The sequence below is a fragment of the Ruegeria sp. CDSA241 genome (assembly GCF_059611265.1).
Genome location: NZ_JBXWPF010000022.1, coordinates 1 through 57,671, shown reverse-complemented (window position 1 = coordinate 57,671; position 57,671 = coordinate 1). Strand labels below are relative to the sequence as shown.

The 57,671-nt window shown below is 56.5% G+C and carries 51 protein-coding genes, 1 tRNA gene and 1 riboswitch (1 of these 53 running past the window's edge); of the genes, 22 read left to right on the top strand and 30 right to left on the bottom strand.

Annotated elements, in window-relative coordinates; genetic code table 11:
• The 3 genes in view from AC2FJV_RS17765 to petA are tightly spaced (at most 17 nt apart) and all read right to left on the bottom strand, a layout consistent with a single transcriptional unit that may run on beyond the window.
• A protein-coding gene (locus AC2FJV_RS17765; RefSeq protein WP_496714198.1) for a cytochrome c1 crosses the window boundary here: on the bottom strand, window positions 1-217 show its start. 569 nt of this gene lie to the left of the window's left edge; 217 of the gene's 786 nt are visible here — the first part of the coding sequence; its start codon is at window positions 215-217; its stop codon lies off the left edge, out of view.
• A 17-nt stretch (window positions 218-234) separates the two neighbouring features.
• Window positions 235-1,566, bottom strand: a complete 1,332-nt coding sequence (gene petB, locus AC2FJV_RS17760; RefSeq protein ID WP_142640230.1) for a cytochrome b — start codon at window positions 1,564-1,566, stop codon at window positions 235-237.
• Between the two features lie 11 nt (window positions 1,567-1,577).
• Window positions 1,578-2,162, bottom strand: a complete 585-nt coding sequence (petA, locus tag AC2FJV_RS17755; protein WP_142640296.1) for a ubiquinol-cytochrome c reductase iron-sulfur subunit — start codon at window positions 2,160-2,162, stop codon at window positions 1,578-1,580.
• Window positions 2,163-2,647: 485 nt separating this feature from the next.
• On the opposite strand from petA, the gene AC2FJV_RS17750 reads away from it, so the two are divergent.
• Window positions 2,648-3,091 (top strand): c-type cytochrome, encoded by a 444-nt coding sequence (locus AC2FJV_RS17750; protein WP_496714197.1) that lies wholly within the window; start codon window positions 2,648-2,650, stop codon window positions 3,089-3,091.
• A gap of 13 nt (window positions 3,092-3,104) precedes the next feature.
• Here the strand turns inward: AC2FJV_RS17750 and AC2FJV_RS17745 are convergent, their stop codons facing one another.
• Window positions 3,105-3,719 carry an FMN-binding negative transcriptional regulator gene (locus tag AC2FJV_RS17745; protein WP_271951721.1) on the bottom strand — a complete coding sequence of 205 codons (615 nt, stop codon included), beginning with the start codon at window positions 3,717-3,719 and terminating at the stop codon, window positions 3,105-3,107.
• Between the two features lie 54 nt (window positions 3,720-3,773).
• A riboswitch (FMN riboswitch) is annotated at window positions 3,774-3,919 on the top strand.
• Window positions 3,920-4,047: 128 nt separating this feature from the next.
• On the opposite strand from AC2FJV_RS17745, the gene AC2FJV_RS17740 reads away from it, so the two are divergent.
• The 5 genes from AC2FJV_RS17740 (at window position 4,048) to cobO (ending at window position 7,975) form a co-directional block, all read left to right on the top strand.
• A complete protein-coding gene (locus tag AC2FJV_RS17740) occupies window positions 4,048-4,488 on the top strand; it encodes a 6,7-dimethyl-8-ribityllumazine synthase (RefSeq protein WP_496690454.1) in 441 nt (146 codons plus the stop codon).
• A 94-nt stretch (window positions 4,489-4,582) separates the two neighbouring features.
• Window positions 4,583-5,683: a chorismate synthase gene (gene aroC, locus AC2FJV_RS17735; RefSeq protein ID WP_496714196.1), complete on the top strand. Its 1,101-nt coding sequence runs from the start codon at window positions 4,583-4,585 to the stop codon at window positions 5,681-5,683.
• On the top strand, window positions 5,667-6,329 hold the full coding sequence (locus AC2FJV_RS17730) for an HD domain-containing protein (protein ID WP_496714195.1): 663 nt from the start codon (window positions 5,667-5,669) through the stop codon (window positions 6,327-6,329). Before aroC ends, AC2FJV_RS17730 begins: the two co-directional genes overlap by 17 nt.
• A gap of 54 nt (window positions 6,330-6,383) precedes the next feature.
• A complete protein-coding gene (locus tag AC2FJV_RS17725) occupies window positions 6,384-7,319 on the top strand; it encodes a DMT family transporter (RefSeq protein WP_496714194.1) in 936 nt (311 codons plus the stop codon).
• Between the two features lie 56 nt (window positions 7,320-7,375).
• Complete coding sequence (gene cobO, locus AC2FJV_RS17720; protein WP_271951707.1) at window positions 7,376-7,975, top strand: cob(I)yrinic acid a,c-diamide adenosyltransferase; 600 nt, start codon at window positions 7,376-7,378, stop codon at window positions 7,973-7,975.
• 475 nt (window positions 7,976-8,450) lie between these two features.
• Here cobO and AC2FJV_RS17715 read toward each other — a convergent pair whose 3' ends face one another.
• Window positions 8,451-9,317 (bottom strand): branched-chain amino acid aminotransferase, encoded by an 867-nt coding sequence (locus AC2FJV_RS17715; RefSeq protein ID WP_496690456.1) that lies wholly within the window; start codon window positions 9,315-9,317, stop codon window positions 8,451-8,453.
• Window positions 9,318-9,477: 160 nt separating this feature from the next.
• Between AC2FJV_RS17715 and AC2FJV_RS17710 the strand changes: the two genes are divergently transcribed.
• The 6 genes from AC2FJV_RS17710 (at window position 9,478) to dxs (ending at window position 14,734) form a co-directional block, all read left to right on the top strand.
• On the top strand, window positions 9,478-9,990 hold the full coding sequence (locus AC2FJV_RS17710) for a MarR family winged helix-turn-helix transcriptional regulator (RefSeq protein WP_142640252.1): 513 nt from the start codon (window positions 9,478-9,480) through the stop codon (window positions 9,988-9,990).
• Window positions 9,987-10,688, top strand: coding sequence for a response regulator (locus AC2FJV_RS17705; RefSeq protein WP_142640254.1), 702 nt, complete (start codon window positions 9,987-9,989; stop codon window positions 10,686-10,688). Before AC2FJV_RS17710 ends, AC2FJV_RS17705 begins: the two co-directional genes overlap by 4 nt.
• 68 nt (window positions 10,689-10,756) lie before the next feature.
• Window positions 10,757-11,683 (top strand): histone deacetylase family protein, encoded by a 927-nt coding sequence (locus AC2FJV_RS17700; RefSeq protein ID WP_271951702.1) that lies wholly within the window; start codon window positions 10,757-10,759, stop codon window positions 11,681-11,683.
• Window positions 11,680-11,922: an exodeoxyribonuclease VII small subunit gene (locus tag AC2FJV_RS17695; protein WP_142640258.1), complete on the top strand. Its 243-nt coding sequence runs from the start codon at window positions 11,680-11,682 to the stop codon at window positions 11,920-11,922. The genes AC2FJV_RS17700 and AC2FJV_RS17695 overlap by 4 nt, the downstream gene beginning before the upstream one ends.
• Complete coding sequence (locus AC2FJV_RS17690; protein WP_496678863.1) at window positions 11,923-12,789, top strand: polyprenyl synthetase family protein; 867 nt, start codon at window positions 11,923-11,925, stop codon at window positions 12,787-12,789.
• Window positions 12,790-12,805: 16 nt separating this feature from the next.
• Window positions 12,806-14,734 (top strand): 1-deoxy-D-xylulose-5-phosphate synthase, encoded by a 1,929-nt coding sequence (gene dxs / locus AC2FJV_RS17685; protein ID WP_496714193.1) that lies wholly within the window; start codon window positions 12,806-12,808, stop codon window positions 14,732-14,734.
• A 223-nt stretch (window positions 14,735-14,957) separates the two neighbouring features.
• On the opposite strand, the gene AC2FJV_RS17680 is transcribed toward dxs, so the two are convergent.
• Window positions 14,958-16,154 (bottom strand): BCCT family transporter, encoded by a 1,197-nt coding sequence (locus AC2FJV_RS17680; RefSeq protein WP_142640264.1) that lies wholly within the window; start codon window positions 16,152-16,154, stop codon window positions 14,958-14,960.
• Between the two features lie 139 nt (window positions 16,155-16,293).
• On the opposite strand from AC2FJV_RS17680, the gene AC2FJV_RS17675 reads away from it, so the two are divergent.
• From AC2FJV_RS17675 to msrA, 3 genes are all read left to right on the top strand, one after another.
• Window positions 16,294-17,172 carry a DMT family transporter gene (locus AC2FJV_RS17675; protein ID WP_496714192.1) on the top strand — a complete coding sequence of 293 codons (879 nt, stop codon included), beginning with the start codon at window positions 16,294-16,296 and terminating at the stop codon, window positions 17,170-17,172.
• A 93-nt stretch (window positions 17,173-17,265) separates the two neighbouring features.
• The gene (gene msrB, locus AC2FJV_RS17670) at window positions 17,266-17,715 is read left to right on the top strand and encodes a peptide-methionine (R)-S-oxide reductase MsrB (RefSeq protein WP_142640268.1); all 450 of its coding nucleotides are present in this window, start codon (window positions 17,266-17,268) and stop codon (window positions 17,713-17,715) included.
• The gene (gene msrA / locus AC2FJV_RS17665; protein ID WP_282022325.1) at window positions 17,712-18,221 is read left to right on the top strand and encodes a peptide-methionine (S)-S-oxide reductase MsrA; all 510 of its coding nucleotides are present in this window, start codon (window positions 17,712-17,714) and stop codon (window positions 18,219-18,221) included. Before msrB ends, msrA begins: the two co-directional genes overlap by 4 nt.
• Before the next feature lie 21 nt (window positions 18,222-18,242).
• On the opposite strand, the gene AC2FJV_RS17660 is transcribed toward msrA, so the two are convergent.
• From AC2FJV_RS17660 to AC2FJV_RS17625, 8 genes are all read right to left on the bottom strand, one after another.
• Window positions 18,243-20,246 carry a hydantoinase/oxoprolinase N-terminal domain-containing protein gene (locus AC2FJV_RS17660; protein WP_496714191.1) on the bottom strand — a complete coding sequence of 668 codons (2,004 nt, stop codon included), beginning with the start codon at window positions 20,244-20,246 and terminating at the stop codon, window positions 18,243-18,245.
• 72 nt (window positions 20,247-20,318) lie between these two features.
• Window positions 20,319-21,356, bottom strand: a complete 1,038-nt coding sequence (gene queG / locus AC2FJV_RS17655) for a tRNA epoxyqueuosine(34) reductase QueG (RefSeq protein WP_281995945.1) — start codon at window positions 21,354-21,356, stop codon at window positions 20,319-20,321.
• A 78-nt stretch (window positions 21,357-21,434) separates the two neighbouring features.
• Window positions 21,435-22,100 carry an FtsZ-binding protein FzlA gene (gene fzlA / locus AC2FJV_RS17650; RefSeq protein WP_142640277.1) on the bottom strand — a complete coding sequence of 222 codons (666 nt, stop codon included), beginning with the start codon at window positions 22,098-22,100 and terminating at the stop codon, window positions 21,435-21,437.
• Window positions 22,101-22,158: 58 nt separating this feature from the next.
• On the bottom strand, window positions 22,159-22,893 hold the full coding sequence (gene mtgA / locus AC2FJV_RS17645; protein ID WP_142640279.1) for a monofunctional biosynthetic peptidoglycan transglycosylase: 735 nt from the start codon (window positions 22,891-22,893) through the stop codon (window positions 22,159-22,161).
• A 39-nt stretch (window positions 22,894-22,932) separates the two neighbouring features.
• Window positions 22,933-23,847, bottom strand: coding sequence for a Hint domain-containing protein (locus AC2FJV_RS17640; protein ID WP_496714190.1), 915 nt, complete (start codon window positions 23,845-23,847; stop codon window positions 22,933-22,935).
• A 184-nt stretch (window positions 23,848-24,031) separates the two neighbouring features.
• Window positions 24,032-28,564: a glutamate synthase large subunit gene (gene gltB, locus AC2FJV_RS17635; RefSeq protein ID WP_142640283.1), complete on the bottom strand. Its 4,533-nt coding sequence runs from the start codon at window positions 28,562-28,564 to the stop codon at window positions 24,032-24,034.
• On the bottom strand, window positions 28,561-28,995 hold the full coding sequence (locus AC2FJV_RS17630; protein ID WP_281995942.1) for a GFA family protein: 435 nt from the start codon (window positions 28,993-28,995) through the stop codon (window positions 28,561-28,563). The genes gltB and AC2FJV_RS17630 overlap by 4 nt, the downstream gene beginning before the upstream one ends.
• A gap of 23 nt (window positions 28,996-29,018) precedes the next feature.
• Window positions 29,019-30,452, bottom strand: coding sequence for an NAD(P)-dependent oxidoreductase (locus AC2FJV_RS17625; RefSeq protein ID WP_271951679.1), 1,434 nt, complete (start codon window positions 30,450-30,452; stop codon window positions 29,019-29,021).
• 230 nt (window positions 30,453-30,682) lie between these two features.
• Here AC2FJV_RS17625 and AC2FJV_RS17620 point away from each other — a divergent pair, with 230 nt between their 5' ends.
• Window positions 30,683-31,486 carry an undecaprenyl-diphosphate phosphatase gene (locus AC2FJV_RS17620; protein ID WP_142640289.1) on the top strand — a complete coding sequence of 268 codons (804 nt, stop codon included), beginning with the start codon at window positions 30,683-30,685 and terminating at the stop codon, window positions 31,484-31,486.
• Here the strand turns inward: AC2FJV_RS17620 and AC2FJV_RS17615 are convergent, their stop codons facing one another.
• The gene (locus AC2FJV_RS17615; protein ID WP_496714189.1) at window positions 31,487-32,470 is read right to left on the bottom strand and encodes a complex I NDUFA9 subunit family protein; all 984 of its coding nucleotides are present in this window, start codon (window positions 32,468-32,470) and stop codon (window positions 31,487-31,489) included.
• 198 nt (window positions 32,471-32,668) lie between these two features.
• Here AC2FJV_RS17615 and AC2FJV_RS17610 point away from each other — a divergent pair.
• Window positions 32,669-32,755, top strand: a tRNA-Leu gene (locus AC2FJV_RS17610).
• Between the two features lie 240 nt (window positions 32,756-32,995).
• Here the strand turns inward: AC2FJV_RS17610 and AC2FJV_RS17605 are convergent.
• The 7 genes from AC2FJV_RS17605 to AC2FJV_RS17575 are packed head-to-tail and all read right to left on the bottom strand — an operon-like array spanning window position 32,996 to window position 41,334.
• Window positions 32,996-34,381 carry a M20 family metallopeptidase gene (locus tag AC2FJV_RS17605; protein ID WP_496714188.1) on the bottom strand — a complete coding sequence of 462 codons (1,386 nt, stop codon included), beginning with the start codon at window positions 34,379-34,381 and terminating at the stop codon, window positions 32,996-32,998.
• 12 nt (window positions 34,382-34,393) lie between these two features.
• Entirely contained in the window at window positions 34,394-35,800 is a 1,407-nt protein-coding gene (locus tag AC2FJV_RS17600) for an amidohydrolase (RefSeq protein WP_496714187.1), read from the bottom strand.
• Window positions 35,801-35,820: 20 nt separating this feature from the next.
• Complete coding sequence (locus tag AC2FJV_RS17595) at window positions 35,821-36,825, bottom strand: ABC transporter ATP-binding protein (RefSeq protein WP_142640317.1); 1,005 nt, start codon at window positions 36,823-36,825, stop codon at window positions 35,821-35,823.
• The gene (locus tag AC2FJV_RS17590) at window positions 36,822-37,799 is read right to left on the bottom strand and encodes an ABC transporter ATP-binding protein (protein WP_142640318.1); all 978 of its coding nucleotides are present in this window, start codon (window positions 37,797-37,799) and stop codon (window positions 36,822-36,824) included. The genes AC2FJV_RS17595 and AC2FJV_RS17590 overlap by 4 nt, the downstream gene beginning before the upstream one ends.
• The gene (locus tag AC2FJV_RS17585) at window positions 37,796-38,719 is read right to left on the bottom strand and encodes an ABC transporter permease (RefSeq protein WP_142640319.1); all 924 of its coding nucleotides are present in this window, start codon (window positions 38,717-38,719) and stop codon (window positions 37,796-37,798) included. Before AC2FJV_RS17585 ends, AC2FJV_RS17590 begins: the two co-directional genes overlap by 4 nt.
• Entirely contained in the window at window positions 38,716-39,693 is a 978-nt protein-coding gene (locus tag AC2FJV_RS17580; RefSeq protein ID WP_142640320.1) for an ABC transporter permease, read from the bottom strand. The genes AC2FJV_RS17585 and AC2FJV_RS17580 overlap by 4 nt, the downstream gene beginning before the upstream one ends.
• 60 nt (window positions 39,694-39,753) lie before the next feature.
• Window positions 39,754-41,334, bottom strand: coding sequence for an ABC transporter substrate-binding protein (locus tag AC2FJV_RS17575; RefSeq protein ID WP_496714186.1), 1,581 nt, complete (start codon window positions 41,332-41,334; stop codon window positions 39,754-39,756).
• A gap of 181 nt (window positions 41,335-41,515) precedes the next feature.
• On the opposite strand from AC2FJV_RS17575, the gene AC2FJV_RS17570 reads away from it, so the two are divergent.
• Window positions 41,516-42,427: a LysR family transcriptional regulator gene (locus AC2FJV_RS17570; RefSeq protein ID WP_271951756.1), complete on the top strand. Its 912-nt coding sequence runs from the start codon at window positions 41,516-41,518 to the stop codon at window positions 42,425-42,427.
• Here AC2FJV_RS17570 and AC2FJV_RS17565 read toward each other — a convergent pair.
• Window positions 42,424-43,965 carry a M81 family metallopeptidase gene (locus AC2FJV_RS17565; protein WP_496714185.1) on the bottom strand — a complete coding sequence of 514 codons (1,542 nt, stop codon included), beginning with the start codon at window positions 43,963-43,965 and terminating at the stop codon, window positions 42,424-42,426. The genes AC2FJV_RS17570 and AC2FJV_RS17565 overlap by 4 nt on opposite strands.
• A 151-nt stretch (window positions 43,966-44,116) precedes the next feature.
• Between AC2FJV_RS17565 and AC2FJV_RS17560 the strand changes: the two genes are divergently transcribed.
• On the top strand, window positions 44,117-44,617 hold the full coding sequence (locus AC2FJV_RS17560) for an RES family NAD+ phosphorylase (RefSeq protein ID WP_185956750.1): 501 nt from the start codon (window positions 44,117-44,119) through the stop codon (window positions 44,615-44,617).
• A 577-nt stretch (window positions 44,618-45,194) separates the two neighbouring features.
• Here AC2FJV_RS17560 and AC2FJV_RS17555 read toward each other — a convergent pair.
• The 4 genes from AC2FJV_RS17555 to AC2FJV_RS17540 form a co-directional block, all read right to left on the bottom strand.
• Window positions 45,195-46,610, bottom strand: a complete 1,416-nt coding sequence (locus tag AC2FJV_RS17555; protein WP_496714184.1) for an FAD-binding oxidoreductase — start codon at window positions 46,608-46,610, stop codon at window positions 45,195-45,197.
• A gap of 119 nt (window positions 46,611-46,729) precedes the next feature.
• Window positions 46,730-46,987: a DUF4242 domain-containing protein gene (locus AC2FJV_RS17550; RefSeq protein ID WP_142640326.1), complete on the bottom strand. Its 258-nt coding sequence runs from the start codon at window positions 46,985-46,987 to the stop codon at window positions 46,730-46,732.
• 27 nt (window positions 46,988-47,014) lie between these two features.
• Entirely contained in the window at window positions 47,015-50,614 is a 3,600-nt protein-coding gene (locus AC2FJV_RS17545) for an adenylate/guanylate cyclase domain-containing protein (RefSeq protein ID WP_496714183.1), read from the bottom strand.
• Between the two features lie 108 nt (window positions 50,615-50,722).
• Window positions 50,723-51,109 (bottom strand): hypothetical protein, encoded by a 387-nt coding sequence (locus tag AC2FJV_RS17540; protein WP_496714182.1) that lies wholly within the window; start codon window positions 51,107-51,109, stop codon window positions 50,723-50,725.
• A gap of 40 nt (window positions 51,110-51,149) precedes the next feature.
• Here AC2FJV_RS17540 and AC2FJV_RS17535 point away from each other — a divergent pair, with 40 nt between their 5' ends.
• A complete protein-coding gene (locus AC2FJV_RS17535; RefSeq protein WP_496714181.1) occupies window positions 51,150-51,905 on the top strand; it encodes an SDR family oxidoreductase in 756 nt (251 codons plus the stop codon).
• A gap of 369 nt (window positions 51,906-52,274) precedes the next feature.
• Complete coding sequence (locus AC2FJV_RS17530) at window positions 52,275-52,760, top strand: GNAT family N-acetyltransferase (RefSeq protein WP_496694055.1); 486 nt, start codon at window positions 52,275-52,277, stop codon at window positions 52,758-52,760.
• A 285-nt stretch (window positions 52,761-53,045) separates the two neighbouring features.
• On the opposite strand, the gene AC2FJV_RS17525 is transcribed toward AC2FJV_RS17530, so the two are convergent.
• The 3 genes from AC2FJV_RS17525 to AC2FJV_RS17515 all read right to left on the bottom strand — a co-directional run bounded on the left by AC2FJV_RS17525 (window position 53,046) and on the right by AC2FJV_RS17515 (window position 56,562).
• Complete coding sequence (locus AC2FJV_RS17525; protein WP_496694638.1) at window positions 53,046-54,224, bottom strand: carbohydrate porin; 1,179 nt, start codon at window positions 54,222-54,224, stop codon at window positions 53,046-53,048.
• Complete coding sequence (locus tag AC2FJV_RS17520) at window positions 54,221-54,925, bottom strand: DUF3299 domain-containing protein (RefSeq protein WP_246097354.1); 705 nt, start codon at window positions 54,923-54,925, stop codon at window positions 54,221-54,223. Before AC2FJV_RS17520 ends, AC2FJV_RS17525 begins: the two co-directional genes overlap by 4 nt.
• 86 nt (window positions 54,926-55,011) lie before the next feature.
• Window positions 55,012-56,562: an amidohydrolase family protein gene (locus AC2FJV_RS17515; protein WP_271951639.1), complete on the bottom strand. Its 1,551-nt coding sequence runs from the start codon at window positions 56,560-56,562 to the stop codon at window positions 55,012-55,014.
• On the opposite strand from AC2FJV_RS17515, the gene AC2FJV_RS17510 reads away from it, so the two are divergent.
• Complete coding sequence (locus tag AC2FJV_RS17510) at window positions 56,552-57,553, top strand: AraC family transcriptional regulator (RefSeq protein WP_271951637.1); 1,002 nt, start codon at window positions 56,552-56,554, stop codon at window positions 57,551-57,553. The two genes, AC2FJV_RS17515 and AC2FJV_RS17510, sit on opposite strands and share 11 nt — an antisense overlap.
• Window positions 57,554-57,671 lie beyond the last annotated feature (118 nt).

Sequence of the window (57,671 nt, the reverse complement as noted above, 5' to 3'; positions counted from 1 at the left end):
CACGCAGAGGCACATAGCGCAGGCCGTGGCAGGCCGCGCAAACCTCGGTGTAAATCTGCAGGCCGCGCTGTAACTGGTGTTGATCCCAAGTTCCGAACGGACCTTCGAATGAGAATTGGAAGTCCTCGATATGCTGTTCGCCTCCGCCTGCCGCGTTAGACGCGACAGGAGCAAATGCGATAGCAAACGCGGCACCGATTGCAAGTTTCTTGAACATGTTTCCGGTCCCTCTTCTTACTCGGCCGGCGTGGCATCGGCGTCAGCCTTGCCATAATGCGCGTTGAAGTCTTCTTCGATGGTTTCCGGCTGTGCATCGGGTTTTTCGATGACACCCAGAACCGGCAGGATCACGAAGAAATAGCCGAACCAGTAGGCCGATGCGATTAACGAGAAGGTCGCATAGGGCTCTTCTGCGGGCATCGCACCCAGCCACATCAGGGCAAAGAAGTCGACGATCAGCAGGTAGAACCACCATTTGAACATCGGCCGGTATTTACCCGAACGTACGGTTGACGTGTCCAGCCATGGCGCCAGAGCCATAGCCAGGATCGCACCAAACATCGCCAGAACACCAAAAAACTTGGCGTCAATGATGCCGCCGGTGATGAAGCTGGCGAATTGAACAACCCAGACCTCGCCGGTAAAGGCACGCAGGATCGCGTAGAACGGCAAGAAGTACCATTCGGGCACGATATGTGCCGGTGTTACCAGCGGGTTGGCTTCGATGTAGTTATCCGGGTGGCCTAGATAGTTCGGCATGAAACCAACGATTGCCCAGAACACAACAAGGATGACCGCCAGTGCGAACAGGTCCTTGATCACGAAGTAAGGCCAGAAGGGCAGCGTGTCTTTCTCAGCCTCGGCTTTCGAACCGCGGCGAACCTCAACACCTGTCGGGTTGTTGTTGCCGGTGGTGTGGAAAGCCCAGACATGCACGATGACAAGCGCCGCAATTACAAAGGGCAGCAGGTAGTGCAGCGAGAAGAAGCGGTTCAGCGTGGCGTTGTCCACAGCCGGTCCGCCCAGCAGCCAAGTCTGGATCGCGTCACCCACAAATGGGATCGCACCAAACAGGCCGGTGATCACGGTCGCACCCCAGAAGGACATCTGACCCCAGGGCAGAACATAGCCCATAAAGGCAGTGCCCATCATACAGAGATAGATCAGCATCCCAATGATCCACGTAACCTCGCGCGGGGCTTTGTACGAGCCATAGAACAGGCCGCGGAAGATGTGGATGTATACCGCGACAAAGAACAGCGATGCGCCGTTCATGTGCAGATACCGCAGCATATAGCCGCCATTCACGTTGCGCATGATGTGCTCGATGCTAGCAAAGGCCAGATCAACATGCGGAGTGTAGTGCATCACCAGAACGATACCGGTGACAATTTGCAGGACCAGGCAAAACGCCAGGACGATGCCCCAGATCCACCACCAGTTCAGGTTCTTGGGGGTTGGGATCATCAGGGTGTCATAGATCAGGCCGACGATGGGCAGGCGGCTGTTCAGCCACTTCTCGCCACTTGTCTTCGGCTCATAGTGATCGTGGGGAATTCCGGACATCTGGGTCTCCCTTAGCCGAGTTTGATGGTGCTGGCGTCCGTCCACTCAGCGGGCGGAACGGGCAGGTTTTCAGGTGCGGGACCTTTGCGGATACGTCCAGCCATATCGTAATGCGAGCCGTGGCAGGGGCAGAACCAGCCGCCAAAGTCACCAGCATCGCCCAGCGGGACACAACCGAGGTGAGTACAGACGCCCATCTGGACGATCCAGGCACCTGCGGCTTCGCCTTCCGGCGACGGCATCACGCGGTTTGCATCCGTGGCCGGTGCATCAGCATTCAGATTGAAGTTACGGGCCAGCGGGTCAGGCAGGGCATCCACGCCATCGGCGTCCTGCTTCTGCGCTTCGTCGATTTCGACACCGGTGCGGTGACGGATGAACACGGGTTTGCCCAGCCATTTGACGGTCAGCTGGGTTCCGGGCTCGACACCGCTCACATCCACGCGGATCGAGGACAGCGCCTGAACGTCTGCCGAGGGGTTCATTTGGTTGATCAGGGGCCATACGGCTGCACCCGTCGCAACGACACCTGCGCCGCCTGCGACGTAGTAGAGGAAATCTCTGCGGGTGCCTTCGTGGTCTTCTGCGTGGGACACGAGGTTTTCTCCGATTCCGGCGCCCGGCAATACCGGGCAAACATGCATCAGCACCGCATCAAAGCGGCGTCTCATCGCGGCTATCTATCCGGGAGAAATCGGTTCGTCCAGCGGTCATAGGCGCGCACTACGCCCCATCTTGGCATTCATGTCACAACGAAAGGCGTTTTTTTCAAGGGATGGGCCGGATTACCCGTGAAAGTTTGCCCTGCCGCGCGGGTGGTTCAGGGAGTGATTCGGATGGCAACCAGGAAACGAAAACACCCTCACAACACAGAACCGGAGACTGTTGACCGGCGAAAATCTGCAAAATTCTGACCTGATTTTGCCACGCAAAAATCCACTTCGATTGAATCTACCTCGGCTAAAATAATGAGTTAAAAATAGATATTTTTCAACACACTAGACGAGTCTCAATTCGATTGCACATTTGGCTGGAATGTCCCAAGGGCCTGTAACAGGACCAACCTTAACGGGATTTTTCCATGCCAAAGCTTTTTATAGCCACTCTAACCTTCGCCCTGACCCTTTCATCGCAATCCATCGCCGCCGGCGATCCGGCAAAGGGGGAAAGCCTCTACAATCGGTGCTCTTCGTGCCACGCAATTATCAAAGATGGAAAAGTTCTGGTCAAAGGCGGCATCACCGGGCCGAATCTCTATGGGGTCGTAGGCCGGGTGGCCGGAACAGAAACCGATTACCTGAACGGAAGCGAACGCCTACCAATCGGGATGTACACCGATGACATGATCCGTGCAGGCCAGGAAGGGCTGGTCTGGACACAGGAAAACATCGTCGAATATTCGCAGGACCCGATTGTTTTCCTGAGGGATTATCTGGATGACGAAACCGCCCGTCCGAACATGAGCGTCAAACTGAAAAAAGGGGCTGAGGATGTCGCCGCTTATCTGGCGACCTTCAGCAACTGACCAGCCCGTCCGCTCACCTAGACCGCATGAGCGCGGCCAGGTGAGTGGTCTCGCTTCCGAACCCGTCTACCGCCACATGATCTGCGGCGGCTAGACGGACATCGTCCGGCTTGTTCTGGTTCAGCTTCCAGGTGCCCTGAATGTCATCTACCTGCAACTTGCAGGGCACAATCATGCGCATCATCTTGTCCAGAGCCTCCGCGCTCATCTTGCTGGCGCTCCAGGGTGGCTTGGGGTTCAACCGGCGCTCATAAAAATCCGACTGACGATCGAGTAAATCGCGCAACGCGTCCTGCGGAAGAAGCGAAAGCGTTCCGGTCAGGTGCACCGCCACATAGTTCCAAGTGGGCACCTGATCCTCAATCCCGTACCAGTCGGGCGAGATATATCCGTCAGGACCCGATACAGCGATTCGAACCGTGCGCGGTTCGTTCAATGCCCGGACGATCGGATTGGACCGCACCAGATGCAGCGAGGCTTCTGCGCCATCTTCTGACAACAGAAACGGCACATGGCTAAGCAAAGGCCCCTGGTCCGCTGACAAAGCCAAAACACCAAATGCGCGCTCGCGCGCAAAAGCAATATGACGGTCACGATCCTCGGCGCGGAAGGCGGGATTGGGGTGCATGGCGGTCCTCCTGCAAAAGCTCTTGCAGAACAGCGCACCTATTGGCAAGGTGCGCCTCGTTCTCAGGGCGGGGCGGAATTCCCCACCGGCGGTATGCGGGCGATGACCCGTAAGCCCGCGAGCGGCCCCTTTTCGGGGTGTCAGCAGATCTGGTGAGAGGCCAGAGCCGACGGTTACAGTCCGGATGAAAGAGAACGTGCAGTGTGCCGGTAACCCCGCGCGCCTGCTCGTGATCGCCTTGGGTGACGTGTCATGTCGTGCTGGCAGCGAAAAGTGGGAACCGGTTTTCGCAACCGCCAGCAGACCACCAAACCGGAAGGAGATCTTGATGACACACACCCGCTATGCGTTTGTTAAGGCCAGCTGGCATGCCGATATTGTCGACCGTGCACTCGACGGGTTTCTGGAATTGATACCCGCCGATCAGGTGGACGTGTTCGACGTTCCAGGCGCGTTCGAAATGCCCCTGCTGGCCCGCGATCTTGCCCAGATTGGGCGCTATGCAGCTGTGACCTGCGCGGCCTTTGTGGTGGATGGCGGCATCTACCGGCATGATTTCGTGGCGCAAGCTGTGGTCGACGGGTTGATGCGCGCAGGTCTGGATACCGGTGTTCCGGTTCTGTCTGTTTCGCTGACGCCGCACCAGTATCAAGAGACGGACCACCACAATGCCATCTACCGCGCGCATTTCGTGGATAAGGGGCGCGAGGCGGCACAGGCGGCGTTGAAAATCACCGCCATGAGGACGCAGCTGTCCTCGGCGGCCTGACCGGAAAGGGTTGGGGTGCTGCGCCCCAACCGCAAATCCGCTTGAGGCTACGGGCCTTGCCCGCTAATCACGATGCTCAGAAGGAGCACGCCTTATGTCGATGAACAGCTTTGGCCATCTTTTCCGCGTCACCACTTGGGGTGAAAGCCACGGGCCCGCCTTGGGTGCCACTGTTGATGGCTGCCCGCCGGGGGTGACCATCGACGCAGAGGTGATCCAGCACTGGCTGGACAAGCGCAAACCAGGACAGAATAAATACACCACCCAGCGGCGCGAGCCCGATCAGGTGAAAATCCTGTCCGGCGTGTTCGAAGGGCAGACGACCGGAACTCCGGTCCAGCTGATGATCGAGAACACCGATCAGCGGTCAAAAGACTACGGCGATATCATGGAAAAGTTCCGCCCGGGCCATGCTGATATAACCTATTGGCAAAAATACGGTATCCGCGATTATCGCGGCGGTGGCCGCAGTTCGGCGCGCGAAACCGCCTCGCGCGTTGCCGCCGGGGGCCTGGCCCGCGAAGCCATCAAGCAGATCGCGCCGAATGTGCAGATCACCGGGTACATGACCCAGATCGGCCCGCATAAGATCGACCGCACGAATTTCGATTGGTCACAGATTGAACAGAACCCATTCTGGACGCCCGATGCGACAGCCGCCGAGGATTGGGCCGCCTATTTAGACGGGTTACGCAAGTCCGGCAATTCGGTCGGGGCAGTGGTTGAGGTCGTCGCGCGTGGTGTCCCTGCCGGGATTGGTGCGCCAGTTTATGCCAAGTTAGACACTGATCTGGCCGCAGCGATGATGTCGATCAACGCAGTCAAAGGTGTTGAGATCGGCGAAGGCATGGCCGCCGCTGAACTGACCGGCGAGGCCAATGCCGATGAGATCTTCATGGGGCAGAATGGCCCGCAATACAGCTCGAACCACGCAGGCGGCATACTGGGCGGGATTTCGACCGGGCAGGATATAGTCGTACGCTTTGCGGTCAAACCGACCTCGTCGATTCTGACCACGCGCAAAACGATCACCAAATCCGGAGAAGAGACCGAGATCATCACCAAAGGCCGCCATGACCCTTGTGTCGGCATCCGTGCGGTTCCGGTTGGCGAAGCGATGATAGCTTGCGTAATCCTTGACCACCTGCTCTTGCACCGGGGTCAGATCGGCGAGAACCGTGGCCATATCGGCTGAGCTGCGCGCCCGGCTGCGCGGCATCGTCGCGCAGCGCATGAAAACAGATCCTGCCCATGATCTGGCGCATCTGGATCGCGTTTGGATCAATGTACAGGCCATCGCGGACACGCAAGCAGATATTCGGGTTCTGCTTGCGGCAAGCTATCTTCATGACCTGGTCAACTTGCCCAAAGATGACCCTGATCGTCACCTCGCCTCACGCCAATCTGCGGCTGAATCAGAGCCTATTCTAGCGAAATTGGGGTTTTCTCAGCCTGAAATCGATGCCACTCAACACGCCATCGCCGCACATAGTTTCTCGGCCGGGATACTGCCTGAAACGCCCGAGGCCTGCATCCTTCGCGACGCAGATCGGCTGGATGCGCTGGGGGCCATCGGCATTGCGCGCAACTTCGCTGTTTCAGGTGATCTAGGTCGCGACCTGTATGATCCCGAGGATGCTTTTGCCACTGCCCGCGATCTGAATGATCAGCAATTCTCGATTGATCACTGGAAGGTCAAACTGTTGAGCCTGCCGGCAGACATGCTGACGCCCACCGGGCGCGAATTGGCACAGGCGCGTGTGGCACGGATGATCCGGTTTCTTGAGGCGTTCAGCGAAGAGATCGGCCAACCCCTGCCCGACACGTGGAAATCTGCCTGATTGGTACAATCCAATCGTTGATCTTTCGCAGTCAAAGGCTCAGGTTCTCGGCCAATGGCACAATCCCTGACTTCCCACCGACCCATGCTTGCAGTGGGCCTGAAACTGGCCGCGTTGGTTCTGTTCACCTCAATGTCTGCACTGGTCAAGGCCCTGTCCGAAGATTTCCCGCCCGGCGAACTGGTGTTTTTCCGGTCGCTCTTCGCCATTCCCGTCATCATTGCCTGGTTGCTTTGGCGCGGAGAGCTGGCGCAGGGCTTTGTGGTCAAAAAGCCGATGGGTCATTTCTGGCGCGGCGTTCTGGGCACTAGCGCCATGGGTTTGACCTTTACGGGTCTCAGCCTGTTGCCACTCCCCGAGGTAACAGCGATAGGCTATGCCACGCCGATCTTCACCCTGATCCTAGCCGCGCTGATTCTGGGCGAGCGCATTCGCATGATCCGCATCGGTGCCGTCGCGCTGGGATTGTTGGGCGTGCTGATTATGGTTTGGCCAAGGCTGGGCACCACCCAGATGGAGATGGCAGCCACAATCGGGGCGCTTTGCGTGCTGGCGGCCACACTCGCCCGTGCCTTTGTTCAGATCCATATCCGGCAGTTGGTCAAGGTGGATCACCCGGCCGCGATCGTGTTCTATTTCTCGATGACCGCTACCCTGCTTTCAGCTCTGACCGCGTTTTGGGGTTGGACCATGCCGACGCTTAATCAGGCTCTAATTATGGTCATAATGGGGTTGATCGGCGGTGTTGCACAGATTCTGGTCACCTCGTCCTATCGCTTTGGTCAGGCCTCAATGCTGGCGCCTTATGACTATACCACCATGCTGTTTGCCATATTCATCGGCTATATCTGGTTTGATGAGCTGCCGACGCTTGCGATCCTGTTGGGTGCGACGCTGGTGATTGCGGGCAATGTGGTCGTGATCTGGCGCGAACACCAGCTGGGACTGGAACGCGGCAAGGCCCGGTCCCTGACCGATCACAAAGCGTGACTTTACCTTTTTCAATCTTGCCCTAGTTTGGGCCCAACAATCACAGAGGTGCCCGAATGAGCGACGCGCAGGATCACAAAGAAAAGATGCAGCAGGTGCAGGCCAAGCACCGCAAAAAAGTGTCCGAGGCCGTCGACCCGGGCCGTGGTCTGGTGCTGATCAATACCGGCAAGGGCAAAGGCAAATCCTCGGCCGCGTTTGGTGTCGTGATCCGAGCGCTGGGATGGGGTCAGAAAGTTGCCGTCGTACAGTTCATCAAGGGCAAGTGGAAAACCGGTGAGCGACGGTTCTTTGAAGAGCGCGACTTGGTCACCTGGCACACGATGGGCGAAGGCTTTACCTGGGACACTCAGGACCGCGAACGCGATATCGCTGCTGCCAACGCCGCTTTTGACAAGGCGCGGGCACTGATGGAAAGCGGTGAGTATGATCTGGTCGTTCTGGACGAGATCAATATTGCCCTGCGCTATGAATATCTGACTGTCGATCAGGTGATCGACGGGCTCAAGGCGCGGTCCGACAAGACCAGCGTGTTCTTGACTGGTCGCGATGCGCCACAGGCGCTGCGCGACTATGCCGATCTGGTTACCGAAATGACCGAGGAAAAGCACCCGTTTCAAGCCGGGATCAAAGCCCAGCGCGGCGTCGATTTCTAGGATTAGAGTCAGTTTTACAGAGCGGGTAGGCCGGGTTGAGGGAATGCTAGCGCAAGGTCTGATGACCGGGCTATGCGGTCATTGGCAAAACTTTGAAAGCCAGCTTGAATTCCAGACGTAAACTCGACATGGAACCGAAACTAAATGACTTATGAAGAATGTTTGCGGTCCATATATTTCGACTGGGAAAGCTGGTTAATTGCCCTTGTGGCATTGGCTATCTCGCTCACTTTCTGGAAAAACACTAAGAAGGGCTTGGCCGTCGTGTCTGCTTGTTTCGGTTTGCTGCTAGCCTCTTCATGGGCTTATCTGTACTACGAAATGAATTGCGTGGAACTCATCCGACCATAGGAAGTTTGGGCTCAATTCGGTCATTGTAAGGTAGTTTACGCACTCACACATCTAACCGTACCTGTTGACGGTTGCCCAAAAGCAAAAAAACCCCGCCAAGGCGGGGTTTCAACTTGGTTGCAGGTTATGCCCGCACCAGTTTTTCGTAATCTGCGGCGATTTCGCGGGTGAGGTCACCGACCTCGAACGTATAGTCGCCGATCTGGCCCACAGGCGTGACCTCGGCCGCAGTACCGGTCAGCCAGCATTGTTCAAAATCGGCCATCTCTTCGGGTTTGATGCGGCGCTCATGCACTGTGATGCCTTTGTCTTTTAGCATCTGGATCACTGTCTGGCGGGTGATCCCGTTCAAAAAGCAATCGGCCAGCGGAGTATGAACTTCGCCGTCCTTCACAAAGAAGACGTTCGCCCCGGTCGCCTCGGCAACATAACCGCGCCAGTCCATGAACAGCGCATCCGAGCAGCCCTTGGCCTCGGCCTTATGCTTGGAAATGGTGCATATCATGTAAAGCCCGGCCGCCTTGGCATGGACCGGGATGGTTTCAGGGCTGGGCCGCTTCCATTCCGCGATATCCAGCTTGGCGCCCTGCATCTTGGCGTCGCCGTAATAGGCACCCCAGGGCCAGACCGCTACGGCCATGCGGACCGGGTTCTTGGCCGAGGCCACGCCCATATCCTCACCCGAACCACGCCAAACCAGCGCACGGACATAGGCGTCCTGCAAGCCACTTGCCTTCAGCGCGCCTTCCTTTGCCGCTTCGATCTGGTCGATCGTATAGGGCATCGGCATGTCCAGCGCCTTGGCCGAGGCGACCAGCCGTTCAGAATGCTCCCGACTTTTGAAAATTTTGCCGTTATAGGCCCGCTCGCCCTCAAAGACCGAAGACGCATAGTGCATCGCATGGCTCAGTATGTGGACATTCGCCTCGCGCCAGGGCACAAGTTCTCCATCCATCCAGATGACACCGTCACGATCATCATACCCCGCCATGCGAAACCTCCCTGCCTGGATTGAATATTCCGATTATTGCGCAATATAGGTCCGAAGTGGACATAAAGTTGCGCAAAAACTGCGATTCGATACCTGTCCGCTCTTGGAATGTCAACAACGCTGACATAAACTCTGGCCTGTGTAACGAATGAGGCAGAATATGTCAGATACCCGCCCCGCCCAGGCCTTTGGCGGAGAAAGCCTGTTGTTTCTTACGGATGAACAGCTGCGGCAGGGGATCGAGGCGATGTTTTTCGCCTATCGCGGGTTCACGGCGGACCCGGATCGCATTCTGACACAGCTGGCATATGGGCGGGCACACCACCGTGCTATCCACTTTATAAATCGCGCGCCGGGGACGACCGTCAATAACCTGCTTGCTATTCTAGGAGTGACGAAACAGTCTCTGAACCGGGTCCTTCGGACATTGATTGACGATGGGTTGGTCGAAAGCAGGGTCGGTACAGTGGACAAGCGCGAACGGCACCTGTTTCTGACCGAAGCCGGGAGGGCGCTTGAAACCAGGCTGTCCGAGGCCCAGCGCGTGCGGATGCGCGCGGCCTATAAGGACGCAGGCCCAGAAGCGGTGTCTGGGTTTCGCAAAGTGCTTGAAGCAATGATGGATGCTGATATGCGTCATGCCTATACCAAATTGCGGGATACGACCTCATGAGTGATATGGACGCCCATCTGTTGATCGTTGACGATGACGAGCGTATTCGCGATCTGCTCAAGAAATTCCTGATGCGAAACGGGTTTCTGGTGACCGCGGCGCGGGATGCGGCCCATGCACGTCGGGTGCTCTCGGGGCTGGATTTCGACATGATCGTTCTGGATGTGATGATGCCCGGCGAAGATGGTGTCAGCCTGACCAGAGCCCTGCGCGAGACCCACACCACCCCGATCCTGTTGCTGACGGCGCGGGGCGAAACCGAACACCGTATCGCCGGGCTTGAGGCGGGGGCCGATGATTATCTGGCCAAACCGTTCGAGCCCAAAGAGCTTTTGTTGCGGATCAATGCGATCCTGCGCCGGATGCCGGAAACCCCGGCACAGGATGCCGCAACCAAGATTCTGCATCTCGGCCCGATCCGCTATGATGTTGAGCGCGGTGAGATGTGGCGGGGCGAAGAAACGGTCCGCCTAACCGCAACGGAAAGCCAGCTGATGAAGATCTTCTCGGCCCAACCCGGCGCCCCTATCAGTCGCGCCAAGCTGGTCGAGGATCTGGGCCGTGACAAGGGTCAGGCGCAGGAGCGTGCCGTGGATGTGCAGATCACACGGCTGAGACGCAAGATCGAGCAAGACCCGAAACAACCCCGGTACCTGCAGACCGTGCGCGGGGCCGGGTACATGCTGGCACCGGATTGATTGAGCCGCTGCGTGGCGGTTCTTTGCCTTCGGCGAAGGTATTTTGACCAGATGAACAGGGGATTGTGATGAAAACTGCCCTTTTGACCCATGCGGATTGTCTTGGGCACGTGACACCCGAGGGGCATCCGGAACAAATCGCGCGACTGGAACATATCCTTCATGCGCTGGATAGGCTGGACCTGGATCGTGTGACCGCGCCGCTTGCAGCCGATGATGACCTGCTGCGTATTCACCCCGAAAGCCATATTCGCGACATCCGCAAAAGTCGCCCGACAGAGGGATTCCGGCAGGTGGACGGCGATACATTCATGTCGCCGGGATCTGTAGATGCGGCCTATAGGGCTGCAGGGGCTGTGGTAAAAGCCGTGGATTTAGTGCTGGGCGGAGAAGCCCCAAATGCGTTCTGTGCCATTCGCCCTCCCGGCCATCACGCCGAGAATGAAACCGCTATGGGGTTCTGCCTGTTCGGCAACGCCGCATTGGGGGTGAAACACGCGTTGGATCATCACGGTCTGCGCCGCGTCGCTGTGGTGGATTTCGATGTGCATCACGGCAATGGCACGCAGGATTTGCTGTGGGATGAGGCGCGCGCGTTGGTGATCACCAGCCAACAGATGCCCTTGTGGCCGGGATCAGGCCGCGCCGACGAGACCGGCGCCTTTGAGAACGTCCTGAATATTCCACTGTCTCCCGGAACCGGCGGCGCCGAGATGCGCGCCGCCTATGAAACAATGGCTTTCCCGAGACTGCGCGCCTTCAAACCCGAGCTGATCATAATCTCTGCCGGGTTTGACGCCCATCAGGATGATCCGCTGGCCAATCTGAACTGGGCCACCGAAGATTTCGCCTGGATCACTGCCGAATTGTGCAAGATTGCCGATCAGCATTGCGCGGGACGTATCGTCTCGACTTTGGAGGGCGGGTATGATCTGAAAGCGCTGGCCGAGGCCACACGTGCCCATGTGGAAGAGTTGATGAAGGCAGCCCGATGACAGATACACCCGTTGACCAGATGACATTCGAACAGGCGATGAAGGAGCTTGAGGCCGTTGTCGGCCAGCTGGAGCGTGGAGATGTGGCGCTGGACCAGTCCATCGCCTTGTATGAACGGGGTGCAGCGCTGAAGAAACGCTGCGAGGATGAACTGAAGCGGGCCGAGGAAAAAGTGGCCGCGATCACCTTGGACGCCGATGGTCAACCGACCGGGACGACGGTTGTCGAAGGTCAGTAAATGTTTCGCGAAAGACTGGCGCAGGATGCAACGCTGATTCAGGGCCATTTTGATCTGGTTCTGGGCGCGCTGGACGATCTGGATGTGACACAGGCGATGGCCTATGCCACGCAAGGCGGCAAAGGTCTGCGCGGGTTTTTGGTGCTGGAAAGCGCGCGGCTGCATGATGTGGATACAGCGCGTGCGATCTGGCCTGCCACGGGGATCGAGGCGTTGCACGCCTATTCTCTGGTGCATGATGACCTGCCCTGCATGGATAACGACGATTTGCGTCGCGGGCGCCCGACAGTTCATGTGAAATGGGATGAGGGCATCGCGGTTCTGGCAGGCGACGCATTGCAGGCGCTGGCATTCGAACTTTGCACCCGTCCCGAAATTGGCCCCGCCGAAATTCGCGCGGAATTGGCCTTGTCTCTGGCGCAGGCAAGCGGAGCGCAGGGCATGGTGCTGGGCCAGGCGCTGGATATCGCGGCGGAATCGGCAGACTCTCCGCTGACGCTGGAAGAAATCACCCATTTGCAGGCAGGAAAAACCGGAGCGCTGATCGAGTGGTCTGCATGCGCCGGCGCGCGTCTGGCCCAAGCTGATCTTGCGCCCTTGCGCCAATATGCCCAATCCCTTGGTCTTGCTTTTCAAATCGCAGATGACATCTTGGATATAGAGGGTAACGCCGAAATTGCGGGCAAGCGCCTTCAGAAGGATGCCGAGGCGGGAAAGGCCACGTTTGTGTCTCTGCTGGGCCTCGACGCCGCCAGAACCCGTGCCGCGGAGCTGGTGGAACAGGCCTGCGCCGCGTTGGAAGGCTATGGCGCGTCGGCTGAAACCTTGAAGGACGCCGCCCGCTTCGTTATTGCCCGGGACAGCTAAGCCAGGAACGCGCCATATGTCTGACCGCCCGAACACTCCTCTGCTGGATCTTGTGAACCGCCCGGCCGACCTGCGGCAGTTTTCGGACGCGCAGCTGCATCAGGTGGCGCAGGAATTACGGGCCGAGACGATCTCGGCCGTGTCGGTCACCGGCGGGCATCTGGGTGCGGGTCTGGGCGTGGTGGAACTGACCACCGCGCTGCATGCGGTATTCGATACGCCGCGTGACAAAATCATCTGGGATGTCGGGCACCAGTGCTATCCGCATAAAATCCTGACCGGGCGGCGCGACCGGATCCGTACCCTGCGCCAACCCGGTGGGTTGAGCGGGTTCACCAAGCGCAGCGAAAGCCCCTATGACCCGTTTGGCGCGGCGCATTCCAGCACCTCGATCAGTGCGGCCCTTGGCTTTGCCGTGGCGCGAGATCTGGGTGGCGTGACGCCCGAAGGTCTGGGCGATGCGATTGCGGTAATCGGCGATGGCTCGATGTCGGCGGGTATGGCGTTTGAGGCGATGAACAATGCGGGCCACCTGAAAAAGCGCCTGATCGTTATCCTCAACGACAATGAAATGAGCATCGCACCGCCGGTTGGCGCCCTGTCCAGTTATCTGTCGCGCATTTATGCCGAAGAACCGTTCCACGATCTGAAGGCCGCCGCCAAGGGCGCGGTGTCCTTGTTGCCGGAACCGTTCCGCGAAGGCGCCAAACGCGCCAAGGAAATGCTCAAGGGCATGGCCGTAGGGGGTACTTTATTCGAAGAACTGGGCTTTTCCTATCTCGGCCCGATTGACGGACACGACATGGATCAGCTGTTGCCGGTGCTGCGCACGGTCAAGACGCGGGCCACCGGCCCGATCCTGATCCATGTGCTGACAAAAAAGGGCAAGGGCTATGCCCCCGCCGAGCAGGCCCGCGACAAGGGTCACGCGACCGCGAAATTCGATGTTGTGACGGGTGAGCAAAAGAAGGCGCCGTCTAACGCACCGTCCTATACTTCGGTTTTTGGCAAGACGCTGGTGGAAGAAGCCGCGCGGGACGACAAGATCGTCGCCGTCACCGCCGCCATGCCCGATGGAACCGGGTTGAACCTGTTTGCCGAACGCTACCCGTCACGTTGTTTCGATGTAGCGATTGCGGAACAGCATGGTGTGACGTTCTCGGCGGCTTTGGCTGCGGGCGGGATGAAGCCGTTCTGCACCATGTATTCGACCTTCCTGCAGCGCGGCTATGATCAGGTCGTGCATGATGTGGCCATTCAGCGCCTGCCCGTGCGATTTGCCATCGACCGCGCTGGTCTGGTGGGCGCTGATGGGGCGACCCATGCCGGATCGTTTGACATTGCCTATCTGGCCAACCTGCCGGGCATGGTCGTGATGGCCGCCGCAGATGAGGCCGAGCTGATGCATATGGTGGCCACCGCCGTCGCCCACGACGAAGGCCCGATCGCCTTCCGCTATCCCCGCGGTGAAGGCGTGGGCGTGGACCTGCCCGAGCGTGGTGAAGTGCTTAAAATCGGCAAAGGCCGGATAATTCAGAAGGGCGCGCGTGTGGCATTGCTGTCTTTCGGTACGCGCTTGGCCGAAGTACAAAAAGCCGCCGAGGCCCTATCCGCACGCGGCATAACCCCCACCATCGCCGATGCACGTTTCGCCAAACCGCTGGACCGCGACCTGATCCTGAATCTGGCCTCCGATCATGAGGCGCTGATCACCATCGAAGAGGGTGCGATTGGCGGTTTCGGCAGCCATGTGGCGCAGCTACTGGCCGATGAGGGTGTGTTTGATCAGGGCCTTAAATACCGCTCGATGGTGTTTCCGGATATCTTCATTGATCAGGCAAACCCGGCGGATATGTATGCGGTTGCCGGTATGAATGCCGAACAGATCGAGGCCAAGGTCCTGTCTGTTCTGGGTGTGGCCACGATTGGTGAAAAACGCGCCTGAGGGAACATTGAGGTTATCAACTCCAAGGAAGATGGAACCTCAAGAGAGCTCTCCAGTGAATGACGATTGAACTAAGCCAACATAAGTAAAAGATATTGCAAGTTTGTGATTTCACACGTGTCGCTTTGTTTGGCCTTTTTGACCCTTTCCGCATTGCTTACACAGTCGCGGCCAAAAAAATACGGGCACCAAGGCGCCCGTATTAGCTTTTTCTCGATGTTGATCAGTGAACCGTCTCGACCTTGTGGAAATCCAGATCACGGTCTTCGGGCATCCCAGTTATGCTCAGCACCTCTTTGCGTTTGGTGATCAGGATATAAACCACACAGGCCAGATAGAGGCCGACAACAACTGCGCCGATCCACTGGATCTGCAACCACTGGCTTTGGAACAGCAAGGTCAGGACGAACAGCAGCACAACATTGCCCGCCACATAGATCGCTTTACCAAAGCGGGCGACTGTCATGTTCAGGTTGTCCGTATAGAGCCTGATCAACGAATCCAGTGAGTTGATCACGAAGGTCACGCCCACAATCACCATCGCAATGTTGGTGATGCCTGCGGTGCTGATGCCGTTCAGGTGGTAATAGTAGAGAACGGTGAACCAGATCGCCAAAGGTATCGACGGAAAGATCAGCAGAGCAGCCAGTAGCTGCCAGGTCTTCAGCCCACCTACAAAGCGAGATGTGAACTGGCCGATCATGATCGACCAGGCAAACCACCAGAACAGGTAGAAGGCGTGATAATCTGTCAGCGGCAGGACAAACTTGTGCAGGTTGGTGAAATAGGCACCAACATTGCTTCCGGTTTCCACAAAGCCATTCACGCCCATGCCCGCAGCAACCCACATGCCCAGGATCAGTGCCAGGAACAAAAAGGTCGAGCCCACCGACAGGATACGCACGTATTTCAGGTCGGTCGAAGAATAGGCCGCTGCCAGAATGACGACAAACACGATGACATAGAAGGTGGTGACCACTGACTCGCCGTCTCCGACCTCGGGCAGGTAGCCAGGCAGGTAGATCAGGAACAGGCTGGCGGTGAAAGCGCAGGTGCCGATGATGACCACATTGTTGATCAGCTTGACCAGCGGGATTTCAAAGAACTTCACGCGCGGCTCGATGACACAGAAATAGAACGCGGTCAGAAAGTAGAACGCCCAGATCAGAAAGCCCCAGAACCCGAATTCGATCGCCAGTGGGTTGGCAAACGCATAGGCGGGATCTTCGGCATAGCCGCCGAATTCGGTCAGCGGAAACATGATCAGGCCGACATCCAACCCGGATGTGAACAGAATCGCGATGAAGGTGAACAGATGAACCGGCGTTACGCCGACGATCCGCAGATTCCACCACTTCACCACAAAGAAGGCAACAAGGCCCAACGCCAGCAAGACGCCAAATGATAGTATGTACTCCAATAGCACCGACAATCCTCCCATTAATGTCAGTTCATGACGCTGTTATAGTTTATTGGCTGATCAATCAATAAAAACAGCACTGCTTGCGGCGCGCGCTTATTCGGTCAACAGTGCGCGAAAATCTGAACAGGGGGTCGCGATGGATTTTCGCGCAATGGCCATGGGGCTGACATTTGCGTTTATCTGGTCTTCGGCCTTCACCTCGGCCCGGATCATCGTGGCGGACGCATCGCCGTTGTTTTCCCTGGCTCTGCGGTTTCTGATCTCGGGTTTGATTGGCGTCGTGATTGCACGGGCGATGGGTCAAAGCTGGCGGCTGACGCGGTCACAATGGTATGCCACCATCTTGTTCGGGATTTGTCAAAATGCCCTTTATTTGGGCCTAAACTTCTATGCGATGCAAACAATCGAGGCCTCTGTTGCCGCCATCATCGCCTCGACCATGCCATTGCTGGTTGCCTTGGCCAGTTGGCTGTTTATGGGCGACAGATTACGGCCAATTGGAATTGTCGGCCTGTGTGCCGGGTTCGCCGGTGTTGCTCTGATCATGAGCAGTCGGATCGGCGACGGCGTTGATCTGTTCGGCGTCATGCTTTGTGGCATTGGAGCGCTTGCGCTGACATTTGCCACGCTCGCAGTGCGTGGGGCGACATCGGGCGGGAATTTCATGATGGTGGTTGGCTTACAGATGCTGGTCGGATCGGCCATTCTGTTTGTTGCAGCACCGGTATTCGAAACGATTCATTTCCACTTGACGGTGCCGCTGGTCCTGGCCTTCACCTATACAACTCTGTTTCCCGGCCTTCTGGCCACGTTCATCTGGTTCCTGCTGCTGGATCGGATCGGCGCAACCCGGGCGGCCACGTTTCACTTTCTCAACCCGGTCTTTGGTGTCACCATCGCCGCGATCTTGTTGGGCGAAAAACTGGGGCCGCTGGATGCGGTCGGGGTTCTTATCACAACACTGGGCATTCTGGCGGTGCAACTGTCTCGCCAACCCGGCAGAAAACCAGCCTGACCTTGCACAACTGCGCGAGCCCGGCAGAACACCCTTTGCTTTCCGCCAATAATCCCCATCTATTATGCGAACCACCAGAAGTCCGGAGGAGCAATGACCCGTTACACCAAATCCCCTGAGGCCGTCGCCGCATTGTCGCCCGAGGAATACCACGTCACGCAAAACAGCGGCACCGAACGGCCCGGAACTGGCAAACTGCTGAATAACAAAGAACCCGGCATCTACGTGGATATCGTCTCGGGTGAGCCTTTGTTCGCCTCGGCGCACAAGTACGAATCCGGCTGCGGCTGGCCCAGTTTCACCAAACCAATCGTGCATGAGCATGTTGAAGAACTGCGCGATGCCTCGCTGGGTATGATCCGGACCGAAGTTCGCTCGAAACATGGCGATAGCCATTTGGGGCATGTATTTCCCGACGGCCCCCGCGAACATGGCGGGCTGCGATACTGTATCAACTCAGCCTCATTACGGTTCGTCCATCGCGATCAGATGGAAGCCGAAGGCTATGGCGAATTCCTGATTCATGTGGAGGAGATCGAATGACCGAACATCGCGCCGTTCTTGCCGGGGGCTGCTTTTGGGGCATGCAGGATCTGATCCGCAAACGCCCGGGCGTTTTCCGCACTCGCGTCGGATATACTGGTGGAGACGTGCCCAACGCCACTTATCGCAACCACGGCACCCATGCCGAGGGGATCGAGATTTTTTACGATCCTACCGTGACCACCTATCGCGATCTGCTTGAGTTTTTCTTTCAGATCCATGACCCGACTACGGTGAATCGGCAAGGGAACGACATGGGGATGAGCTATCGCTCGGCCATTTATTATGTCGATGACGCCCAGAAACAGGTCGCCCTGGACACCATTGCCGATGTGAATGCCAGTGGCATCTGGCCCGGCAAAGTCGTGACCGAGCTGGAACCCGTTGGCGATTTCTGGGAGGCCGAGTCCGAGCATCAGGATTATCTTGAACGCATCCCGAACGGCTATACCTGCCATTTCCCGCGCCCGGATTGGGTTCTGCCCAAACGCGACGCGGCCGAGTAAGGATTAGCCCCGGATCAGGGGCTAGTCCGACGCCACCCGCGGCCGTCCACTGGCCTCGACGGTGATCATTGCCTCAACAAAGACCTCCTGCGCTTCGATACGGGCAGTGCGGATATCCCGGTCGACGATCACTCGGATATCCTCGGCACCGGCTCCGCGCACTTCTCCTTCCGCCTCAGCCCTCAGGATGGATTCTAGCAGCGCCATCGCCTCGTCAGAATCGCTAAAATCCTGAGGCCCGTCTTCAAGATGCACCCTGTACCGCCCTTCGGATGGCGCCGTGACGGTCCCGGCCCGGCGCAGTGTCAGCCTGCCAACCACAGCTCCAATCGCATTGGCCACGCCCGTGTGTTCCGGCAGAATCATGCGGCATCGCAATCTTTCCCCGACTGCGGGGTAATAGCTGGGGGCCGACGCCCCAAGACCGATCACATCCACATTCAGTGCCGCGTCCAGCGCCACCAAACCGCGATGCCCGGCCAGACCTTTCCGCGTCAAAATATGCCGGGCCAGATCGGGTGCCGGAACGCCGAAATCCTCGGCTTCTTCTGAAAAAGCGGTCTCTAACAAGGTCAAAGAGGTCTGTTCGGTCAACTGATCAACGATCATCTGCGCCAACAGATCCGGTGTTGCAGCCAGCATATCGCCGGTGCCAATCCGTTTTCGCGCCACCAGTTCCAGCGCTTTGCGTGCAGCCTCTGCGTCCCAGGCATCCAAACGGCCCAGAACATGGCTGGCATCCGAAGGTGTCACGCCGGATACCTGAACGATTCCACGATCCACCAAACGAGTAAGTGCGCCTGTCTCCATCCGCGTTTTAAGCAAATCAGACAGTGGCAGGACCTTCTGCCCCAAGCGATCCACCAGGGCGGTTTCCCTTGCCCCCAGACCTTCGGCATGAACACCCGGTACCAGACGTGCGAACCGGGTGTCATGTTCACCCACAGTTGGGGCCCGCAACTGCGCATCCAAGGCCGTGTGAACCTCGTCGGGCGCTTCTGACGCGATCAGAGATACGGGCAAAACACGGCGCGGTCCCAGGAAGATGCCGCCGCCCAGCCCTTCGGTTACAACATGTACCTGACTGTCCCCGCCCAACCCGTGGGTCCGCATTGCGACGGCCTCCACCATGGTGCGAAAGCCGCCAACCCTGGCACCTTCGGGATCAATGGCGGGCTTGCCATCCCGGATCAAGGCGACATCGGTCGTGGTACCACCGATATCTGATACCAGCGCGTTCTCGGCTCCCGTTAGCCAGCGCGCCCCGACGATCGAGGCCGCAGGGCCGCTCAAAATCGTTTCAATCGGTCGATCCCGCGCCTGTTCGGCGCTCATCAACGCTCCGTCGCCGCGAACCACCATCATTGGCGCTGAAATACCTAGCGTCACAAGCTGATCCTGTGCCCGTCCGATCAAGCGGTCGATCATGCCAATCAACCGTGCATTCAGCACCGCTGTCACCGCACGTTTTGGGCCATTCAACTTGGCCGACAGATGGTGCGAACATGTCACCGGCGCACCCGTCCGATCAGTAATAATGCGGGCGACCTCAAGTTCATGCGCCGGGTTTCTGGTGGCGAACTGACCGGCCACAGCGAAACCTGAAACCCCTGAATTAGAGTCTAAAAAGGCTTCAATCGCCTGAACATCCAATGGCCTGGCCTCTGTTCCCGCATGCGTGTGACCGCCCGCCACAACCAAAGCTGGATCCCCTTTCAAAGCATCCCGCAGACCATGCTTTTCCAGATCACTCTCCCTGAACCCGATATAGATCAGAGCAACCCGGCCACCCTGCCCTTCGACCAGCGCATTCGTGGCCAATGTCGTTGACAGCGACGCCATTGAGATCTGCTCCGGTGACACCTGAGCCTGCGTCAGAACCGCAGAAATCGCCTTGCCAACGCCAATCGCCAGATCAGCTCGTGTTGTCAGAGATTTGGCTGAAGCAATCACCTCAGTCTCATCCCGGACCAGCACCGCATCCGTATAGGTTCCGCCTGTATCAACCCCCAAAGCCAGCGCCATCGGGTTCTCCTTCCTGTTCGCTGTGATTGGGTTTAGCGGTTTGCACCGACACGTCCAGCCTGTTTGCGGCACCTAGGACAGTTGTTTGACCGCCCAGCGCGCGGCATCTGCCACGGCTGAATCCGGATCCTCTGTCAAATCCTGTGCAATCGGTATCAACCCCTGCAGGCCTGAGTTGCCAATGGCGTACAGCACATTTCGCACAAACCGGTCCCGTCCAATCCGCTTAATTGGAGAGCCCGAGAATTTCGTTCGAAATTCCGGATCGTCCAGGCCAGCCAATTCTGCCAGCCGAGGAGCCTTCAGATCCTCACGCGCTGCATAGCGCATGTCACTGGCCGTGACTGCGAATTTGTTCCAGGGGCAGGCGGCAAGGCAATCATCGCAACCATAGATCCGATTGCCGAGTTTCGCGCGCAGGTCTTCATCAACCGGACCCTTGTGTTCGATTGTCAGGTAAGAAATGCAGCGCCGCGCGTCCAACTGATAAGGCGCCGGGAATGCGTCTGTCGGACAGGCGGCCAAACAGGCCCGGCAGGATCCACAGTGATCCACCTCTGCTTGATCCGAAGGTAGGTCCAGAGTTGTAAAAACAGACCCTATAAAGGCCCAATTTCCCCAATCGCGACTTACAAGATTGGTGTGCTTACCCTGCCATCCCAACCCCGCAGCATGACCCAAGGCCTTTTCCGGAACCGGGGCGGTATCGACAAAGACCTTCACCTCGCCACCAGCCTCGGCTATCAACCAGCGGGCTAACCTTTTGAGCCGCTTCTTGACCAGGTCGTGATAGTCCTTGTTCTGCGCATAGACTGAGATCGCCCCCTTCTCGGGGTGGTCCAGAATCTCGGTTGGATCATGTTCGGGCGCATAGCTTTCTGCCAACATGATCACCGATTTCGCCTCGGGCCAGAGCGCTGCCGGATCGCCTCGCCAATGGGTCCGCTCGGCCATCCATCCCATTTGCCCGTGATATTCGGCCTGCAGGAACGCCTCCAGCCGGGCGGGCACTTCGGGGACATCCCACGGGCGACAAATGCGACAAGACACAAAGCCCTCGCTCAGCGCCTGTGCCGCCAGCCTATCCTTTAAACCCGATCCGCTCTTCATCTGGCCCTAAATACCTTCGGGGGGAATCGCGCCCCAAGGCGCGATGGGGGGGCAGACAGCCCCCCTTGTGCGACCCTATCAGAAATCCAGATCTGCGTAATGGGTGGGCGGCCTGAACCCAGGAACCTGATCCGCCAGGATCGACCGGAAAGCAGGTCGGGATTTGATCTTGGCGTACCAGTCTTTAACCGCCTGAGACCGATTCCAATCCACGTCTGAGATATAATCCAGCGTCGATAGATGCGCCGCAGCCGCAAAATCGGCCAATGTCATCTGATCCCCGGCCAGCCAACGGCGGTGATCCAGCAACCAGGCCATGTAATCCAGATGATACTTGATGGCCTTGGCACCTTGCTTGACATTTTTGCTGTCGGGATAGCCCTGACCGGTAACTTTCTTGTTCACGCGCTCATAAACCAGTTTGGATGTCACCTCGTGATGGAACTTGTCATCAAACCAGGCCACCAGCCGACGCACTTCGTATCGAGCCTCCGGCGTTTGGGGCATCAGCGCAGGATCGGGCCGGGTTTCTTCGATATATTCGCAAATCGCGTTGCTTTCGGACATGATCTTTCCGTCCAGACGAAGAACCGGGACTTTTCCGGCCGGGTTGCGCCGCAGGAAATCCGGGTCTTTCTCCCAGTATTTCTCCTCGACCAGCTCAACCTCAATCTTCTTTTCCGCCAGTGACAGGCGCACCTTGCGGCAGAAGGGGGACAAGGGAACATGAAACAAACGCGCCATGGGCTTCCAATCGAACCAGTGAATACACTCAAGCTTTAGCCTTGCAGGGCCTTGGGTTTCAATCCTCGAAACAATCCGCGCGACCATCTGCGCGAATGGTGGCCGCCCCATCGAGGATCGAGGCAGCCCGTCTGCGTGTGCGGACCGACGGATCCCGAACGGACCTGTTTTTGGGAGAAGGCAGGATTGCGGCAATACGTGCGGCCTGGACTGGCGACAGCTGGGCCGCGGTCACATTGAAGTTGCGCTGGGCTGCGGCCTCAACGCCAAACACACCTTCGCCAGTCTCGGCCACGTTCAAATAGACCTCGAGAATGCGCTGCTTGCTCCAGAAAATCTCGACCACGGGGGTGAGAGATGTCTCAAGCGCCTTACGCACCCAACTGCGTCCCTGCCACAGGAACACATTCTTCACCACTTGCTGCGTGATGGTTGAGGCGCCACGTGTACCGCCTTCCTCCAAAGCATCGCGAATGGCATCGACATCAAACCCCCAGTGCAGGCAGAAATTGGCATCCTCTGCCGCCACCACGGATCGCGCCATGACGGGCGAGATCTGTTCAATCGGCACCCAATCGCGCTGAACCTTGCCCAGCCGCCGCCATTCAGACCAGATCGTATGGGTTACCGGGGGATTCACCACAGAAAAAAGCACCACAAGCGCCACAACAAACGCAACCAGACCCAATACCGCGCGGGTCACCCAGCGGCGAATCCGCGATTGTGTCTGGTTCTTTGCCTTCGACGCCTTGCTTTTCTTACTGCTCGATTTGCGCGCTGCTTTCTTTGCCATATTGTTGCTATACGACGCGGCGGCGATGTTTGGAACGGATTAAATCGCCAAAGCGCGCGCCTCGCGCGGGCGTATCACGGGACGGGCGGTTTCTGGCAGGACCGCGTCGCGGGTCTGCAATTCGGGAAACAGGGCCAGAACTTCAGCCTTTGTTTCGGCGTCAGACTGAGAGAGCGCGTGCCCCGGGTAATAACTTTCGCTTTTGGCCCCATTTGCAATGACGATCTCATGGCGCGAAAAGAGAAGATGAATATAGTCGATCTGACCACCCTCAACACGCGTAACAGAATCCCCGTTGACCAGGCAATGCGCTGCGATCAGCACTTCGGTATGGCCGAACAAATACGGCGCCCGCCAGTCCGAGACCAGCATCCGGTGCTGTGGCGATACGATCAAAGGCTGTTCCAGCCCCAGCACGCCAGCCTCAAACCGAATGGGCGCCAGCTTGCCTTCGGCCTCAACCGTGGTCCGCCCCATCCAAAGCAGCGGCTGCGCACCGTTGTCCGATGTGATGACCATATCGCCGGGCTTCAGATCTTCGATAAGACGAGGGCCATCAGCCGTTTCGATCAGCGTTCCGGGGGTGAAACAGGGCGGGCCAAGATTGCCAACATCTAGCGGCCCCTGCGTGTTGACAAAGGTTGATGAGACAAACGTGCCCGGTTGCAGAACCTGCCCGTCTGTTGGTGTAAAGACACGGGTTCCGTCAGCAAGATAGAAGGTCGTGCCGGTATAGGTGACATTGCCAACGCCTGTCACGTTAATCGTAACAACATCACCCGGCCACGACGAAGTAACATCCTGGCCGTTTACCGTATCCCCGCTGGGCGCGTCGATCTCGCCATCGTCATCCACATCGGTGAGGTTGAATTTATCAACAACTACCGATGTACCGCCCGGTGGCGGATTCGCGGGGTCAAACGAATAAAACTGATCAAGATAGGTGGTTGGCATCTAACAGACTCCTATGCGTTCGCACGACTGCAAAGCAGCCTAACCGCAACTTCCGAACAAAAAGTGACGAAATCTAGGCTTATTGGGCCCGTTTCGACAAGCAAACGACCACCTAGGACCAATAAAAGAAAACCCCACGTGGTTTAAAAGACACGCGGGGTTGCCATTTTCATTAGTCCTCAGATTACTCTGCAGGAACCGCTGTTGCCTCGACCGCCAACGGATGGCTAAGCTTGTTCAGCATCTCTTTCGGGCAGACCTGGATAAAGTTCGCCTTCTCGACCTCCCAGTGCTGCAGGATATCCGCAGCCTTGCGGCTAATGGTTTCGGCCTGATGGGTTTCGATCAGCGATTTCAGCTGATCTTCCCAATGGCCAATGGTCACGGGGCATGTCACCAGCGTTTCCATATTCATCAGCGCCTGCGCCTTGCCGTCGGGGTCGTACAGGTAAGCCATGCCGCCTGTCATGCCCGCTCCGAAATTGGCGCCGATACTGCCCAGGATCACGGCGACCCCGCCGGTCATGTATTCGCACCCGTTCGAGCCGCAGCCTTCGATCACCACCTTGGCGCCTGAATTGCGCACAGCGAACCGTTCCCCGGCGCGGCCTGCTGCAAACAGATACCCGTCCGTGGCCCCATACAGAACCGTGTTGCCAATGATGGTGTTGTCATCCGCCTTCAGCGGGCTGACCTGCGGTGGACGCACAACAATCATACCACCAGACAAGCCCTTTCCGACATAGTCATTGGCATCACCCGAAACTTCAAGCTTGAGTCCCGGCGCTGCAAACGCTCCCAGCGACTGACCGGCAGAGCCCTGCAGCTTCACGTGCAGGTGATCCGACTGGAACGTGTTCCGCATCCCGAAATTTTGCACGATATGGCTGGAAACCCGCGTCCCAACGGTTCGGTGCGTGTTTTGCACTGCGTAAGACAGCTGCATTTTCTCGCCGTCTTTCAGGAACCGGGCGGCATCGCGCACGATTTCCGCATCCAGCGTATCGGGCACCGCGTTCCGGTCTCTGTCGCGATTATAGACGATGTTATGGGCACCATCGACGGTGATCAGCAGCGGGTTGAGGTCCAGATCATCCAGATGCGCCGACCCTCGGCTGACCTGCGCTAGCAGATCTGCCCGACCGATGATCTCGTCAATCGAGCGCGCACCCAGGCTGGCCAGCAGCTCGCGCACTTCTTGCGCGTAGAAGGTGATCAGGTTGACGACCTTATCGGCATTACCGGTGAATTTGGCGCGCAGGCTTTCGTCCTGAGTACACACGCCAACTGGGCAAGTGTTGGACTGGCACTGACGCACCATGATACAGCCCATCGCGATAAGGGCGGCAGTGCCTATACCGTATTCCTCGGCCCCCATCATCGCGGCCATGACGATGTCACGACCGGTACGCAAGCCGCCATCAGTTCGCAGGGTCACGCGATCCCGCAGGTTGTTCATCGCTAGAACCTGATGCGCCTCGGTCAGGCCCATCTCCCACGGCAGACCGGCATATTTGATGCTGGTCGCCGGCGATGCGCCGGTGCCGCCATTGTGACCTGAAATAAGGATAATGTCCGCTTTTGCCTTGGCTACACCTGCAGCAATCGTGCCAACACCCGAGGACGCCACCAGCTTGACCGTCACCTTACAGCGCGGGTTGATCTGTTTCAGATCATAGATCAACTGCGCCAGATCCTCGATCGAATAGATATCGTGGTGCGGCGGCGGTGAGATCAGTGTTACACCCTTGGTCGAATGGCGCAGGCGCGCAATCAGGTCGGTGACCTTCATGCCCGGCAACTGCCCGCCCTCACCGGGTTTGGCACCCTGGGCAACCTTGATTTCCAGCTCTTCGCACTGGTTCAGGTATTCGGCGGTTACACCGAACCGGCCTGAAGCCACCTGTTTGATCTTGGCCGAGGGGTTGTCACCATTGGGTTCCGGCACGAAATGCGCCGGATCTTCGCCGCCCTCGCCGCTGTCGGATTTCGCCCCGATCCGGTTCATCGCAACGTTCAGCGTCTTGTGCGCCTCGGGCGACAGCGCCCCCAGCGACATGCCCGGCGTCACGAACCGTTTGCGGATCGAGGTGATAGATTCCACCTCTTCAATCGGGATCGGCTTGCTCAGCGGTTTGAAATCCATCAGGTCGCGCAGATGGATCGGCGGGTTCGATTGCATCTTGGCCGAATACTGCTTCCACAGCTCATACGACGCTTTGTTGCAGGCCATCTGCAGCATATGCATCGAGGTCGCTTCCCACGCATGGGTTTCGCCCGACTTCCGCGCCTTATAGAAACCACCGATCGGCAGAACATCCAGACCGCTTTCCCAGCCCTTGGCATGGATCTCTTCGGCCTTGGATTGAATACCCGTAACACCGATGCCGGAAATCCGGCTGGTCATACCGGGAAAAAACTCGGCGACCATGGCACGGCTGAGGCCCACGGCCTCAAAGTTCAATCCGCCACGATAGGATGAGATCACCGAAATCCCCATCTTGGCCATGATTTTCAGCAAGCCCTGGTCAATCGCCTCGCGGTACCGCGCGACATTTTCGGTCAGGCTGCCATCCAGCAACCCGCGATCAATACGATCGGCCAGAGAATCTTCGGCCAGATAGGCGTTGACCACAGTGGCCCCGCACCCGATCAGAACGGCGAAGTAATGCGGATCAACGCATTCCGCCGACCGCACGTTCAGCGAGCAGAAGGTGCGCAGACCCTTGCGGGTCAGATGCGAATGCACCGCGCTTGTTGCCAGGATCATTGGCATCGCCACGCGACCCTGACCTGAATTCATATCGGACAACACCAAATGCCCCGCGCCCGAGCGCACGGCCTCTTCGGCTTCGGCTCTAATACGGGCCAAAGCTGCGCCCAGCGCCCCTTGTCCGGCTTCAAAGCTACAGTCTATTTCTGCCAATGGGGCATTGAAGTTTTCTGCCAGTGCTTCCCATTGGGCATTGCCCACAAACGGGCTTTCCAGCACGATAATTTCGGTCTGGCTGCTGTCTTCATCCAGCACGTTTTTCAGGTTTCCGAACCGGGTTTTCAGCGACATCACACGATATTCGCGCAACGAGTCGATGGGAGGATTGGTCACCTGGCTGAAGTTCTGGCGGAAGAAATGGCTGAGCGGACGGTACTGTTTCGACAGAACAGCCGATGGCGTGTCATCGCCCATTGAAGCCAGTGCCTCTTTGCCATCTTCGGCCATTGGCGCCAGAATCTGCTCCAGTTCCTCGATCGAATATCCGGCCGCGATCTGACGCTTGCGCAGCTCCTCGCCCGCATAGATCGGCGCTTCGGTGATGCCAGCCAGAGACTCGTCCAGATCGTTGATCTTGCCGACCCAATCGCCGAATGGCAGTGCGCGGGCCAGCTTGTTCTTGATCTGCGTATCGCGATACAGCTTACCCTTTTTCATATCCACGGCCAGCATTTGGCCCGGGCCCAACGCACCTTTTTCGGTCACGCTGGCCTCATCAATCGGGACCATCCCGGCCTCGGAGCCTGCAATTACAAGACCATCTCCAGTGACCACATAACGCATCGGACGCAATCCATTCCGGTCAAGACCGGCACAGACCCAGCGGCCATCGGTCATGGCCAACGCGGCAGGGCCATCCCAGGGTTCCATCACCGAGTTGCAGTAAGAATACATGTCGCGCCAGGCCTGCGGCAATTCCACCGCCTGCTTGGACCAGCTTTCGGGCACCAGCATGGTTTTCGCCATCGGGGCCGAGCGGCCTGCGCGTACAAGAACTTCGAATACAGAGTCTAATGCGGCAGAATCCGACGATCCACCAGCGATGATCGGTTTGATATCCTCGGCGTAATCGCCAAAGGTGCCGCTGGCCATGCGGATTTCATGGCTTTTCATCCAGTTGACGTTGCCCCTGAGGGTGTTGATCTCACCGTTATGGGCCAGCATGCGGAAGGGCTGGGCGAGCCACCATTGCGGGAAAGTGTTGGTCGAATAGCGCTGGTGATAGATGGCAAAGGCGGATTCGAACCGTTCATCCATCAGATCGGGGTAGAAAACCGCAACCTGCTCGGCCAGCATCATGCCCTTGTAGATGATTGACCGGCAGGACAGTGACGCCAGATACAGCCCGGAAATCCCGGCCGCTGCGGCAGCCTTTTCAATGCGACGACGGATGACATAAAGCTCACGCTCGAATGTCTCTTCGTCCACGCCTTTGGAATTCGAGATCAGGATCTGCTCAATCTCGGGCCGGGTCGCGTTGGCCTTTTCGCCGAGGCAGGTGACATCAACCGGAACGTGGCGCCAGCCATAGATATAATAACCCATGCGCAGCACTTCGGATTCCACGATGGTCCGGCACTGTTCCTGCGCGCCGAAATCGGTGCGGGGCAGAAAGACCTGACCAACCGCGATCAGCTGATCCAATTTGGGCTCGTGCCCAGTGCGACGGATCTGGTCATAGAAGAAAGGAACCGGGATTTGCACATGGATACCCGCGCCGTCGCCGGTCTTGCCATCCGCATCTACCGCGCCGCGGTGCCAGATCGCCTTGAGCGCGGCGATGCCAGCATCCACAACCTTGCGTGACGGCTTGCCATCGACTGAGACCACAAGACCCACACCGCAGGACGAATGCTCTTCTTCCTCGGAATAGAGACCGTTTTCGGCCATGAACTGACGTTTGGCTTCTTCGGCCCGCACCCAATCGGCATCATATTTGGTCATTGGCTGTCTCCTTCTTCCGGCAGGCCGTACATGGCTTCGACCTCAGCTTTGGTCATCTGCCGACGCTCGCCTGCGAACGCGTACCCGTCAGGCTTTTTGTCGATATAAAGTTCCAGTTGCAGCGGATTGTCCGTGTCGTCGAACAGGCCTGCTGCCATTTGGGTATGCCCGTGCATTTCACCCGGCAGCGTGATCCGGTACCAAAGGGCCGATCCGCAATCGGCGCAAAATGCACGTTCCGCCCAATCCGAGGACGTAAAGGTCTTAACCGGCCCAAGGGCCGCATACCCCTCTTGCGCGGGAAACGTTATCAGCATCGAGCTGGTCCAGCGGCGACACTGGTCGCAATGGCACGCGCCCAACGAATCTTTCGCCGGGGTGGCAGTCACTGTGACCGCGCCGCACATACATTGGCCTTGCAATTCGGGCATCTCTGTCCCTCCTGTCGCGGGGCTTATTCGGCTGCAACCGCAGCCGTGTTGTTGAAACGGTCAAGGATCGCGTCGGCGCAGTCGCGCCCATCGCGGATCGCCCAGACCACCAGCGAGGCACCGCGCACGATGTCACCGATGGCATAAACCCCGTCCATCTCGGTCTCGCCGGTCTCGAACGCTGCTTTTACAGTGCCCCAGCGAGTCACGGGCAGGTCAGGCTGGCCAAACAGGGTGGGCAGGTCTTCGGGCTCGAACCCCAGCGCCTTGATCACCAGATCAGCGTCTTCGACATAGTCCGCGCCTTCGATCAACTCGGGGGCCTGACGGCCGGTGGCATCGGGCTGACCCAGACGCATCTTCTGGACCATAACGCCGGAAACCTGATCATCGCCGGTAAAGCCCTTTGGTGCGCTTAGCCATTCGAATACGACGCCTTCTTCCTCGGCATTCTGCGTTTCGCGCTGCGATCCGGGCATGTTCGCGCGGTCGCGTCGATACAGGCATTTGACCGAGGTCGCACCCTGACGGATCGAAGTCCGCACGCAATCCATCGCGGTATCACCGCCACCGATCACGACAACTTTTTTGCCTTCGGCATTCAAACGGCCATTGTCGAAATCTTCGACCTCATCGCCAAAGCTTTTGCGGTTCGAGGCTGTCAGGAAGTCGATGGCCTTTTCAATACCCGTCAAACCGCTGCCAGGCATGGACAGGTCGCGCGACTTGTAAACGCCGGTTGCGATGATAATCGCATCATGTTTGGAACGGATTTCCGCGAATTTGGCGGCGTCCACGTCGCAATTCAGAACGAACTCAACCCCGCCATCAGCCAACAGGTCATTGCGGCGCTGAACAACGTCTTTTTCCAGCTTAAAGCCCGGAATTCCATACATCAGCAGTCCGCCTGCCCGGTCATGGCGATCATACACGGAGACCTGAATACCCGCACGGCGCAGCATGTCCGCCGCTGCCAGCCCACCAGGGCCGCCGCCGATGATGCCGACGCTTTCGCGGCGCTCAGCACCCGGCACGACCGGCTTGACCCACCCCTTTTCCCAGGCTGTGTCGGTGATATATTTCTCGATCGAGCCAATGGTAACAGTGCCGTGCCCAGATTGTTCGATCACGCAATTCCCTTCGCACAGGCGGTCCTGTGGGCAGATGCGCCCACAAATCTCGGGGAAGGTGTTGGTGGCCTGACTGGTGTGATAGGCCTCTTCCAGACGGCCCGTTGCGGTCAAGTTCAGCCAGTCGGGGATGTTGTTGTGCAGCGGGCAATGCGACTGACAATAAGGCACACCGCATTGGCTGCAGCGGCTGGCCTGTTCTTCAGCTTTGGCAGCAGCGAATTCGGCATAGATTTCGTCAAAGTCTTCCGTACGGGCATCTGCGGCCCGTTTTTCCGGCATTACTCGGTCGATCTGCACAAATTTCAGCATCGGTTGCTTGGCCACGGGTCAGACTCCATGAATTGGCTTGGTCGCGCCTCTTTAAAAGATGCGTAGGGGGATTAAAAGTCAAGTGTGCTGACCTTTTTTCAAAAACTTTGCTGGATTCCACCGATGACCAGTGAGAAATACAAGATATTAGTTCCGATTCGGACCTATTTGCATCCTTTTCTTTTCCTTACCGCGCTTATACGCAGGGATCACAAAGAACACGTGGCGGCAGCACGGGCAGGTAAATGAGTCTTTTTCAGTTGATTCTTGCAGCAGTCATTCAGGGAATTACCGAATTTCTGCCGATCTCATCTTCGGGTCATCTGATACTTTTACCCAGCCTGACCGGTATGGACGATCAGGGGTTGGCCATCGATGTCGCTGTGCATGTGGGCACTCTGGGCGCCGTAATTCTGTATTTCTGGTCTGATGTGAAAATGGCGATTTCCGGACTGCCGCAGGCTCTTTTGGGGCGCACCGATACACCACAAGCCCGATTGGCCCTGGGGCTGATTCTGGCCACGATCCCAACCGTCATTGTCGGAGCGATCCTGTTCAAAACCGGGCTCAGCCAGTCTCTGCGCTCAATGACGGTCATCGGCTGGACGATGCTGGGGTTCGGCATATTGCTCTACTGGATGGACCAGAAAGGGCCGCAAAGCAAAGAAACCTCTGACTGGGGCCTGCGCGATGCGATGATCATGGGCCTGTGGCAAGTTCTGGCGCTGATCCCCGGAACATCCCGGTCCGGGATCACGATCACCGGGGCGCGCCAGCTTGGATACAGCCGCGAAGACGGTGCACGCATCGCGATGTTGATGTCCATACCCACGATTCTGGCATCCGGAGCGCTGCTGTCCACAGAGGTCATCCGCCAGGCAAATGCCCAACTGGCGTTCGACAGTGCTGTTGCGGCGTTCTTTGCGTTTCTGTCCGCGCTGCTTGCCTTGTCGCTAATGATGCGCCTGTTGCGCAGCGTCAGCTTTACGCCATACGTGATCTACCGCGTAGTAGTGGGCGCAATCCTTCTGGTCATCGCCTACAGCTGATCAGGTCCGCATATTGCTGGCCGAGTTCTGTATGTCATCATACTGACCCGAGGGGCGGAACTTCCACAGATAATCCGGCAGGACCGAATCCAGCGTCGCCGGCTCGATCCCCAGATCGGCAAAGCCAAGCGCGCTATCTGAGACAACATTGTCGTGACGCAGATTCTTGAGCTGATCACGCGTCAGGATATTGTTCGGAAACAACTGAAAGCTCGCAAATTTCATTATGTCCAGCATTCCCGCCATGATCCGGGCCACCCAAAAGGGAATCCCAAGGATAATCCGGTGGCGGTTGATCACATCCAGCATTTGCTGCATCAACGCACGAAAGGTTTTCACTTCGGGTCCGCCCAATTCGTAGACACCCCCGCTGGCCTGCCCCAGCACGCCCTGCACCGCAGCCTTGGCGACATCATCCACATAGACCGGCTGAAATTGCGTCTGGGCCCCGACCAGCGGCAGAAATGGCCCCACCCGGGTCATCGCAGCGAAACGGTTGAAGAACTGATCCTCGGTTCCGAAAATCACCGAAGGGCGCAGGATCATTGCACCCGGCATATGCGCCAGAACACCGGCCTCTCCCCGCGCTTTGGTACGAGAATATTCGCTCCCCGCCTCGGCATCAGCACCAATGGCCGAGATATGGACCATACGGGTTACACCTTCAGCGGCTGCTAGACGCGCAACGCGTTCAGCCCCTTCGGTTTGAACGGTATCGAATTCATTCCGGCCAATCTCGTTCAACACACCAACACAGTTCACCACCGCATCAGCCCCCCGCATCGCCAAAGCAACCGAAGCGTCATCGCGGATGTTACACAGGACAGGTTCGACTTGCCCCACCGCACCGTAGGGTCTAACAAACATCGCTTCGTTCGGACGGCGCACCGCAACCCGAACGCGCCAGCCTTCATTCGCCAGACGTCGCGCAATATACCGGCCGACAAATCCGGATCCGCCATAAATCGTGACCAGTTTGGACATTTGAGGGCTCCTGCTATTGGGTCCTGATCCGATCTACCGCCCAATGCCCTTTCAAACAAGGCGCAATAACGCCGCGCAGCCACGAAAAAGCAACGCGGCACAGACGGTTGAAAGCAGTGGTTAAAAAACTTTCAAAAAACTTTCCGAATCCGGTTGACGCCTTCCGCCAGTAGGCTTAAACGCCCCTCCACGACACCTGCCCAGGTGGCGGAATTGGTAGACGCGCTAGCTTCAGGTGCTAGTGTCCGTATGGACGTGGAGGTTCGAGTCCTCTCCTGGGCACCAAATTTCCATAATATTATTATATTTTTCAATCACTTAAGGCGGGTATCTGTATTTCTATCCACCTTATAGCCCACCTTTGAGCGTATGGTGTTATTCCAGCTTTCCGACTTGAAGGGCGGGAAGAAGACGTTCGCTCCATATGCGATAACAACTCCCGCAATCCGTGAAAGCGGTCATTTACTGTCGGGAGTGCGATACCCGCCCGATCCAGGTATGGATGAAATCCTTTGTGGCGCGCGGTCAGAGTGGCCTGGCAAGGTCACCAATATCCCAGAAAAGCCCGGCCATTGCCCGCAATGCATCACGCGACACCGACTTCAACACGTGTTCGTTGGGCGCGTGCTGCGAACAGCCACGATAGGAATGAGGCACCCAAACCGTTGGGAGGCCGAGCACATCGGAAAAGACCTCATTGGGTAGGGAACCGGCGAGATTTGGCAGAATATGTGGCTGCTTTCCGGAGGTATCTTCCAGCGAACGCGCGACAAACGACACCCAAGGATGATCCGGCGATGTCCGCGTCGCATCAAAGAATCCACGGTCATGAGGTTTGATATTAACGATCTCAAATCCTCTTGCATCAAGGTGGCGACGAAGGGCCGGCAGGATACCGGATTGATCGGTGCCAACAACGAAGCGGAGCTGGCAGGCGGCCTTGGCATATCCCGAGATCGCGTTAACCGGCGCTTCGGGGACACCGCTTTTCATCGCGAGGATCGCAAAACTGTTCCAGCCGAAGACCCGTTCGGCCGGTGTCAGACTTTCCTCGCCCCAGTCTTCGTCAATCTTCGGACCGCCATCTTCGCCTACCGGCAAGTTGCGCAGGGCATGCCGGATCTCTTCGGTTAGGCTGGTCGGTCGCCACTCTGGTATTTGGATTTGGCCCCTCACATCGGTGATCGTCGAGAGGGCTTGTGCAAGGATCATCGCGGGGTCGGCAAGTAAACCGCCCCAGTTGCCGGAATGATGCGCACCGTCTCGAAGGTCAACAATGAGGTCGAACGAATAGCCGCCCCGTGAACCCATGAACATCGTCGGAGTGTCTGACTGAAGGCGTGGTCCGTCCGATGCGATCAGGACATCCGCGGCAAGGTTTTCTTTGTGCGTGGCGCAAAAATTCGACAGCCCCGGCGACCCCATCTCCTCACCCATTTCAACAAGGATCCGAATGTTGAAGCCGAGTGATCCACGAGCGTCGATGACGGAGCTCAACGCAGCTAAGTTGATGAGGTGCTGTCCCTTGTTGTCAGCGGTACCGCGTCCGAAGAGGCGATTACCATCATCGACGAGACGAAACGGGTGAAGCCCGTTTCGCCACTGATCAGTTTGCGCGCGGGTCACGTCGCCATGCCCATAGGACAGGATCGTTGGGCTCGAGTCGTCCTCGATGCGTTCAGCGACAAGGATCGGACCTGCATCCGGCACAGGGTTCGGGTGGATTGCACAGGAGAACCCAAGACCGCGCAGGCGCGGAACGAGGGCTTCTTCAAGAAAGAGCGGAAGTTCCGCGGCTTTCTCTGGTGTCTGGCTCTCTGTCTCATGGGCAACCAGTTCGCTAAGATCGGTTGCAAATCGACCGCTATCAAAATACTCGGCGGCGTTGTCTATGGCAGCAGCGCGGGTCATGATCACCTTCCCTCAGACAGGTGGGCGTACGTCGTCAGGAATCGGACATGTATACGGCGTTTCTCCCAGATGGTCCTGATGCGTCGCGCGCGCAGCGTCAATGCGTGACGGGTCCTCAACCAATCGACAGGCCGTCGCGGCCATTGCCTTTGCGGCATAGATCATGCCTTTGTGCGCTGCGGGCGCCTTGCCTTGTGCAACTGTTTGCCAGGTATGAAATGGCGTTCCAATGGCGCAGGTCGCGACCCGCGCCTGAACTGTCGGAACAGCCCAACTCACATCCCCGACATCTGTTGAGCCTTCGCCGCCATCGCTGTGGCGATCAAGAGGAGCTATGAAGTCGCAGAGTGCGAGATCCTTTTTCGGCTTGGCTCCGATCCGCTTGAAGGTCGTGTTGATGTCAGCCGTGGTCAATGTAGTCTGAATCTCGCGGGCAAAGCTGAGGTCTGACTCGTCAAAGGCGACGGGTCCGAGTTTCTTTAGCTCATGCTGCATGGTTTCTTCCAAAGGACGGTTTCCAAGCAGGTTTGAAACGCCGGAAAAGACCTGACTTGTGACCTGCGTTCCGGTCATCAACGCCGCACCGTCTGCAATCTTTCTGACACGCGTAACCAGATCGGCGAGGTCGGGTAGCGAACTGGCGCGGACGAGCTGGCGCACCGTGGCCTTGGCTTGCACCACGTTCGGCGCAACGCCACCTGCATCGAGATAGGCGTAGTGCACCCGGGCGCTGTCGGGCATGTGCTCGCGCAGATAATTCACACCGATGTTCATCAGTTCAACCGCATCAAGCGCGGACCGGCCCAATTCAGGCGCGCCAGCAGCATGGGCGGCTTTTCCATGAAAAGTGAAGTCGATCCGGGTGTTCGCGAGCGATTTGGCCTCATTCACGCCTGTGAAGGTTGCTGGATGCCAGGAGATGGCCGCGTCGACATCATCGAACAGTCCTTCGCGCACCATGTACGTCTTGGCCGCGCCCCCTTCTTCGGCGGGGCAGCCATAGTACCGCACACGGCCCTTGATGCCGTTTTCGGCCAACCAGTCTTTCACCGCCGTGGCAGCCAAGAGTGCGGCGGCGCCGAGCAGATTGTGACCACACCCATGCCCGTTGCCGCCCTCTTCAATCGGCTGATGTTCAGCCACACCTGGCGCTTGGCTCAGATATGGCAGCGCATCGAACTCGCCGAGGATGGCGATCACCGGACCCTCGTCTCCTGCCTCGCCAATCACGGCCGTAGGAATGCCAGCTGCATTCTCTGTTATCTTGAAACCTTGAGCGCGTAACATCTGCACATGTTCAGCGACGGACTTGTACTCGGCGTAAAGCGTCTCGGGCGTGTCAAAGACGCGGTCAGACAATGCGATAAAATCATAACGATGGCGGTCAACGTGGTCCCAGATCGGATCGGCGTTTTTCAAGGGGCTCTCCAGCTTCTCGTTCAAACGGTTTCGGCGTGTTCCAGCAGGCAGGCTGTTTCGCGCCCGCCGCGCCCGGCTTTCAGTTCAGGAACGGTGGTGCGGCACTCAGCGGTCGCCACCGGGCAACGCGGGTGAAAGGTACATCCAGATGGTGGATCGAGCGGCGACGGAATTTCCCCGTCAATCGGGGCAAACTCACGCCGGCGCTGATCAAGGCGCGGAGCCTCTGCAAGCAGAGCTTTCGTGTAGGGATGGCGTGGGTCAGAGAAGATTTCCTCTGTCGATGCGCTCTCGACAATGCGGCCCAGATACATGATCGCCACGCGGTCGGCGATGTGTTCGACGACGCTCAGGTCATGGCTGATAAACAAATACGTCAGGCCCAGCTCCTCGCGCAGGTCCATGAACAGGTTGATAACCTGCGCTTGGATCGATACGTCCAGCGCAGCGATGGCCTCGTCGCAAACAAGGAACTTCGGCTTCACGGCGAGCGCACGCGCGATCACGATCCGCTGCCTTTGCCCACCGGAAAACTGATGTGCGTAGCGCCGCTTGAGCGACGGGTCGAGGCCGACCTTACGCATAACGTCGTCCACGTAATCCGCACTCTCTGCCTTGCTGACGCTCCCATGCATACGCGGTGCTTCACCGATGATATCTTCGACGCGCATACGCGGGTTGAGGCTGGCAAAAGGGTCCTGAAAGATCATCTGAATAGCGAGGGTTGCCGCGCGTTTATCGGAGCCGCTCAACGTCGCGACATCTTTGCCTTCATAGAACATCTGCCCATCACTAGCGGCGTGAATGCCGGCCACAACACGTCCCAGCGTGGACTTGCCGCAGCCAGACTCGCCGACCAATCCCAGAACTTCGCCCTTTTGGATCGACAGGTTTACATTATCGACTGCATGGACAGTTTCTTCACGGATGTTTGCGCCAAGTCGCTGCGCGATTTTCCCCGCTACGTCCAAACGCTTGGTGAAGCGCTTCGAAACGCCTCGGATTTCAACGAGCGGCTCTGTCATAGCGTAGTCTCCTCCGTACGCTGCGGGTTGAAACAGCGAAGGCGGCGGCCATCCACGTCCTTAATCTGGGGTTGTTCGGAACAAGCTGCCGTCCGAGCCTGACAGCGAGGACCAAAGGCGCACCCTTCAGGAAGGGCGAACATATTCGGCGTCATCCCTTCGATCTGGAACAAGCGCTGCCCACGCCGGTTAGCGGTCGGAACAGATCCAAGAAGCCCAACCGTATAGGGATGCAGCGGACGGTCTATCACATCGTCGATGCCGCCCTGCTCAACGATCCGTCCGGCATACATAACTGATATCCGATCCGCGAGCCCCGCCACAACGGCCAGGTCATGCGTGATCCAGATCATCGCGGTTCCCGTGCGTTTCGTCAGCTTCTGGGCCTCGTGGATGATCTGCGCCTGAATTGTCACGTCGAGCGCGGTCGTCGGCTCGTCGGCAATGATCAGGTCCGGCTGGTTCAGGAAGGCTGTCGCAATCGCCACGCGCTGCCGCATCCCACCGGAAAGCTGATGCGGATAGGCCTGCAATCGCTCTTCCGGCGATGGGATGCCGACCAATCCAAGCGCATCGCGGCTTCTTTCCCAGGCGGTTTGGCGGTTGACGTTTTCATGGGCGAGAATGGCCTCGATCATCTGCGTATCGACGCGCAAGACCGGGTTGAGCGTCATCATCGGATCCTGAAAGATCATCGAGATTCGGTTGCCACGCAAGGATTTGAGTCGCTCTTCCGGTGCGTTCGCGATCTCGTCACCATTAAAACGGATTGACCCATCGACGATGCGCCCGGGAGGATCGATCAGCCCTAGGATGGAGAACCCGGTGATCGACTTGCCCGACCCGGACTCACCTACTAGCCCCATGACCTCGCCCTTGGAGACGGTGAAATCCACACCATTAACGGCCTTGACCACACCCGCATGCGTGAAGAAGTGGGTCTTCAGCCCGCTGACTTCGAGTACTGCCGTCATCTCTTCAACCTCGGATTCAGAACATCGCGCAAATGGTCGCCAACAAGGTTGATGGACACGACCGTCATTAACAGCGCGACGCCGGGAAAAACGGAAATCCAGTAGCGTCCTGAAAGCATGTATTCGAATCCATTTGCGATCAGCACCCCAATCGACGGCTCAGTCTGTGGAAGGCCTACGCCAAGGAACGAAAGCGTCGCTTCCAAAGAGATCGCACTGGCGGTTTGTACCGTGCCAACGACGATCAGAGGCGCCATGCAATTCGGGAGAAGATGCCGAAAGACGATCCGCGAACGCGAAATGCCGAGGCATTGTGCGGCTTCAACATATTCCTTGCCACGCTCGACAAGCGCGGTCGCGCGGACCGTGCGGGCGTAGTATGCCCATTGCGCAATTACGAGGGCAAGGATGATCTTGTCGACACCCTTACCAAGTGCCGCAACCATCATCAGTGCTACCAGCGATGCCGGGAACGACAGTTGAAGGTCCACGATGCGCATGATGAACGCTTCGGTCCGGCCACCGGCGTAGGCCGCGACCAGACCAATCACCATACCGATCAGAAGGGCAATCACTCCAGATGCAAGCCCAACGGTCAGAGAAATACGCAAGCCATAGAGAATTGCCGAGTAGAGATCGCGTCCAGACCCGTCCGAGCCGAGCCACATCGTGTATCCGTCGAATGCTTCGGAACCTGGAGGCAAGCGCCCATCCATGACGCTGACCTGACCAAGATCGTAGGGGTTCTGCGGCGTGATCCAGGGCGCCAGGATGGCCAGCAGAACGATGACCAGGAATATGCCGAGCGCCGCTGTCGCGATCCTGCTTTCGAAGAACTCGGCTCGAAAACGCTGGAACGGCGTCTCGACTTTCGGGGATTTGGTGGGGGTCAGTGAATGATCTGTGACGGTGTCGGTCATGCGCCCTGATCCTGCAAACGAACCCTCGGATCGAGGATCGAGTAGAGTATGTCGACGATCAGATTGATCAGCACGAAAAACAGTACGATGATCATCAGATAGGCGACGACGACGGGCCGATCCAATTGCAGTATTGCGTCGATCAGCAGTTTGCCCATTCCGGGCCATGCAAAGATCGATTCAGTCACCACCGAGAACCCGATCAAACTGCCGAATTCGAGGCCCATGACGGTCACAACCGGGATCATGATGTTCTTCATCACATGCACCAGAATGATGCGTCGGGTCGAAAGACCCTTGGCCCGGGCGTATTTCACATAATCCTGCCCCATCGCTTCACGGACACCCGCTCGGGTAAGGCGGATTGCCAGTGAAATCTTAAGAAGTGCCAGGTTGAGAGCAGGCAGGAAGATGTGGCTCAACCCATCGAGCGTAAAAAGGCTGCTGTGAATTCCAAGAAACGAGCCGATATCGCCACGCCCTGTCGCCGGGACCCATCTAAGTTCGACTGCAAACAGCATGATGAGCATTAGTCCGACCCAGAAGGTCGGCAGCGAGAAACCGAGAATCGAGCCAGCCATGATTCCCTTGGAAAGCGGGCTATCGGGATAGAGCCCGGCATAAAGACCCAATGGAATACCGATCACGATAGCAAGAAAGAGTGCACTGAAGGCCAGTTCCATCGTGGCAGGCATATGGTGCAGGATCAGTTTGAGCGCGGGCTCACCGAAGACGAAGCTATCGCCGAGGTCACCTTGTGCTGCACCTTTGAGGAACAACCAGTACTGTTCCCAAATAGGCCGATCCAATCCAAGCCGTCGAATGGCAGCTTCGATGTCAGCCTGATCCGCGTCGGGGCTTACCAGCATGTAGACCGGGTCACCAACGATGTTGACGCCAAAAAAGACAATCACCGACATCAGAAAGACAACAAGCATTGCTTGCAGCAATCGGCGAATGACAAAAACGGTCATGAGGACATTCCCTGGGCAAAGGCTTCGGGCCGCTGCGAAGGCGGCCCGGATGCATTGCGGTTACTCTTTCACGACGCCTGTCGCGAGAGTGTATTCGTCGGTCCGAGGGATGTAGCTCAGACCTTTTTTGGCCGCCCAGGTGTTGACCTGGAAGTGAGTCGGAATGATTGCCACATTCTCGATCGCGCGCTCTGTCGCCGCGGCGAGCAGTTCCTGTCGCTTGGCGTCATCGACTGTTCGCAAGGCTTCTTCGATCAGCGCGTCGGTTTCAGCATCCGAGTGTCGGCCACGGTTTGATGATCCAAAGCCCGCATCCTTGTCATGGGTATGGATCAGCGATTTGAGAGGCGAGGACGCTTCGCCGGACCCCGCGCCCCATCCGACGAGGATAAAGCTGAATTCCGGCAGACCCTCAGGGCTGCCTTTGGAAGCGCGTCCAAAGTATACCGAACGCGGCATGGTTTCGACGGCCGTCTTGACGCCAGCACGGGTCAACATTTGCGCAATTGCCTCGGCGATTTTGGCGTCGTTGATGTAGCGGTCATTCGGCCCATGGATTGTCATTTCAAATCCATCGGGATAACCGGCTTCAGCCAGAAGCGCTTTAGCACCGTCCGGGTCATACGCCACGACGTCCAAATTGTCGGACACGCCAAAGAACCCCTCGGGAAGAAGCTGGCCGGCGGGTAACGCAACCCCCTCCATGACACGCTCAACGATTGCATCGCGGTTGATCGCCATGCTGATCGCCTTCCGGACGCGGACGTCCATGAGCGGGTTCTTGATATCGCCGCCACCATTGGCCTTCACAAAGGGTGAATCCTCGCGGAATTGGTCCATGTGAAGATAGATCACTCGGTTGGACACGCCCTGGCTCAGCTGGATATCATCGTTGCCCTGAAGTGTAGTGATATCGGTCGTCGGGACGCCCGATATCATGTCGACGTCACCGGCAAGAAGCGATGCAACACGGCTCGGACCGGAGGTGATCGGGCGGAATTCCACCTCGGACCAGATCGGCGCATCACCCCAGTAGCCGTCGTTCCGTACCAGCACGATGCTTTCACCCGGCGTGTAGCTTTGGAACTTGAATGGCCCTGTGCCGATGGCGGCCGTACCCGCGTTGAAGTCTTCCGTCGTTGCCTCGCAGCCCACTTCTGAGATCACAGGGATCGTGGAAATGTCATTGCCCATCAACGGATAAGGTGCGGCCGTTTTGAAGTGCACCGTGTAGTCATCGATCTTGACGACTTCCTTACCCTTGAGATAGGTGCCGTATCCCGATGGAGAGTTCGGTACGTCCGGCGCGCGCGCCATGGTGCAGACTACATCATCTGCCGTAAAGTCGCTTCCGTCGTGAAACTTTACGCCTTCACGCAGCTTGAACTCCCAAGTCAATTCATCAATCGGCTCCCATGACTTTGCAAGACCCGGTGATAGGCGCTGATTTTCATCCTGCGCGATCAGCCGGTCAAAGATGTGCACGGACATTGCGTTGTTCGGACCCAAGTTGTGAAAATGCGGATCGAGCGACGTCGGCTCCGAAGCGAGGCCGATCGTCAGTTTTTCGGCCGAAACAGCACCGACGCCGAAAGCCAAAATGCCGACAGCGACAGCTGTCGCAGATGCGAGTTTCCTCATCAAAAAGACTCCCTGTTTGTTTGGCGCTTGTGAATAGGCGAATCCTCGGCCGATCCCGCGCCCTATTAAAAAAGGCTAGCTACCGCAAAAATCATTGCCAATACTCAATGCAATGCAATTCTGCATAGATCAATCCAAGAGTTTGGATGTTCAATCGCTCATACCGTGGGAGGAATGCAGCATGACGGAACACCGACACAGACTGCGCGAGTTCGAGTCGCTAAGAGCCGTGATCACAACTGGGACGACAATCGGTGCCGCACGGCGTCTCGGGATTTCTCAGTCTGCCGTAAGCCGGTCCTTGTCGCAACTCGAGGCCCGAGTTGGACGGTCGCTGTTTCTCCGCCGGTCGGGACGCATTGACCCAACCGACGAAGCGTTGCGCCTCAACGAAAAACTGGACCCAATCTTCGAGACGCTTGCCGATATCGAGGGCGCAGAATGGGCTACTCCGGATAACGAGCCGTTGCGTCTGATCGTGCCGCCGACACTGGCGCATCACTTTGTCATCTCTAGGGTCGCCAGTTTTCTCAAGAAGAATGAAGGAAAGCAGCTTCAATTGGATATTCAGGCGACAGACGTGCTGGTCGCCGGCATTCTCGACCTCCGCTACGATCTTGGTTTGACGAGTGCGATGATCCAACGAACTGGTGTTCACCTCATGCCGTGGCGCCGCAGTCAGGTGGTCTGCGCCATGCCGAGCAACCATCCGCTGTCGGAAAAACGAGTGGTGACGCCGCAGGATCTGGAAGGTGTCGCGCTGATAGAGTTTCTGAGAAGGCTGGGGACGCGAGCGATCACCGAAAAGATCTTTGCGCGCGCCGGAATTCGTCCAAAACAAGTCGCCGAAACGGCAACGAACATGGCCGCTCTGGAGCTTGTCCGCGAGGGTTTGGGTGTGACGCTGATCAATCCCTTCCCGTTGTTGTCGTCGGGGATGGAAGGTGTCGTCGTCAGGCCATTTGACGCCGCTATTTTTTATGACACCAGCTTTGTTCTTCCATCAGGCAGGCCACCATCTCAGCTTGCCCGCCAGTTCATGCAGTTTGTCAAATTGACGACGCCGCATGACAAGTATTCAGAGCCCGTTTAGCGCAGCAACTGAGCCGACCACGAGGCGTCGATGTCCATCGGAAAGTTCGGTCGTGGCAAATTCGCAAACGGCCAGCGGTCGTGAACTGGCGACGTAAGCCCGCCCGTGTCGACCTCAAAAACCTGGTTTGGCCCAAACCAGTTGGAAAACCCGGCCCGAAAGTGGCCTCGGGATTTCACAACAACGGTCCGGGCCGACGCAATATCCAGTCCGAACATGTGAAAGAACACGGGATCGGCGGTCTGCGTGCGATCGGTTATCACTACCACGGTGATGCCACCAATACGAAGCGCAGCGGATGGCCCCAGGGCCAATCTCCGACCGGCCGTCATTCCCAGTTCACCGACCACATCTCCATTGTGAAGACCCAAGACCTCCGCATCCGCCTCGAAAGGCACATCCCACTGCGCCCAGAAAACACTGGAATCGGAAGAACGGTTGAATTGTGCCCTGAATTTACCGCCGACACCGATGCGATGGGCTTCGTTCACAAGTTCCGGATCACAAAAGGAACCGAACAGGCATTCTTCGGCTTTTGCCGCATGAAGAGCGGCTAACAGTTCTGTCGTCCTGCCACTGCCGCCGCCACCAGGATTGTCACCGGCATCGGAGAAAATCACAGGCGCGCGCGCTTGGTCGGCGGAAATCGAGATCGCTTCCGTCACGGATGTCAGTTTTCGAACGAAATCCTTCCTCAACGACCAAGCTATGTCTGCCAGTTCTTCCGCCAGTGCACTGGCCGCCTTCTGGTCCTCACGCGCAGTAACAACGATGCTCAGACCATTGTCGGGCGTGTCGGAGAAAAGGAAATTGCCGAAGATCGATACGTTTAGAATCTCACCTCGGCCTTCGGCTTGTCGTCGCTGACCGTGGTCGATCAGCGTGCCATACGGGTGCTCGGCACTTAGAAGGGTTACGGATGCCGGAACAAGAGGCAGTTTGACATGCGCGGTTTGGGGCCGGACGCCCGACGCCAAAACCCGGCGCAGCGAAAAGGCGGCTTCCTCGCCACGTTCTATCTGATCGACGTGAGGATTGGTCCGATAGCCGACGATCAGGTCACAGGCATCGACCATCTGCTGTGAGATATTTGCATGCAGATCGAGTGTCGCAACGACAGGTACGTCCGGTCCGACAACTCTCCGAATGTGTGACATCAACAAACCGTCGGGGTCGTGGTCATGCTCGGCAACCATCGCGCCGTGATTGCAGATGTAGACTGCGTCAACAGGGCCAGCTGAGCGAAGCATGTCTTCCGAAGTCACTATGATCTCTTCGATCACGGTTTTTCGTACTGGACCTGCCGGGTGGCTGGCTGCCAAGATACAGGGTACCGGCGTCCAGTCGCCCGTAGCATCCATCGCCCTGACAAAGGCTGCAAATTCTATTGCCAGCTTTGGTGTCGCGAATCTGGCCTCAGACATCAAAGCATCGCCTGATAGCCATGTCAGAGACTTAAAGTCTGACAAATCAGCCGGGGGTGCAAAACGATTTGACTCGAGAATTGCGCCAAGGAGGGCGATCTTTGGAACCTTCATGCGAGAGGCCTTTGGGAATGCAACACAGTGCGAGGAAACATGAGTAAGTGATTTCAATCAAGGTATCATGCGTCTTCTCTTTACTAGGAAAATGTCCGTCGCATTGCGTCTCACCCATTGCGCGACGCGCAAGCGATCTGTGCCACCTATTATGCTGACAGAAGTTTCCGGGGAATTCGTAAAGATTGTTTGGGCCGATGACCCAGACGTTCACCTCATGCGCGGCGCACCAGATCGCCCACCCGCTCGGTTTAATCGCCGCGGGCAAGACGCTTTGTATCTGAGCCCTGATGTTGAAAGCGCAAGGGTCGCCATCGGACAGGACGTTAGAAAGGATGATCGCCCGCGGGTTGTGCTGACTTTCGAGGTGGAACGATGTGCGTTGTTCGATCTGCGCAGCCCCGAAGCCGCAGATATCTATGCACTCGCCAGTCAACCCTGGCGCAAACTCGTAGCTGCCGGTGGGGATCCGTCCTCATGGCTCGCGGCTGATCGGATCAGAGCAGACGGGCATATTGGATTGATTGACCCCTCACGAAGGCGCCCGGGCCTTTGGCACATCACACTTTTTCGATGGAACGAGGCGAGCGCACCTAGCGTGTTTCGGTGTAGTGAAGTGAAACCGGTTATCGTCCCGCCGGACTATCGGTGACGTTTAAAGTACGACCCAACTATCATTTCGCAATTATGGCCATCGCAAGAAACCACCGTTCGCTAATGTGCCGTATCGATGGGACCACCTAGAAAGTGGTTCATGGGGAGATAGAAAGAGAACGCTTTTCTTTGGCAAACCGCGACTTTCGCCGCTGCCACAATCCGGTCTTTCATACCGAAACCTTCATAGGCAACTTCGTGGGACAACACGGATACTTGCAGCCCCAGTTAATTCGCGTCTGCAGCGAATGCCAGCAATGCGGGCTGCGAATGCAGCACTTCAGCATTTGTCTGAGTGACCGCTTTGGGCCGCTCACACCTGAGCGAGGTCAGGCAGTCGAAAAGATGCCACGATAGCTCCGGCGTTAGCATCGAGCCCAAAGCGGCTAATTGGTCAACAAATCCCTGCCGTCGCAGCGGAACACGGAATTCGCCTGACAGTGGAAAAGACAGTGTCGACATTTTTGACGCGAAAAATATTTGGTGGTCTTAACGCGTAACAGAATACTCGTTGTCAAATATCAAGCATAAGCTCTAAGCGTCCGAATAGATCGGCCTTTCCAAATCGGATGGCCCTACTCAGGCACTATGTTGTGATTAATCCTGAACAGGTTCTTTGGATCATAGCTGCCCTTTATTTTCGAAAGCTTCCCGCTGTTTAGGCCGTATGCACCAGCCATATGATCCGCTTCGTCTTCGGGCATAAAGTTTACATACGCGCTACCGGTCGCATGAGGCCGCATCTGATTATAAAGTCCCCGCGCCCACGCAATGCACTCATCATCCTTGCTCGGGTCTTCCCAACGTGTGTGAACATTCATTATGAAGTGTGCTGATCGTTGCGGATAAGCTGTTGAGTGGGGTTCAATGCGTGCCATTGCGCCACCTACATGCGCAATAAATACTTCGCAAGCAGGGTCGGGAAGGCTGGAAACCGCCTCGAGAAGACCTGTGATTGCTTCCGAGGAAAGCGCTTCGAAATCATGGCTTTTCCAATAATTCCGAGCGCCCGGTGTAAGCAAAGGGTCGAATGCTGCTTGCCAGTCTACAAACTTGTGAGGTGAGATGACATCGGCAATCGGTTCTCCTAGCGCGCGCAAACCCGACAAGGCTTTTTCACCATCGTCTATAGGACCACTGTAGCAAGCTGCAAAAATCAGCACCTCTCTCCCATGCCACTCTTCTGGTAGGAACGGGAGAGGAGGAGCTTTTCGCATCACGCTCCAGACGGTCAGTTCATCGGGTGAGTCATCTGCAATGGCTGCGAATTCTGCAAGCAGCTTTGGCGCCTTTTCGATCGGGTGAACGATCAGACCCGACAAAACATCGGGCCCAAGATCATGCAACTGGAACTCGAATGAGGTCACGACGCCGAAATTGCCGCCTCCACCGCGGATGGCCCAGAAAAGCTCCGGATGGCTTGTGGGCGAGGCGCAGACAATCGTCCCATCTGCCGTCACAACTTCTGCCGACAGAAGATTGTCGATCGTCATTCCGAATTTCCGCGTCGTCCACCCAAAGCCGCCGCCAAGGGTCAGACCAGCGATACCAGTTGTCGAATTGATGCCGACAGGGACAGCAAGCCCATGAGCCTGGGTTTCGCGATCTACATCGCCAAGCAATGCACCCGGTGCAACCCGAGCAGTCTTGTTGACAGGGTCTACGTGTACCGATTGCATCTGGGAAAGATCGAGTAATACGGTCTCGTCTGCAACAGCGTGCCCTGCAATTTGATGCCCACCTGATCGGACCGACATTATGAGGCTGGCGTCCCTAACAAAGTTTACAGCTTTCTGTACGTCGCTCGCCCCCATCGCGCGGATCACGAACCCAGGGTGACGTTCGAACATGCTGTTCCATGTTGTTCTTGCGCCTTCATATTCCGGAGTGCCCTGTAAGTAGACGCCGCCGCGAAGCGAGGAATTAAGCGCATCCAAAGCGCCTTGATCCACAGTTGCCTTGTTTCCGTCGAGTGTTTTTATGTCGTACATGCATAGGCCTCCCTGTTTTCAGATCAGGCTTCTTGCGCGGCTGCCTCATATAGTTGTGACTTCCGATGCGTTGTCCCGCAGTTAAATCGCCTCGGATTAGGTTTTAGAACTGCGAATACTCAGGTGAATATTCCGGGATCTATCTGATCCACGGGTGTAATGACATCGGCTGGGATGTTAAGGCGCTCGGCCGCCTTTCTGAGGCTTTCCTCGTCAGGGGCCTCATACAGGCAGTATGTTTTGCGCTTGTCTGCGCTGAGGAACGAGAAAATCCACTCGACCCCGACTTCGTCATTGATCTCTTTGATGTGAATTTTGTCGTCGTCGCTAACGTTCAGCTGCTCGGCAAAATTTCTCTCAATTATGTACCTTGGCATAATGCTCCCCCAAGCATGTAAATGACTTTAAACAGCTACTCCCTCGAGCTTTGACCTAAGGAAAACCATACTCAATTGCTGTGAAATTGCCAACGCTTCCCCTTCTAGTTGAAACGCTAGTTTCAAATCATTCGTGCGGCCCCGTTGCCTTAGCGCGGATGCATACGCTGCCTTGCTGTGCGCAATCCACGGTGGGCACTTCATGCGCGTGTCTATTTCGATGGCCTTATGGAACATCCTCTCAGCGGCGTCCCAGTTTTTTAGCACCGCTGCCAGATTGCCTAGACGTCTTGCTGCCGCCCCGGCGCAAACTGTTGTTGCCCCAGCGGTGATCGTCAGCTCTTCGTATGGGGTCAGCATGTCATAGAGGGTCTCAGCATGTCCCAGATGCTCGACTGCGACACAAATGTCAGCGAGATAAGACAAAGTAGTTGAAAACATAGCATCAAGCGGAAGATCGAAGCCATTCTCTGCCATTTCATTCAGTATGCGTTCAGCTGGTTCCTTGTATCCCAACTCGGCGGCAATAAGGCCAAATCCTGGTTTCCAAGAAATGTCTTCCGGGCTATCTGTCATCAGCTTCTTGATCACCGGTGCAACTTCGTGCAGCCGGTTTTGTTCGCGGCGGATGGTAAACATCTGAACACCGAAGACGCCCTCAACATGTTCTCCATGTGTCTGACGACCGATTTTCACCGCTTCGTTGGCATGCATCTCCGCTTGCTCAAAATCGCCATCCATAATTGCAACCATGGCGCGTGCGTGCTTTTGCACCCAGTAGAGTTGCAGATGATTGTCCTTTTCCGAAATCTCCGTCAGCAATTCGAGTGAATGATCCATCAAGTCGCGGTCGGCCATTTCGGCCCCGACAAAAAGACTGAGTGTCCGGTCCCGACCCTGATCAATACTCCCTAGGTTTTCGGCCACTCGATGCATCGCATCAAGATTTTCACGCCAATGACGTACCTCTCTTCCTTTGCGCGCGACGAATGGCGCCCCAAAATGCATCATCATCACCGAGAATTGGGATTTATAGTCCCCTAGTTTCGCGGCCAGTTCCATTGATTGCTGACCATAGCGAGCGCCTTCAGAAAACTGGCCGACAAACATATGTGCCCGTGCAAGTTGGCTCATCAATCTGCACTGCCGTACTTCGTCATCGTCGGGGAGGTCGTTCAGAGCTCTATCACAAAGTTCAATGGCCTCGCCGTGTCTCTTACTCGACATCATACACGAGTCCGCAAAATGGTTCGCAGCATCAGCGGCGAGCGCCACATCGTGTATTCCACGGGCGGCGTCCGAGGCATCTTTCAAGGCCGCTATCCCCTCCGGCAACTGACCCAGGCTGTCATGGCTGCGACCAATAAGGATTTTGGCTTTGATCGTTTCGACACCGTTATCAGATCCAAGATTTTCGGCCGCTTTGAGTGTTTCCCTGGCGTTGACCATCGCCTCTTGGCTGGCGGATCGCGCCAATGCCATTTCAGTTGCCGTCTGCCATTTGTCGAACGCAGCACGCCATTCTTCGGCCTCTGAAAGATGGCGGGCAACCAACTCGGGCCGACGTTCAATCTCAGCTGACCGCAACTGCATCAAAGCACGGGCCACGTTTGCATGTTGTTGTCTGCGGGTTGAGCCAAGCATGGATTGATAGGCGGTATCGCGAATAAGGGCATGACGGAAAACGAAATACCCTCGATTGTGCCCGCTTTCAAAGATCAAACCCGTTCGAGACAGCTCTTCTATACGAGATTGAATTTCCGCACTCGCAAGACCTATTGCGGAAGCCAGCAAGCTAGGCTCGAACTCCCGTCCAATGACGGCTCCTGTTAACGCGACTTGTTTAGCCTCTGGCGAGACCGCGTCAAGACGTGCCATCAGTGTGCCCTTCAAAGACGCGGGTATGTGGACTTGCCCGTGTTCACCCGCCTCAACAATCGCCCGGGCCAGTTCCTCGACGAACAAAGGCACGCCGTCCGTCTTCTCAATGATTGTGGCAATCAGAGCATCGTCGGGTGCTTTTCCGGTAACATGGCGAACTAGGTTCGAGACATGGGTCGTATCGAACCGACGCAGCTGGAGCGTATGTACGTGCGCTTCCCCGTCATCATGGGCAAGTTCCCAGCCGGGCCTGTGGGTAATCAAAATCATCAAAGGCAGATCTGCGCAAATTGCTTTGAAGCGATCCAAAAGAGCTTGGGTGGAAGGATCAATCCAATGCGCGTCCTCAACACAAAGAATAACAGGACGCGTGCTTGCGCGCACCTGAACCGTGTGGATTAACGTCTGAATCGTGAGGTCACGTTGCTCCTGCGGTGACATATCGAGAACGCTTCGGGCAAGAGCACTGTGAGGCGCAACCAGCGCGGCAAAGACGGGCAGAACCTTTTCCCATTCCAAGCCCTCTCGGCTTTCCAACATTTTTTTGACAAGGTCGAGAATTTGGTCGTCATCAAAATCTGTCCCCACACCAGCATCCTGAGAAATCCTCTGGGCGACAGGGTGGAACGGGCTACTGATAAGGTAAGGAGAGCAGTTCAGCCTGATAATATCAGCTTCGCTAGTCGCTACAGCATTAGCGAGAAACTCTTCCGCCAATCGCGATTTACCGATCCCTGCTTCACCGGCAAGCAGAACAACCTCTCCCTGACTGTTCTGCGCACGCAGCCATGATTGTAAAAGGATACCTTTTTCGTAGTCGCGACCAATCATGACGCTGCCACTTTCGTCCCTATAAGATGCTCGAAACCGGCTTTCCGCGCTGTGTTCTGATACGACAGTCAAAAGGGTCCGTGGTTCTTTGAAACCTTTCAGCTCGGTTTGTCCAAGAGACCTAAACTCAAATAGCCGATGCAAAGTTTCTTCGGTCTCCTCAGCAGATAAAACAACTGAGTTCGGTGCTGCGTGTTCCTGAAGCCGCGCTGCCAGATTGACAATTGGCCCCGTCATGGCTCCTTCTTCGTAGGTGTTTTCACCGATCGTATCGCCAACTACCACGTCGCCACTCGCGATACCTAACCTGGCCGACAAACGCTCACCGTCAGGTGCTTTAAGATCTCTGACCCGCCGAACGGCCTCAAGACCAGCCTTTAAAGCGCGAACTGCATGATCTTCATAGGCTGTAGGCCAGCCAAAAAACACCAGGAGACCGTCGCCCAAATACTTCGAGACGTAGCCGCCATACCTGCTAACTGCACCTGCAACCGCATCCTGGTAACTCTGCAGCAGTTCGCGCATGTCTTCGGGATCAAACCGGTTAGTCAACTCAGTCGAGGCGACGAGATCAGCAAACAAAACTGTTAAGTGACGCCTCTCTGCGATCGCTAATGAAGCAGGCTTCCTTGTGGATAAGGTCACGCCTTGCGATTCATCCGAAATGGGGACCGGGCCGACTTCGTCTGCATCCATGTCTGCGGCCTGCGGCGATTGAGACGAGTGCTTTTGACCAGTCAATTCCTGAACCGCTGCCAGGATGATTTTTCGATGGCCCAGACTAACCCCAAGCTCTTTAAGGTCGTCGTTTGACAGTAGTGGCAGTACGCGCGCGTCGATATCATGCTGTGCAAAAGCGTCTGAGTATTGACCCAGTTCGAGATCGTTCAGCCATTTGTCGATTTCAACCGCCATAACGGGATCATGCTTAGATACGGGACGCTAATCAAGAAAACGCTGTAACCACAGGCTGATTTTTGGCGGTCAAACGTCCGCATTGCTTTTCACAGAAATGACACCTACTTATGCAACTTTTTTCAGAATGCAGAGGTTTTTTGCAGGCAGATCTCCCTCAGCGAGCACTTGCTGCGCTGCCGCGATAGGCAGCTTTGTCCGCGATGTGTGCGTTCGGCGAGCCGAGGGTTCGCGCTCGCGGTGAAGGTCGGCAATGCGGGCTGCGACCGCAGCATATTTACCCATTGGCCAACGGCCGGTATGGGCCGTTCTCGTAGGCTCAATCGCTAGATATTGCACTTGCAACAGCGTTGGTACTGATCCCAATAAAGTGATTTCGCTACCGCGAACGAACGGCGGCTCCCGTTTGAGGTCAACCAATTGATCCGTTTCTTGCGCTTTCACCTCAAGTAGCTCAACACCCGCAAGAACCGGGTCGCGATTCACTCGCATCATTCCTTAGGTGATTGGCATGTAATTTCAAAAAGGCATGACCATGGAACTTAAAGACAAAACCATCATCATTACCGGCGCGAGCAGCGGAATCGGTGCTGCAGCAGCGCTTCTGTTTGCCTCGGAAGGGGCGAATGTTGTGTTAGGTGCCCGCAGGGAAGCTCAGCTAAACACACTCGTCGGGCAGATTACCCAAAGCAGCGGGCGCGCCGTTTACCTTGCGGGCGACGTGACGGACGAAACATATTCCAGGGATCTTGTTGATCTGGCGAAACGGCAGTTTGGCGGCCTTGATGGCGCATTTAACAATGCGGGCATTATGGGCGAGATGGGTCCAATTCACGAAATGGAGTCCGGCAACTGGCAGTCGGTTCTTGCTACAAACCTCAACAGTGCATTTTTTGCGGCCAAAGCGCAGATTCCGGCAATGGAGGAACGCGGTGGCGGGTCTATTGTATTCACCGGAACTTTTGTTGGTGTCAGCAATGGGGGAATGCCCGGCATGGGGGCTTATGCCGCATCAAAGGCTGGACTGATTGGGCTCGTACAGTCTTTGGCATCTGATCATGCGGCCAAGAGGGTCCGTATCAACACTATTTTGCCGGGTGGTACTAAAACTGACATGGCCGGCGATGATCCTGCGACGCACGACTTTATTGCCAACTTGCATCCCCTGAAACGCATGGCGGAGCCAAAGGAGATTGCCCAATCTGCATTGTTCCTTCTGTCAGACCGGGCAAGCTTCGTGACGGGTTCTCCGGTCGCCGTTGACGGTGGTATGGCGACCCGCCTGCTTTAGATATCTGCCGTTGGTTGCTTCGTAACCAACGGCGGTCTCCATCCAGACAAGATAGATCGCCCAAAAATCCATATCGTGGTGAACGCCATCTTTGACGACTTTCTCCAAGGTATCGTCACCGCAGACTGAATATTCGGATTGGACTTTCGCTGCTCGTCGCCTTTTTGATCAGGTAGATGGCCTTTGTTGCGCAAATCGGAGTTTGAGCGCAGTTCCCCCTTCCCCGGACAGACTTATCCTATATCTGCGGCTCAACTGAGGATGATGCCGCGCTGCCTCCGAGGTCCGCTCTGAGCCCTCAGTAACCAATGCTGCGATGAGTACGAACGGCGGCGTTGCAACTCTATCCATCCCGAATAGTGTAGGCACATGAGAGAATTTCGAAACGCCAAACCTGCCGACGCAACTCGCTGCTTTGAAATAGAGATTGATGCCTACGAAGGCGACGAAGCAGCAACGCTCGAAAAGATTTCTAAAAGGATTGAGGTCTATCCCAATGGCTTCCTAGTTCTTTTGATGGAAGGCGAGATAGTTGGCTTTGTAAATTGCGGATGTGCTCATGAAGTCGAAATGTCTGATGAAGAGTTCAAAGAGCTTGTTGGCCATGACCCCGACGCCCCAAATGTCGTAATAATGTCTGTTGTTGTTGATCCCGCGCATCAGGGCAAGGGTCTATCACGGGCATTGATGGTCGAATTCGTGGGGCGCATGAAAAGGATGGGTAAATCCACAATCCATCTCATGTGCAAAGAGCATCACGTCCCACTCTACGAGAATTTTGGATACAGCTATTTACAGCCATCGACTTCTGACCATGGAGGAATGACTTGGCATGAGATGGCTATGAAACTTTGAACTGCCCGATTATCTCAGCCGTGCAGAGCGGACATTCAAATTTTCAATGGGAAAGTCCAATTTGTCCGCGTCTTGCCAGTTCGTGCGCCGCGCCGCGAAAGGCGCTCCATCGCGAAACGGTCGTTCATGGATCTCGCGGCGAAGGTGCCAGGAGAGCCCAAAGCTACCGGGTGCTGCAGTCCGCGCTAACGGTGGCAACGCGCAGAAAGCGGGCTTTGCTAAGTCCTGTTGATCTCACTTAGTCGCCCTTTGGCACTGCCACTTACCTATTGCATTCACCCCGCATTAGAAAACGATCCGGGTTCTTAGACCGAACAGGGTAATCCGGTCCTGATCGGGATTTAGAAGCGGGTCGGAAATGAATTGTACCGATGGCGTGATCTGCAGTCCGGGTGCGATTGAAAAACGGTAGAATGCTTCGAGTGTGAACTGATCGCCATCTATGCCTCTTGCCTCGGCCCAGTTCAGGCCCAACCCGGCCAAATCGGTATTGCGACCGTAGTAGCCAATACCCGCAGAAACGGACCGATCATAGAGTGCTGCTGCCCCTTTTGAGGCCCCTGCCCGGAAGAACGGCATCCACTTATTGTCAATAAACCATGCTGCTGAGAACGCGGCACCGTAATCTTCTGGACGGCTACCATCGTCAGCCGCATCCGCATGCCAGAGGGTCAGATGGATATTGTCGAAGTAAATGCGATCAAAGCCAGAGGTGTAACCAAGTTCGAGTGATTTGAAGAGATTGCCGTCGCTAAACACATCAAAGTTTGGATCAGACGGGTCGGCGTTTGCGTCTGAGACGCTCGCGACAGCGTAGAGGTTCTTGCTCAGCTTTATCCCGCCCGCAATGCCAAGGCCTTGGTTGGGTGCGTTGATTGTCGGGTTGGTATTGAAAGACAGGTTTTGGAAACCACTGTATGGGCTTACCAACCCATAAATGTCCACAAAGTCCGTTACATCAATCTGGCCGACTTGCAGCGTCCACGAACCGTTCTCGGCCCTTTGGGTCCAGAACAGGTTGGTCAATAGCAAACCATTATCGTTGAAGGCTGTTCCCGTGATCGAAAGGGCTCCACCATCCAGACCAAGAAACTGTGGGGCAACATCGGTATAGTTGTGCCGGTCTTCGATCTTGAATGTCAAAGACCCCTGTTCAGTCGCCTGCCAACTGCCATAGAACCGCGCAATTCCGCTGGCAGCTTCGCCCTCCCCCAGATCCGCGTTCGTGGTTTGGCCCAATGCCAAGTAATCAATGTTGAACCGAAACCCATTCTCCGCCAGTCGGTCTTTCCACTGAAACCAACCCGGTGCGGTATTGCGCGGAAAATCGGAACGATATTGTGGATCGGTCAGTCCATCTCCGGGCTCAAGATCAGCTTCGACCGAAGAGGGCCCGGACAGACCTTGAGCCGACGCCGCGCCGGCAAAGACAATACTCAGTACGACAACGAGAAGTCTTATCATTCAGACGCTTTTGCCCCGCCGGTCTTGCGATTGCCCGCCGCCCGGATACGATCAGCGGCACGCTGCTTCCATTCCAGCCTGTCTGCTTCGGTTTCCAGAGTTTCGACACGTTCCGTCTCCAACTGGAATGTCGCACTCATAGGCATGAGGCCGTCCACAACCATCATATTCTGAACAGTGGGATCGATAGTCAGCGTGCCCGTCAGCCGAACGGGTTCGTGGAAATAGCTGGGCGTCCAGTCGCCATTCAACCGCACGCGAATCATTTGATTGGGTTGGGGCGGGGGCATGTGGCTACACATTCCTCGTTCTGGCACTAGATACGCCACAGATCGCCCGTCTGGATCGCTCGGGCCCGGGATGGCAAAGCCCGCGATTGTTATTGTTTGACCGTCGAATTGCGGATTTCCGTTTGTTCCTGCCTTTCTTCGCCGTTCTTTCACAAGCTCTCTTTGATCGAGCAGCCAATCGACATCAACGCCAACTCCCGCCAAGGCATCCTCGGTCTCGGTCAGAAGCTCCTGCCAATTCAGTCTTTCTTCCGCGCTGCCAGTGTCTTGCTGCAGCCTGCCACGCATCCGCACAACGAATAGGACGTCGTCGAACTGTTCGGGGCTGAGCTCCCGATAGGGATCCTCAAAGACCTGCACAGATGGGTCCGGGAGGTCTGCCCAATCCAGCGCTGCTCCTGGCGTTGCCATGGCGGAATGACCGTAACAGACCAAACCCGCGAGCAAGACGGAACGAAACCAAAGGAACATGAATACTCTCCAGTCGAGTTTTGGGGTCAATTCAGTGTATTTTTGTATATCACACCGTCCTTCATGATAAGCCGGATCGTTTCAGGGCTTTCCGGCCTCGGATCGGCACCAAACCACTGATCACCCGTGCCAACGACCGAGAAGTCTTCGAGGGGGTTACCATCGATCAGCAGGATGTCTGCATAGGCGCCTTCCTCGATCACACCCAGTTTTCCTGCGGTATAAGGGTTCATAAAGTCTCCTGATAGAGCGACTACCTCGCCACCCGTCGATGTCAACGTGACCATTGACGTGTAGGGGCCGAAAAAATCATTGTTTAAGTGTTTTTCGTAGGCAATCTGGATATTGCACGCCTCTACCGAACCAACACAGTCTGTCTGGAAACCCCGCTTCACCGGGCATTCTTTCATATTGTCGATATAGCCTGCAAATGTGGCCGAGGCAGACTTTGCCTTGGCAAGGCTCGCCGGAACATTCGCCACAGCTGGAATGTCGAGAAGGCCGGGGTCAAATGCCGTTAGGTTTGTTGTAATGTACGCACCCTTCTCGTTCATGACTTCGGCAATTTCGCAGTCAAAAGAAAAACCATGTTCGATTGACATAACACCTGCGTCGAGCGCACTCAGGATAGCTTCCTTACGATAGGAATGCGCCATGACATAGCTGCCATATTCATTCGCGACCTGCACGGCGGCTCTGATTTCTTCGGGCGACCCGGCCAGCAATTGCCAAGGGTCGAATGCCGACACGACACCACCGGATTGCATGAATTTCAATTGCGTCGCGCCCATACGAAAGTTGTTACGTGCGAATTTATAGACGTCATCAACACCACTGACCTCCTGAGCCATGTTCAGCCGACCCATGTTTGTCTCCGAACCAGGTGGTGCTGTGAAATTCGCGAAGTCAGCGTGACCACCGCGTGTTCCGATAAACGCCCCAGATGGATAGTAACGAGGGCCCTCGATTTGCCCCGAGTCAATCGCCCTACGTAGTCCGCCATTAGCGCCACCAGCATCCCGGACAGTGGTGAAACCCTGCATCAAATACATCTCGGCCATCCGCGCACCGTGTATGGCAAAGTCCTCCCAGGTCGTGTTGGCCTCCATCGCAGGCAAGGTCGGCCCCATCAGCATGAGATGTGCGTGTAGTTCAATAAACCCGGGTGTCAGTGTCCGCCCCTCTCCGTCAATGACTGTAGCATTGGGGGCATCGATCGCATCGGTCGATACGGACTTAATCAGGTTGCCCTCGACCAATACGCTGGCATTCTCGATACGCTGTTCATTCACGCCATCGAAGATATGCACGTTGGTAAACAACGTTTGGGGTTCTTCTTGATCCTGAGCCTGCGCGGATGCTGAAAAAGAAAGACCTGCAGCGACAATTACGGTCGAGCAAAGCGACATTCGTAGACCGGACATAAGTACTCCCTTCATATTCATGTTTTGCCAACTGTAGTCCGGAAAACTTTTCCTCGGTTGCCACTTTTGAATTAGCATGTTCGAATGTGTTCGTAAAAATGGCCACTGAATACAAATACTAATCATCACAAGGGTGACGAGCTTGCCTTTCAACTCCGCCTCTCAAGAGCATAGCGAGGGCTTTATTCGCCTCTCCTTAGCCGCTCCGTTTTTGCAATATCTCACCGAACGCAAGATCAATCCGCAACCAGCATTGGACCAGGTCGGATTGAAGGCCGAACTGTTGTCTGACCCATCCGTGTTCGTTCACTCAGAGCTGGTCTACGGATTGGTGAATGCCTTCTCAGAAGTATCAGGAGATCGATACCTAGGACTGAATGTAGGGGAAGCGTTTGACCTACAAGGATGGCCGCCCTTCGCTCAAGCCTTGCAATCTACGAAAACGTTATTCGAGTTTTTTACCCGCTTTGTTGGGCTCGTACCGCAGGAGTCCAATTCTGTGCGGCACAGCCTTGTGATTGAAGCAGACAAGGCGACTTATCGTATCGAGAGGCAACAGGAACCAACTGTCCCACCCATTCAGGTGACCGGTTTTGGTGCCGCAATCTATGTACGCCTATTGCAGACCGTCGTCGGAGATTCTTGGGATTCTTCGCGTGTGCGATGGGAAAGCAGATACATCAATGGGCTGCCTATCGACTACAAAGGGATCGAGGTTGGCCTTGGGACTGATCCCGGAATGCAAATTAGTTTTCCTGTGGGATGGTTGTTTTTGCACCATGTCTCTGAGGGCTCTGCCAAGCCGATAGCTTCACCTCAACAAGAGGAAGAAGTAACCGTGGTGGCAGCTTTGCGCTCTGTCTTACGCGACAAACTAGATGAAACCGATTTGGGACCTGAGATGGTGGCTGGAATGCTGGGAATACAACCGGAACGGTTTCTGAAAGCGCTTCAGCGACAAGGCACAACGCTACCCCGTGAAATCAAACGGCTGCGTGTCGATGTCGCCAAAGAGCACCTCAAAGAAGACCAGATGACAATTGCGGAGATTGGTCTGATGCTCGGCTATTCCGACAAGTCCCATTTCACTCGCTTTTTCCGAGGTCAAACCGGAATGACACCGACTAAGTTCCGAAGCAAGTAAATGTGGTCGAGCCAAAAGAAAACTTGGTTGGGAACGTACGACTAGGCTCCAGACTCATTGATTTACAGCCAGAATAGGACTGTAGCAGCGAGAGCGATGGCCGAGAGGAATACCTTTG

Excerpts from the sequence above, each read along its gene's own strand:
- AC2FJV_RS17530 (WP_496694055.1), top strand. The coding sequence starts at position 52,275 with ATGAGAGAATTTCGAAACGCCAAACCTGCCGACGCAACTCGCTGCTTT.
- AC2FJV_RS17640 (WP_496714190.1), bottom strand. The coding sequence starts at position 23,847 with ATGCCAACCACCTATCTTGATCAGTTTTATTCGTTTGACCCCGCGAAT.
- fzlA (WP_142640277.1), bottom strand. The coding sequence starts at position 22,100 with ATGGCGCGTTTGTTTCATGTTCCCTTGTCCCCCTTCTGCCGCAAGGTG.
- AC2FJV_RS17630 (WP_281995942.1), bottom strand. The coding sequence starts at position 28,995 with ATGCCCGAATTGCAAGGCCAATGTATGTGCGGCGCGGTCACAGTGACT.
- AC2FJV_RS17590 (WP_142640318.1), bottom strand. The coding sequence starts at position 37,799 with ATGACGGCAGTACTCGAAGTCAGCGGGCTGAAGACCCACTTCTTCACG.
- AC2FJV_RS17745 (WP_271951721.1), bottom strand. The coding sequence starts at position 3,719 with ATGCACCCCAATCCCGCCTTCCGCGCCGAGGATCGTGACCGTCATATT.
- AC2FJV_RS17560 (WP_185956750.1), top strand. The coding sequence starts at position 44,117 with ATGCTGACAGAAGTTTCCGGGGAATTCGTAAAGATTGTTTGGGCCGAT.
- AC2FJV_RS17565 (WP_496714185.1), bottom strand. The coding sequence starts at position 43,965 with ATGAAGGTTCCAAAGATCGCCCTCCTTGGCGCAATTCTCGAGTCAAAT.
- petB (WP_142640230.1), bottom strand. The coding sequence starts at position 1,566 with ATGTCCGGAATTCCCCACGATCACTATGAGCCGAAGACAAGTGGCGAG.
- AC2FJV_RS17705 (WP_142640254.1), top strand. The coding sequence starts at position 9,987 with ATGAGTGATATGGACGCCCATCTGTTGATCGTTGACGATGACGAGCGT.
- AC2FJV_RS17535 (WP_496714181.1), top strand. The coding sequence starts at position 51,150 with ATGGAACTTAAAGACAAAACCATCATCATTACCGGCGCGAGCAGCGGA.
- AC2FJV_RS17675 (WP_496714192.1), top strand. The coding sequence starts at position 16,294 with ATGGATTTTCGCGCAATGGCCATGGGGCTGACATTTGCGTTTATCTGG.
- AC2FJV_RS17580 (WP_142640320.1), bottom strand. The coding sequence starts at position 39,693 with ATGACCGTTTTTGTCATTCGCCGATTGCTGCAAGCAATGCTTGTTGTC.
- AC2FJV_RS17700 (WP_271951702.1), top strand. The coding sequence starts at position 10,757 with ATGAAAACTGCCCTTTTGACCCATGCGGATTGTCTTGGGCACGTGACA.
- AC2FJV_RS17620 (WP_142640289.1), top strand. The coding sequence starts at position 30,683 with ATGAGTCTTTTTCAGTTGATTCTTGCAGCAGTCATTCAGGGAATTACC.
- msrA (WP_282022325.1), top strand. The coding sequence starts at position 17,712 with ATGACCGAACATCGCGCCGTTCTTGCCGGGGGCTGCTTTTGGGGCATG.
- AC2FJV_RS17520 (WP_246097354.1), bottom strand. The coding sequence starts at position 54,925 with ATGGCAACGCCAGGAGCAGCGCTGGATTGGGCAGACCTCCCGGACCCA.
- AC2FJV_RS17570 (WP_271951756.1), top strand. The coding sequence starts at position 41,516 with ATGACGGAACACCGACACAGACTGCGCGAGTTCGAGTCGCTAAGAGCC.
- AC2FJV_RS17690 (WP_496678863.1), top strand. The coding sequence starts at position 11,923 with ATGTTTCGCGAAAGACTGGCGCAGGATGCAACGCTGATTCAGGGCCAT.
- cobO (WP_271951707.1), top strand. The coding sequence starts at position 7,376 with ATGAGCGACGCGCAGGATCACAAAGAAAAGATGCAGCAGGTGCAGGCC.
- AC2FJV_RS17750 (WP_496714197.1), top strand. The coding sequence starts at position 2,648 with ATGCCAAAGCTTTTTATAGCCACTCTAACCTTCGCCCTGACCCTTTCA.
- AC2FJV_RS17525 (WP_496694638.1), bottom strand. The coding sequence starts at position 54,224 with ATGATAAGACTTCTCGTTGTCGTACTGAGTATTGTCTTTGCCGGCGCG.
- msrB (WP_142640268.1), top strand. The coding sequence starts at position 17,266 with ATGACCCGTTACACCAAATCCCCTGAGGCCGTCGCCGCATTGTCGCCC.
- AC2FJV_RS17710 (WP_142640252.1), top strand. The coding sequence starts at position 9,478 with ATGTCAGATACCCGCCCCGCCCAGGCCTTTGGCGGAGAAAGCCTGTTG.
- AC2FJV_RS17605 (WP_496714188.1), bottom strand. The coding sequence starts at position 34,381 with ATGACCCGCGCTGCTGCCATAGACAACGCCGCCGAGTATTTTGATAGC.
- AC2FJV_RS17725 (WP_496714194.1), top strand. The coding sequence starts at position 6,384 with ATGGCACAATCCCTGACTTCCCACCGACCCATGCTTGCAGTGGGCCTG.
- queG (WP_281995945.1), bottom strand. The coding sequence starts at position 21,356 with ATGAAGAGCGGATCGGGTTTAAAGGATAGGCTGGCGGCACAGGCGCTG.
- AC2FJV_RS17550 (WP_142640326.1), bottom strand. The coding sequence starts at position 46,987 with ATGCCAAGGTACATAATTGAGAGAAATTTTGCCGAGCAGCTGAACGTT.
- AC2FJV_RS17740 (WP_496690454.1), top strand. The coding sequence starts at position 4,048 with ATGACACACACCCGCTATGCGTTTGTTAAGGCCAGCTGGCATGCCGAT.
- AC2FJV_RS17660 (WP_496714191.1), bottom strand. The coding sequence starts at position 20,246 with ATGGCGCTGGCTTTGGGGGTTGATACAGGCGGAACCTATACGGATGCG.
- AC2FJV_RS17695 (WP_142640258.1), top strand. The coding sequence starts at position 11,680 with ATGACAGATACACCCGTTGACCAGATGACATTCGAACAGGCGATGAAG.
- AC2FJV_RS17575 (WP_496714186.1), bottom strand. The coding sequence starts at position 41,334 with ATGAGGAAACTCGCATCTGCGACAGCTGTCGCTGTCGGCATTTTGGCT.
- AC2FJV_RS17540 (WP_496714182.1), bottom strand. The coding sequence starts at position 51,109 with ATGATGCGAGTGAATCGCGACCCGGTTCTTGCGGGTGTTGAGCTACTT.
- AC2FJV_RS17545 (WP_496714183.1), bottom strand. The coding sequence starts at position 50,614 with ATGGCGGTTGAAATCGACAAATGGCTGAACGATCTCGAACTGGGTCAA.
- AC2FJV_RS17555 (WP_496714184.1), bottom strand. The coding sequence starts at position 46,610 with ATGTACGACATAAAAACACTCGACGGAAACAAGGCAACTGTGGATCAA.
- AC2FJV_RS17595 (WP_142640317.1), bottom strand. The coding sequence starts at position 36,825 with ATGACAGAGCCGCTCGTTGAAATCCGAGGCGTTTCGAAGCGCTTCACC.
- AC2FJV_RS17585 (WP_142640319.1), bottom strand. The coding sequence starts at position 38,719 with ATGACCGACACCGTCACAGATCATTCACTGACCCCCACCAAATCCCCG.
- dxs (WP_496714193.1), top strand. The coding sequence starts at position 12,806 with ATGTCTGACCGCCCGAACACTCCTCTGCTGGATCTTGTGAACCGCCCG.
- mtgA (WP_142640279.1), bottom strand. The coding sequence starts at position 22,893 with ATGGCAAAGAAAGCAGCGCGCAAATCGAGCAGTAAGAAAAGCAAGGCG.
- AC2FJV_RS17715 (WP_496690456.1), bottom strand. The coding sequence starts at position 9,317 with ATGGCGGGGTATGATGATCGTGACGGTGTCATCTGGATGGATGGAGAA.
- aroC (WP_496714196.1), top strand. The coding sequence starts at position 4,583 with ATGTCGATGAACAGCTTTGGCCATCTTTTCCGCGTCACCACTTGGGGT.
- gltB (WP_142640283.1), bottom strand. The coding sequence starts at position 28,564 with ATGACCAAATATGATGCCGATTGGGTGCGGGCCGAAGAAGCCAAACGT.
- AC2FJV_RS17615 (WP_496714189.1), bottom strand. The coding sequence starts at position 32,470 with ATGTCCAAACTGGTCACGATTTATGGCGGATCCGGATTTGTCGGCCGG.